The organism is Aeromonas sobria (assembly GCF_000820145.1).
GTDB lineage: Bacteria > Pseudomonadota > Gammaproteobacteria > Enterobacterales > Aeromonadaceae > Aeromonas > Aeromonas sobria.
Window position 1 is genome coordinate 114,178 of record NZ_CDBW01000017.1, and the last position, 57,252, is coordinate 171,429.

At 58.4% G+C, this 57,252-nt stretch carries 52 protein-coding genes, 1 tRNA gene and 2 pseudogenes (2 of these 55 cut by a window edge); 26 read left to right on the forward strand and 29 right to left on the reverse strand.

Going from position 1 to position 57,252, the window contains the following annotated elements; translation table 11 throughout:
* The 3 genes in view from BN1135_RS09170 to BN1135_RS09180 are tightly spaced (at most 55 nt apart) and all read right to left on the reverse strand, a layout consistent with a single transcriptional unit that may run on beyond the window.
* Window positions 1-302 carry the 5' portion of a GtrA family protein gene (locus BN1135_RS09170; RefSeq protein WP_042020504.1) on the reverse strand. Its footprint begins 70 nt before the window's first position, so only the first 302 of its 372 coding nucleotides appear in the window; its start codon is at window positions 300-302; its stop codon lies off the left edge, out of view.
* Complete coding sequence (locus BN1135_RS09175; RefSeq protein ID WP_042020505.1) at window positions 299-1,318, reverse strand: glycosyltransferase family 2 protein; 1,020 nt, start codon at window positions 1,316-1,318, stop codon at window positions 299-301. The genes BN1135_RS09170 and BN1135_RS09175 overlap by 4 nt, the downstream gene beginning before the upstream one ends.
* A 55-nt stretch (window positions 1,319-1,373) precedes the next feature.
* Window positions 1,374-1,919, reverse strand: coding sequence for a hypothetical protein (locus BN1135_RS09180; protein WP_042020507.1), 546 nt, complete (start codon window positions 1,917-1,919; stop codon window positions 1,374-1,376).
* Between the two features lie 324 nt (window positions 1,920-2,243).
* On the opposite strand from BN1135_RS09180, the gene BN1135_RS09185 reads away from it, so the two are divergent.
* The 3 genes from BN1135_RS09185 to BN1135_RS09195 all read left to right on the forward strand — a co-directional run bounded on the left by BN1135_RS09185 (window position 2,244) and on the right by BN1135_RS09195 (window position 5,296).
* Window positions 2,244-3,008, forward strand: coding sequence for a substrate-binding periplasmic protein (locus BN1135_RS09185; RefSeq protein WP_042020508.1), 765 nt, complete (start codon window positions 2,244-2,246; stop codon window positions 3,006-3,008).
* Between the two features lie 93 nt (window positions 3,009-3,101).
* A complete protein-coding gene (locus tag BN1135_RS09190) occupies window positions 3,102-4,586 on the forward strand; it encodes a L,D-transpeptidase family protein (protein ID WP_042020510.1) in 1,485 nt (494 codons plus the stop codon).
* A gap of 164 nt (window positions 4,587-4,750) precedes the next feature.
* Entirely contained in the window at window positions 4,751-5,296 is a 546-nt protein-coding gene (locus tag BN1135_RS09195; protein WP_042020774.1) for a peptidoglycan L,D-endopeptidase MepK, read from the forward strand.
* Between the two features lie 124 nt (window positions 5,297-5,420).
* On the opposite strand, the gene BN1135_RS09200 is transcribed toward BN1135_RS09195, so the two are convergent.
* The 3 genes from BN1135_RS09200 to BN1135_RS09210 are packed head-to-tail and all read right to left on the reverse strand — an operon-like array spanning window position 5,421 to window position 9,326.
* Window positions 5,421-7,424, reverse strand: a complete 2,004-nt coding sequence (locus BN1135_RS09200; RefSeq protein WP_042020512.1) for a transglutaminase TgpA family protein — start codon at window positions 7,422-7,424, stop codon at window positions 5,421-5,423.
* Window positions 7,411-8,406: a DUF58 domain-containing protein gene (locus BN1135_RS09205; protein WP_042020513.1), complete on the reverse strand. Its 996-nt coding sequence runs from the start codon at window positions 8,404-8,406 to the stop codon at window positions 7,411-7,413. Before BN1135_RS09205 ends, BN1135_RS09200 begins: the two co-directional genes overlap by 14 nt.
* Window positions 8,406-9,326, reverse strand: coding sequence for an AAA family ATPase (locus tag BN1135_RS09210; RefSeq protein WP_042020515.1), 921 nt, complete (start codon window positions 9,324-9,326; stop codon window positions 8,406-8,408). The genes BN1135_RS09205 and BN1135_RS09210 overlap by 1 nt, the downstream gene beginning before the upstream one ends.
* 224 nt (window positions 9,327-9,550) lie before the next feature.
* On the opposite strand from BN1135_RS09210, the gene ampC reads away from it, so the two are divergent.
* The 6 genes from ampC to yidZ (BN1135_RS09245) all read left to right on the forward strand — a co-directional run bounded on the left by ampC (window position 9,551) and on the right by yidZ (BN1135_RS09245) (window position 16,140).
* Window positions 9,551-10,699 carry an FOX/MOX family class C beta-lactamase gene (gene ampC / locus BN1135_RS09215; protein WP_071287606.1) on the forward strand — a complete coding sequence of 383 codons (1,149 nt, stop codon included), beginning with the start codon at window positions 9,551-9,553 and terminating at the stop codon, window positions 10,697-10,699.
* A 299-nt stretch (window positions 10,700-10,998) separates the two neighbouring features.
* Entirely contained in the window at window positions 10,999-12,171 is a 1,173-nt protein-coding gene (locus BN1135_RS09220; RefSeq protein WP_042020519.1) for an MFS transporter, read from the forward strand.
* 18 nt (window positions 12,172-12,189) lie between these two features.
* Window positions 12,190-13,152, forward strand: coding sequence for an HTH-type transcriptional regulator YidZ (yidZ, locus tag BN1135_RS09225; RefSeq protein WP_042020521.1), 963 nt, complete (start codon window positions 12,190-12,192; stop codon window positions 13,150-13,152).
* 496 nt (window positions 13,153-13,648) lie between these two features.
* Window positions 13,649-13,972: a Bor/Iss family lipoprotein gene (locus BN1135_RS09230; protein WP_042020523.1), complete on the forward strand. Its 324-nt coding sequence runs from the start codon at window positions 13,649-13,651 to the stop codon at window positions 13,970-13,972.
* A 19-nt stretch (window positions 13,973-13,991) separates the two neighbouring features.
* A complete protein-coding gene (locus BN1135_RS09235; protein WP_042020524.1) occupies window positions 13,992-14,957 on the forward strand; it encodes a hypothetical protein in 966 nt (321 codons plus the stop codon).
* A 214-nt stretch (window positions 14,958-15,171) separates the two neighbouring features.
* Window positions 15,172-16,140, forward strand: a complete 969-nt coding sequence (gene yidZ / locus BN1135_RS09245) for an HTH-type transcriptional regulator YidZ (protein WP_042020529.1) — start codon at window positions 15,172-15,174, stop codon at window positions 16,138-16,140.
* A gap of 243 nt (window positions 16,141-16,383) precedes the next feature.
* Here yidZ (BN1135_RS09245) and ychF read toward each other — a convergent pair whose 3' ends face one another.
* The 7 genes and pseudogenes from ychF to lolB all read right to left on the reverse strand — a co-directional run bounded on the left by ychF (window position 16,384) and on the right by lolB (window position 23,047).
* Window positions 16,384-17,475 (reverse strand): redox-regulated ATPase YchF, encoded by a 1,092-nt coding sequence (ychF, locus tag BN1135_RS09250; RefSeq protein WP_042020530.1) that lies wholly within the window; start codon window positions 17,473-17,475, stop codon window positions 16,384-16,386.
* Window positions 17,476-17,590: 115 nt separating this feature from the next.
* A complete protein-coding gene (pth, locus tag BN1135_RS09255; RefSeq protein WP_042020532.1) occupies window positions 17,591-18,187 on the reverse strand; it encodes an aminoacyl-tRNA hydrolase in 597 nt (198 codons plus the stop codon).
* A 189-nt stretch (window positions 18,188-18,376) separates the two neighbouring features.
* Entirely contained in the window at window positions 18,377-20,365 is a 1,989-nt protein-coding gene (locus BN1135_RS09260; protein ID WP_042020533.1) for a bifunctional metallophosphatase/5'-nucleotidase, read from the reverse strand.
* A gap of 116 nt (window positions 20,366-20,481) precedes the next feature.
* On the reverse strand, window positions 20,482-21,429 hold the full coding sequence (locus BN1135_RS09265) for a ribose-phosphate pyrophosphokinase (protein ID WP_042020535.1): 948 nt from the start codon (window positions 21,427-21,429) through the stop codon (window positions 20,482-20,484).
* A 115-nt stretch (window positions 21,430-21,544) separates the two neighbouring features.
* A tRNA-Gln gene (locus BN1135_RS09270) sits at window positions 21,545-21,619 on the reverse strand.
* Window positions 21,599-22,469 (reverse strand): annotated as a pseudogene (ispE, locus tag BN1135_RS09275) (4-(cytidine 5'-diphospho)-2-C-methyl-D-erythritol kinase). The gene BN1135_RS09270 and the pseudogene ispE overlap by 21 nt, the downstream one beginning before the upstream one ends.
* On the reverse strand, window positions 22,469-23,047 hold the full coding sequence (gene lolB, locus BN1135_RS09280; RefSeq protein WP_042020538.1) for a lipoprotein insertase outer membrane protein LolB: 579 nt from the start codon (window positions 23,045-23,047) through the stop codon (window positions 22,469-22,471). Before lolB ends, ispE begins: the two are co-directional and overlap by 1 nt.
* Window positions 23,048-23,172: 125 nt before the next feature.
* Here lolB and hemA point away from each other — a divergent pair, with 125 nt between their 5' ends.
* From hemA to BN1135_RS09315, 7 genes are all read left to right on the forward strand, one after another.
* Window positions 23,173-24,429: a glutamyl-tRNA reductase gene (hemA, locus tag BN1135_RS09285; RefSeq protein WP_042020539.1), complete on the forward strand. Its 1,257-nt coding sequence runs from the start codon at window positions 23,173-23,175 to the stop codon at window positions 24,427-24,429.
* A 54-nt stretch (window positions 24,430-24,483) separates the two neighbouring features.
* A complete protein-coding gene (gene prfA / locus BN1135_RS09290; RefSeq protein WP_042020540.1) occupies window positions 24,484-25,572 on the forward strand; it encodes a peptide chain release factor 1 in 1,089 nt (362 codons plus the stop codon).
* Between the two features lie 61 nt (window positions 25,573-25,633).
* On the forward strand, window positions 25,634-26,479 hold the full coding sequence (gene prmC / locus BN1135_RS09295; RefSeq protein ID WP_042020541.1) for a peptide chain release factor N(5)-glutamine methyltransferase: 846 nt from the start codon (window positions 25,634-25,636) through the stop codon (window positions 26,477-26,479).
* A gap of 88 nt (window positions 26,480-26,567) precedes the next feature.
* Window positions 26,568-26,951, forward strand: coding sequence for a SirB2 family protein (locus BN1135_RS09300; RefSeq protein ID WP_042020542.1), 384 nt, complete (start codon window positions 26,568-26,570; stop codon window positions 26,949-26,951).
* Between the two features lie 12 nt (window positions 26,952-26,963).
* Window positions 26,964-27,764, forward strand: a complete 801-nt coding sequence (locus BN1135_RS09305) for a SirB1 family protein (RefSeq protein ID WP_042020543.1) — start codon at window positions 26,964-26,966, stop codon at window positions 27,762-27,764.
* Between the two features lie 11 nt (window positions 27,765-27,775).
* Window positions 27,776-28,630: a 3-deoxy-8-phosphooctulonate synthase gene (gene kdsA, locus BN1135_RS09310; protein ID WP_042020544.1), complete on the forward strand. Its 855-nt coding sequence runs from the start codon at window positions 27,776-27,778 to the stop codon at window positions 28,628-28,630.
* A 304-nt stretch (window positions 28,631-28,934) separates the two neighbouring features.
* Window positions 28,935-30,215 carry a dicarboxylate/amino acid:cation symporter gene (locus BN1135_RS09315; protein WP_042020545.1) on the forward strand — a complete coding sequence of 427 codons (1,281 nt, stop codon included), beginning with the start codon at window positions 28,935-28,937 and terminating at the stop codon, window positions 30,213-30,215.
* Window positions 30,216-30,334: 119 nt separating this feature from the next.
* On the opposite strand, the gene grcA is transcribed toward BN1135_RS09315, so the two are convergent.
* On the reverse strand, window positions 30,335-30,715 hold the full coding sequence (grcA, locus tag BN1135_RS09320) for an autonomous glycyl radical cofactor GrcA (protein ID WP_042020546.1): 381 nt from the start codon (window positions 30,713-30,715) through the stop codon (window positions 30,335-30,337).
* A gap of 369 nt (window positions 30,716-31,084) precedes the next feature.
* Between grcA and BN1135_RS09325 the strand changes: the two genes are divergently transcribed.
* The 3 genes from BN1135_RS09325 (at window position 31,085) to BN1135_RS09335 (ending at window position 33,185) form a co-directional block, all read left to right on the forward strand.
* On the forward strand, window positions 31,085-31,816 hold the full coding sequence (locus BN1135_RS09325; RefSeq protein WP_042020547.1) for a substrate-binding periplasmic protein: 732 nt from the start codon (window positions 31,085-31,087) through the stop codon (window positions 31,814-31,816).
* A gap of 69 nt (window positions 31,817-31,885) precedes the next feature.
* Complete coding sequence (gene ung, locus BN1135_RS09330; RefSeq protein WP_042020548.1) at window positions 31,886-32,563, forward strand: uracil-DNA glycosylase; 678 nt, start codon at window positions 31,886-31,888, stop codon at window positions 32,561-32,563.
* A 70-nt stretch (window positions 32,564-32,633) separates the two neighbouring features.
* A complete protein-coding gene (locus BN1135_RS09335; protein WP_042020549.1) occupies window positions 32,634-33,185 on the forward strand; it encodes a hemerythrin domain-containing protein in 552 nt (183 codons plus the stop codon).
* 101 nt (window positions 33,186-33,286) lie between these two features.
* Here the strand turns inward: BN1135_RS09335 and ygjK are convergent, their stop codons facing one another.
* The 5 genes from ygjK to BN1135_RS09360 form a co-directional block, all read right to left on the reverse strand.
* Window positions 33,287-35,767, reverse strand: coding sequence for an alpha-glucosidase (ygjK, locus tag BN1135_RS09340; RefSeq protein WP_042020550.1), 2,481 nt, complete (start codon window positions 35,765-35,767; stop codon window positions 33,287-33,289).
* Window positions 35,768-35,961: 194 nt separating this feature from the next.
* Entirely contained in the window at window positions 35,962-36,762 is an 801-nt protein-coding gene (locus tag BN1135_RS09345; protein WP_042020551.1) for a helix-turn-helix transcriptional regulator, read from the reverse strand.
* A gap of 11 nt (window positions 36,763-36,773) precedes the next feature.
* Window positions 36,774-37,310: a YbhB/YbcL family Raf kinase inhibitor-like protein gene (locus tag BN1135_RS09350; protein ID WP_042020552.1), complete on the reverse strand. Its 537-nt coding sequence runs from the start codon at window positions 37,308-37,310 to the stop codon at window positions 36,774-36,776.
* Window positions 37,311-37,492: 182 nt separating this feature from the next.
* The gene (locus tag BN1135_RS09355) at window positions 37,493-37,993 is read right to left on the reverse strand and encodes a DinB family protein (RefSeq protein ID WP_042020553.1); all 501 of its coding nucleotides are present in this window, start codon (window positions 37,991-37,993) and stop codon (window positions 37,493-37,495) included.
* A gap of 183 nt (window positions 37,994-38,176) precedes the next feature.
* Entirely contained in the window at window positions 38,177-38,785 is a 609-nt protein-coding gene (locus BN1135_RS09360) for a short chain dehydrogenase (RefSeq protein ID WP_042020554.1), read from the reverse strand.
* 105 nt (window positions 38,786-38,890) lie between these two features.
* On the opposite strand from BN1135_RS09360, the gene BN1135_RS09365 reads away from it, so the two are divergent.
* Both BN1135_RS09365 and BN1135_RS09370 read left to right on the forward strand, forming a co-directional pair.
* Window positions 38,891-39,775, forward strand: a complete 885-nt coding sequence (locus tag BN1135_RS09365; RefSeq protein WP_042020555.1) for a LysR family transcriptional regulator — start codon at window positions 38,891-38,893, stop codon at window positions 39,773-39,775.
* 128 nt (window positions 39,776-39,903) lie between these two features.
* On the forward strand, window positions 39,904-40,818 hold the full coding sequence (locus tag BN1135_RS09370; protein ID WP_042020556.1) for a Gfo/Idh/MocA family protein: 915 nt from the start codon (window positions 39,904-39,906) through the stop codon (window positions 40,816-40,818).
* A gap of 96 nt (window positions 40,819-40,914) precedes the next feature.
* On the opposite strand, the gene BN1135_RS09375 is transcribed toward BN1135_RS09370, so the two are convergent.
* The 4 genes and pseudogenes from BN1135_RS09375 to BN1135_RS09385 all read right to left on the reverse strand — a co-directional run bounded on the left by BN1135_RS09375 (window position 40,915) and on the right by BN1135_RS09385 (window position 45,177).
* Window positions 40,915-41,265: a TusE/DsrC/DsvC family sulfur relay protein gene (locus tag BN1135_RS09375; protein WP_042020557.1), complete on the reverse strand. Its 351-nt coding sequence runs from the start codon at window positions 41,263-41,265 to the stop codon at window positions 40,915-40,917.
* Between the two features lie 23 nt (window positions 41,266-41,288).
* Complete coding sequence (gene yccS, locus BN1135_RS09380) at window positions 41,289-43,454, reverse strand: YccS family putative transporter (RefSeq protein WP_042020558.1); 2,166 nt, start codon at window positions 43,452-43,454, stop codon at window positions 41,289-41,291.
* Between the two features lies 1 nt (window position 43,455).
* Window positions 43,456-43,623, reverse strand: a complete 168-nt coding sequence (locus BN1135_RS22070; RefSeq protein WP_157774514.1) for a hypothetical protein — start codon at window positions 43,621-43,623, stop codon at window positions 43,456-43,458.
* A gap of 157 nt (window positions 43,624-43,780) precedes the next feature.
* Window positions 43,781-45,177 (reverse strand): annotated as a pseudogene (locus BN1135_RS09385) (nucleobase:cation symporter-2 family protein).
* Between the two features lie 235 nt (window positions 45,178-45,412).
* On the opposite strand from BN1135_RS09385, the gene BN1135_RS09390 reads away from it, so the two are divergent.
* Window positions 45,413-46,534 carry a GGDEF domain-containing protein gene (locus tag BN1135_RS09390; protein WP_042020776.1) on the forward strand — a complete coding sequence of 374 codons (1,122 nt, stop codon included), beginning with the start codon at window positions 45,413-45,415 and terminating at the stop codon, window positions 46,532-46,534.
* 30 nt (window positions 46,535-46,564) lie between these two features.
* Here the strand turns inward: BN1135_RS09390 and BN1135_RS09395 are convergent, their stop codons facing one another.
* Entirely contained in the window at window positions 46,565-46,813 is a 249-nt protein-coding gene (locus tag BN1135_RS09395) for a DUF2498 family protein (protein WP_042020559.1), read from the reverse strand.
* A 132-nt stretch (window positions 46,814-46,945) separates the two neighbouring features.
* Complete coding sequence (locus BN1135_RS09400; protein ID WP_042020560.1) at window positions 46,946-48,325, reverse strand: MATE family efflux transporter; 1,380 nt, start codon at window positions 48,323-48,325, stop codon at window positions 46,946-46,948.
* 120 nt (window positions 48,326-48,445) lie between these two features.
* On the opposite strand from BN1135_RS09400, the gene BN1135_RS09405 reads away from it, so the two are divergent.
* The gene (locus BN1135_RS09405) at window positions 48,446-49,303 is read left to right on the forward strand and encodes a helix-turn-helix transcriptional regulator (RefSeq protein WP_042020561.1); all 858 of its coding nucleotides are present in this window, start codon (window positions 48,446-48,448) and stop codon (window positions 49,301-49,303) included.
* Between the two features lie 69 nt (window positions 49,304-49,372).
* Window positions 49,373-51,064, forward strand: coding sequence for an NAD-dependent malic enzyme (locus tag BN1135_RS09410; RefSeq protein WP_042020564.1), 1,692 nt, complete (start codon window positions 49,373-49,375; stop codon window positions 51,062-51,064).
* Between the two features lie 167 nt (window positions 51,065-51,231).
* Here BN1135_RS09410 and ompA (BN1135_RS09415) read toward each other — a convergent pair whose 3' ends face one another.
* The 3 genes from ompA (BN1135_RS09415) to BN1135_RS09425 form a co-directional block, all read right to left on the reverse strand.
* Window positions 51,232-52,233: a porin OmpA gene (gene ompA, locus BN1135_RS09415; RefSeq protein WP_042020566.1), complete on the reverse strand. Its 1,002-nt coding sequence runs from the start codon at window positions 52,231-52,233 to the stop codon at window positions 51,232-51,234.
* A 310-nt stretch (window positions 52,234-52,543) separates the two neighbouring features.
* Window positions 52,544-53,563, reverse strand: a complete 1,020-nt coding sequence (gene ompA, locus BN1135_RS09420; RefSeq protein ID WP_042020568.1) for a porin OmpA — start codon at window positions 53,561-53,563, stop codon at window positions 52,544-52,546.
* Window positions 53,564-53,871: 308 nt separating this feature from the next.
* On the reverse strand, window positions 53,872-54,468 hold the full coding sequence (locus tag BN1135_RS09425; RefSeq protein WP_042020570.1) for a hypothetical protein: 597 nt from the start codon (window positions 54,466-54,468) through the stop codon (window positions 53,872-53,874).
* Window positions 54,469-54,726: 258 nt separating this feature from the next.
* Here BN1135_RS09425 and BN1135_RS09430 point away from each other — a divergent pair, with 258 nt between their 5' ends.
* Both BN1135_RS09430 and BN1135_RS09435 read left to right on the forward strand, forming a co-directional pair.
* A complete protein-coding gene (locus BN1135_RS09430; protein ID WP_005338367.1) occupies window positions 54,727-54,993 on the forward strand; it encodes a helix-turn-helix domain-containing protein in 267 nt (88 codons plus the stop codon).
* 201 nt (window positions 54,994-55,194) lie between these two features.
* A complete protein-coding gene (locus BN1135_RS09435; RefSeq protein WP_042020571.1) occupies window positions 55,195-56,556 on the forward strand; it encodes a sodium-dependent transporter in 1,362 nt (453 codons plus the stop codon).
* A 69-nt stretch (window positions 56,557-56,625) separates the two neighbouring features.
* On the opposite strand, the gene BN1135_RS09440 is transcribed toward BN1135_RS09435, so the two are convergent.
* Window positions 56,626-57,252: the 3' portion of a patatin-like phospholipase family protein gene (locus tag BN1135_RS09440; RefSeq protein ID WP_042020572.1), read on the reverse strand. The gene runs 123 nt beyond the window's last position; the window shows 627 of its 750 coding nt (coding positions 124-750); its start codon lies off the right edge, out of view; the stop codon is at window positions 56,626-56,628.

Consider the following 57,252-nt stretch of genomic DNA (forward strand, 5'->3'; position numbering starts at 1 on the left):
GGCAGCAGACCGGAGAGCCCGGCAAACAGCAGGCCGCTCAGGATCAGGTTACGTACCGCCAGCGAGAAGAGAGCGACCAGCAGAAACTTGCTGGCGGCTCCCTGCTTCTGGAAGGTGATGTAGCGGTGACCAAAGAAGGAGAACCAGAACGCGATGGCAAAGGCCAGCGTCGTTACCAGATGCTCCGACATGGTCGGCCAGGTATGAAACAGTGCGATGGAGGTGCCAAGGTCGACGAGGGTAGCCCCCCCGCCGACAAAACCGAAACGTACCAGCCGCCAGAATTCCTCGCGGGAGATCATTGAGGCGCTTGCTCCTGCTTATCTTGCGGCTCTTTTACATCATCCGGCTTTTTATTAGCATCCCGTTTGGCGTACTCGCCATAGACACCTTCGATGAGGTAGACCGGGCGCTGCTTCACTTCCACGAACATGCGGCCGATGTACTCGCCTATGATGCCCAGCGACAACAGCTGGATACCACCGAGGAACAGCACCACTGACATCAGGGAGGCGTAACCGGGTACGTCGATGCCGAAGAAGAGCACCTGAGTGATGATTTTCAGGATGTAGAGGAAGGCAACTAGCGAGACGCTTACCCCCACATAGCTCCAGACTCGCAGCGGCCAGCTGGAGAAGCTGAGCAGACCGTCGAGGGCGAAGTTCCACAGTTTCCAGTAGTTGAACTTGGTTTCACCGGCGTGACGGGCTGGGCGCTCGTAGGGGACGCCAACGGCACGGAAACCGGCCCAGGCGAACAGACCCTTCATGAAGCGGTTGCGCTCGGGCAGTTGCTTGATTGCCTCGACCACGCGGCGATCGATCAGGCGGAAATCACCGGCGTTCTCCGGCAGCTTGGTGCTGGTGGAGAGGGCGTTGAAGAAACGGTAGAAACCACCGGCAGTCAGGCGCTTCATCGGGGTATCGGCGCTGCGATCGACCCGAATGCCGTAGACGGTGTCATAGTCACCGGTTTGCCACAGTTTGACGAATTCCAGGATCAGAGCGGGCGGGTCTTGCAGATCCACGTCCATCGGCACGATGGCATCCCCTTTGGCCTGATGCAGGCCAGCGGTCATCGCCGCCTCTTTGCCAAAGTTGCGAGCCAGGTTGACCAGGGTGATGCGCGGGTCGCGGGCAATGGCTTGCTCGACTACTTCACGGGTGCGGTCACGGCTACCATCGTTGACGAATACAATTTCAAGCTGGTCTTTCAGCGGGGCCAGTTCGTTGTCTATCGCGTTGATGAAGGCATCGATACTCTCTTCCTCGTTATAAACGGGAACGACCAGAGAGAGTCGAAAATCTGGATGCGACATAAGAACGTCCTTATTAGAGATAGTTGTTTTTATAAAATGGTATTCGGCGCAAGGATCACTGGGCAACAGTCAAACGTACCGATTCCACGCTGATGGGAGTAGGTGCCGAGAGTGCCAGAAAGTTGGGGTGTTTGGGGTCTGCGGTAAGAGAGTCACCTGGCAGGCTGAGACGGATCTCGTTGATACCCGCTTTGGCCAGTTTAATCGTGGTGGTGAAGTCGTGACCCAAGGCCACCTTCAGCAGAGCGCCAGCCTCCGGGCTGTTGATGCGGGCGTGTACCGTCAGTTGATCAGGATTGGCTGACTGTTTTGGCAGCACAAAATAGAGACCGCCTTGACCGGTGAGCAGGGTGCCTGCATCGCTTGGCTTTTTGGCCCAGCCTTCGCTGGAGAGGAAGCGGCTCGGCTTGGTCAGATTGAGCTCGTTGCCTGGCTGATAGGTCATGCTGGAGTTGTGTTCCCAGAAGCGGGTTTTGCCTTCCAGATAATAGAGTTTGTAGGCCAGGCTCACGTTGGGGTGAGCAGCCAGATAGAGGGTGTAAAGATAAAAACCGCTTAACGCCATAATGGCAGTCAAAAAACCGAACTTTTTGTACGTCATATCACTCTCTACGCCTGACAGAATTGGTAGGCCGATGTCGCGCATATGCTAATCCAATTGCAAAAAAAGCATAGTGGATCACAAAAAAAAATTTGGTCACATATTAACCCCTCTTTGTCCTTGTGCCAAATAGTGCTGTTTTTCCCAATATACAGAGTTGGCGAGGCGCCAGTGACCGGAATCCGTGGCGATCACACAAGCAGATTGACAAGCATCACCGTTTTGCTGTGCCATTTTTTAGTGCATGCACATAGTTATGTGCCCTCTATCGCCATTTTACTGGAGCCGTTTTATGATGGCCCACCTTTTCGTCAAGGACGACATATGAAGTGGATCTCTTACTGCCTGTTATGCGGGTTATGGGCACCAATGGCCTTTGCCAAGGCACTTTGCCCCGAGCCCATTCAGGTCGGTTACGATAATTGGCCTCCTTACCATTATCACGAGGCCGACTCACCGCAACAGGTGCGCGGTTATGCCGTCGAAGTGCTGACGGCCGTGCTCTCCTCCATGCACTGCAAGGTCAACTATGTGGAGCTGCCCTGGAAGCGGGTACTACATGAGATGGAGTACGGCGAGATAGACATGGCGATGGAGGCGAACATCAATGATGAGCGTGCCCGTTACTCCTGGTTCTCAGACGCTTACAACCCCGGGCGGACCCTGTTATGGATCCGCAAGGACAGCAACTACTCAGAGCCGGATCTGGCGAGCTGGCTGGCCAAGGGTTATACCCTCGGGATCACCAAAGAGTACTTTTATGGTGATGAGGTGATGGCGCTGCTCGGCCGTTATGCCAAACAGGTGAGTGAGGTGAGTGACAAGCAGAATTACGACAAGTTGGCTAGGGGGCGCATTGATGGCTTTCTTGGTGACATGTTGGCGACACCCAGTGGGCTGAAAAAGGAAGGCCGGAGTGGCCAATTCGCCTCTCACCCCATGGTGGTGTATGAATCGCCGAGCTTTTTTATGCTGAGCAAACGCAGTGTGTCGCCGCAGTTCTTGCAACAATTTAATCAGGCGTTAACTGCGTTTAAGGGAACAGATGCATACGACATTATCTGGCAACGTTATGGCCCCGGGCGCTAGCAAAGTGATAGCTGTTCACGCATGATGAGCGGCCTGAGCATCAGGCCTGAAGATCAGGGCTGACTAAATGAATAAACCGTTTTTGAGGTGTCCATGGGGATGAAGTATTGGCTGGCCCTTGCCAATCTGGTGTGGCTGGGATGTTGGCCTGCCGGGGTAGTTCATGCGGCAGAATCACAGATGGTGGTGGCGGCCAGTGAACCCCGGCATGACTGGTATCAGGGCAGTCAGGCTGAACTGGTTCGTATCGAGTTGGAGCAACAGCTGCAAGAGGCTGTGTTGGCACAGCTGCACCCCGATTTTTTCACCTTGTGGAAGCGGCTGCAGGCGACCCCTGCCACCAAGCGTGGAGCCATCTATGACGATATTTTTGCCAAGCTGAGCCGTTTTCAGCATGCCTGGCGGGGGATGGATCTGGTCTCTCGCGAGCAGATGAAGACCCTCAAATTCGATTTGAACCGCCCTGTGGTCAGCAAGCCCAGCGATGATGACTTGCTCACCCAGGTAAAATCCCTGCGTCCCCAAGTGGCGGAATACGAGGCGGTGCGGGCCAAAGTGCACAAGCTGCTGGCGATGCCGATGGCCAGCAAGTGGCCGACGCTGGAGATGCCGACCCTGCGAGCCGGAGAGAGCTCAGCCGCACTGGGTCAGCTTCGCGCCATGCTCAACGAGCTGGGTGACAGCGCGCCGAGCCATGGTGATCTGATTTACGATGGCGATACCGAGCAGGCCATCAAACAGTTCCAGCGTCGTCATGGCCTGACTGCTGACGGCATTATCGGCCGCCAGACCCGCTCCTGGCTCAATACCGGCCCGCAAGTGCGTGCCAGCTTGCTGCTGCGCAACCTGTGGCGTCGCGATCTGGTGGATCAGCTCGCCGGTGGCCGCTATGTGCTGGTCAACATTCCCGATTACCGCCTGAGTGTGGTGCAGGCGGGCAGTGAGATATTTACCAGCAGGGTCATCGTTGGCAAGGAGCAGCGGGCGACCCCTATTCTGGCCAGCGAAATTCGCTCCATCGTGCTCAACCCCTCCTGGCATGTGCCGCGCTCCATCCTGAGCAAGGACATTCTGCCCAAGCTGGGCCGTGATCCCGCCTACCTCAATCGCGAGCAGTTCGAGGTGATCGACAGCGAAGGTAATCCGGTGCAGTTCACCGAAGAGGGGTGGCATCAGGCGCTGGCCGCCGGTTTCCCCTATCGCCTGCGGCAAAAACCGGGTGACCACAATGCCCTGGGTCGCTACAAGTTCTACCTGCCCAACAATGATGCCATCTATCTGCACTCCACCCCGCGCAAGGCGCTGTTTGAGCAGGGGGCGCGTGCCTTCAGTTCGGGCTGCATCCGGGTGGAACATGCGGACGATCTGGCCGAGCTGCTGCTGGCTGATTCCCGCTATCAGCCGGACAAGGTGGCCAATATCCTCAAGGAGAGCCAGACCAAATGGTTGCCGCTCACCACACCGATCCCGGTGTTTACCGTCTACTGGAGCAGCTGGATCGACGAAAATGGTCGCCAGCAACTGCGCAATGACATCTACGGATTTGATCGAGTCAGCTTCCAGAGCCGCTTGTTGTGATCCCTGCCACAGAGTGAGAAGCCCGGCCTGTGCCGGGCTTTTCTATGGGCAATGGAGGTTTGACATGGGCCCCTGCCGGAAGGTAGTTTCAAGCGCCTGTATCAAATTCATCCTGTGATCTCATTTAACTTTTTTCGCTTGAAACTGCGATGGACGAGCCCCTTATGCTGGAACAAGAGATAAGTCGACGCCGCCTGTTGCTGGGAGCCGGTTGCCTGCTGGGCAGCTCGCTGATCTCCTTCCCTGCGCTGGCAAGCCGCAGTACCTCCGGGCGTGAACTCAGTTTCTTCAATCTCAATACCGGCGAGCGGGTGCGCGCCAGTTATTGGGAGAACGGCCACTATCTGAGCGATGGATTGGCCGAACTCAACCACATCTTCCGCGATTACCGGCGCAATGAAGTGTTCAACATCGACAAGAAGCTGTTTGATCAGCTGTTCCTGTTGCAGCACAAACTGGGTCGGCGCAGCGAGATCCAGCTTATCTCCGGCTATCGTGCACCTGCTACCAATCGCCAGAAGCGCCACAAGAGCCGCGGCGTGGCCAAGCACAGCTATCACACCTTGGGTCAGGCGGTAGATGTGCGGATCCCCGGTGTACAGCTGGCCCATCTACGCAAAGCTGCCCTCAATCTCAAGGTGGGCGGTGTCGGTTACTATCCCCATGACAACTTTGTGCATCTCGATACCGGTCCTGTTCGCAGCTGGTAACGGGGTTTGACGGGGTTTGGCATGCTTGTCAGGCAGCAGGTGAACCGAGCGAAATAAGTCGCTTGGGGGGAGGCTCCATCACTTCGGATTTAGTCAACAACGCCGTAATGGGGACGTAGCCTCTTTATTTATTTTGATCCCAGCAGTGACAAATCCGGTGCAGTCGCCGCTTTAACTGGCGCCAGCTGCGCCGTTGTTGCCGTTCGCTGAGGGGGGCATAACGCCAGCGGCGATAGAGCCAGGCGGCCTGCAACAAGGGGTGGGCAAGGTCGGGACGCAGCCGCGCCAGTCGCTCGCACCATGCCCCCATGCTCTCGGCGGGCTCTGGGGGATAGCCGCTGCGTTTGCTCCGTTTGAGCAAGGGTTGCCAGATGCGCCGCTCTGGCGGCAGGCGGGCGGGCAACAGCAGGGGCAGGCTCACCAGCAGGGCGACCAGCATCAGGCTGGCGAGGATCAACCAAGGTGTGTGCCCCGCCAGTGCAGGCCAGCGCAGGCTGATTTGCTGCCAGAGCTGACCCGCATCGTGGCCAATCACCCAGCGGCTCCACTGGTAGTCGATATTGTTGCCCCACCAGCGCAGCTGATTGAGCAGGGCCCAATTGCGATAACGCTGCAAAGCGAACGGGTCGGCGGCGGTAAATTCGTCGCTCAGGGCCTCTGTTACGCCGCCCTCAATACGTTCCGGCGCCACCGCTGCGGTGGGGTCAACGCGCCGCCACTCTCCCCCTTCATCGAGATACTCCACCCAGGCGTGAGCATCGAACTGGTGTACCGCCAGATAGTTGCCACTGGGATTCCACTCGCCGCCGAGATAACCAGTGACCAGCCGTGCCGGAATGCCCGCTGCGCGTAGCACGAAAGCGGTCGCCATGGCGTAGTGACCGCAAAAGCCCTGCCTGGTATCGAACAGGAACCCATCCACCCCGTCACTGCCAAGTCGTGGCGGGGTCAGGGTGTAGTAATAGGATTGGCTGCGAAACTGTTCGAGCAGGGCGGCGACCAGCGCGCTGCGATCCGGATAGCGTGCCGCAAGCTCTTGGCCATAGGCTCGCGCTCTTGGGTTGCCCCCGCCAGGCAGTTGCAGGTTGCGCTGAGCGGCTTGGCGGTCATCCTCGGGCTGCGCTTCGCTTTGGCCGATGCGATAGCGGATCGCCACCTCGCCGCTCCCCTGCCGATAGAGGGTGTCGAGAGGGGTGAGCAGCACCGGGCCCGCCAGCAGGCGTGGTTCACTGAGGGCAAAGGCCCAGCGGTGACGCTGGGGCTCGGCAATCACCTCGTAGCTTCCGGTTGGCAACGGGCTATCTGCCAGTTGATTGTTTGTCTGTGAAGATGACGCCAGAAGGGTGAGGCCGGTCTGCACCGGCACCGTCCGTTGCCACGCCTTGACCTCGGGGCTCAGCAGCCAGCGCTGGCCATCGAAAACCTCCTGCCGCATCACCGGAAAGTAGCGTTCGCGGGCAGGGGGCGGGCCATCGGCAAAGGTGACGCGAAACGCCAGTTCGGAGGAGTTGACCAGTTCGCTGATATCGCCGGGGGCAACCTTTTCCGAGAGCCCCGACAGGGCGCGGCTGCTGGTGGGCATCTGCCAGAGGGGCGGGAGCCTTGGCAGCAGCAAAAAAAGAGTGATGAGCAGTGGAAGCGCCAGCAGCAGGGCGCCGCCCGCACTGCGCCGCGGCCGTTTCTGCTCGGGGGCGATGGCGGCCACCAGCGCGGTCACCGCCAGCCAGAGCGCCACTGCCATCCCGGCCGTCCAGCCGATGCTTTGTCGCTGCACCAGCGCCAGCGCGATGAGAAAGAAGGCGAGCAGCAGCACCTGCTCGATATCCCGCTCGCGCCGCACCTCGATCATCTTCAGGCTATAGCCAAGCCAGAGCAGATTGATAAGGGCAGGCAGGGTGCCCAATGTGCGCCACTGCAGCCCCAGCAACACCACGGTAGTGATGGCCAGCAGCGCCAACCAGCGGGCCGGAAGAGGCGGCCAGCCGCGCCACAGCATCATGGCCCGGATGCCGAGGGTGATGGCGCCCACCGCCACCACCCAGAGCTGCAACTGTGGCCAGAGCGCTGCGACCAGCAGCAGCTGTTGCAGGGCGATGAGTGGCAGCAGGCGGCGGTTATCGAGCAGCATCCGGTGTGCTCTTCGGTGGTTTGGCATCGAATCTGGCCAGTGCCAGCAGGCAGCGCTGCATAAAGGTGGCGCCGCTATCGGGCCCCAGCGTCTGGTTGGCCAGCGTCAAGGTGAAGGGGATGCCCCGCTTGCCGTAATCGGCGCACCACCAGGCCAGCACCGCCAGCCGCTGCTCCAGATCCCCGCCCGCGACCCGCTGCAAGGTGAGGTGAGTGTCATCCTGCTGCGGTTCATTGAACTGCTTGGTCAGCAGGCCACGCCCTTGGGCAAGTTGCTTCCAGGCGATGCGGCTCAGTGGCTCGCCGGCTTGGTGTGCCCGCAGGGTATCGAAGTCGCCGAGGGGGGCCGGAGCGGGCTGGCCCTGATGACCCTTGTTGTCACCCGACGCTTCCCCCCTCAGCGCTCCGTACTCCGGTTTGGGGGCAAGCCAGCCCTCCAACTGCAGATCTAGCAGGGACCAGCAGCGAAACAGGCCGAGGGGGTAGCGGCTCTCGACCCGCACTCGGCCAAGGGGCAGTGGCCCACGGCGCGAGCCTAATACCGGCAGGAGCAAGGTGCGGGGCACAGAGTCGGCTCGGGCCAGCCAGAGGGTGCCTTCGTTGAGGCTAAAGCGCAGTGCCAGCACCGGGCGCGGGCTTTGTACCGTAAACCGAATGGGCAACTGGCTGCCCGCTTCCCCCTGCACCAGCGGGCCTCCCAGCAGCTCTAGTCCCAACAGATTGCGATGGGTGAGCCACATGGCGGCCATAAACAGGCTGCCGAGGCAGTAGGCCACCAGCAGCACCAGATTGTTTTGGTAGTTGGTGCCGAGCAGATAGATGGCGAGCAGTACCAGCAGATAGAGCAGCCCCATGCGGGTGGGGAGGATAAAGAGGCTGCGGGTACCCAGCGTGATCTGGCGGGCCGGGGGAATGCGGCGATCGAGCCAGCGCCGTTGCCAGCGCGCACGCCACTGCTGCCAGCGGGTGAGCAAGGTGCTCATCAGGGATTGTCCGGATCGACCCTGGCTAGCAACCGCTGGCTCAGGGGGCAGGCTTCTCCGTGCTGCACGCCAAAGCTGCCCCGCAGCCGGTGTTCGGCCACATAGGGGAAGACTGCCTGCACATCCTCTACCGTGACGAAACGCCGCCCCGCCACCAGTGCCCAGGCCCGACTCACCGCCAGCAAGGTTTGGGCTGCCCGGGGGGAGAGGGGTTGTGGCAACTCCCCTGCAAAGCGGCTCTGGTGCACCAGCGCTAGCAGGTAATCGAGGGTGGCATCGGAAACATGGATAGCATCCCCTTCTGCCTGCAGGGCCGCCAGCCCGGTGGCATCCAGCATGGCGGGCAATGGGCCACTCGGCTGGTGGCCCCGCAGCAGCTGGCGCTCCGCCTCTCGCGGCGGAAAGCCCAGCGAGAGCCGCACCGCGAAGCGATCGAGTTGGGACTCCGGCAGCGGATAGGTGCCCGCCTGATCCGCCGGATTCTGGGTGGCGATGACGAAGAAGGGCGCGGGGAGCGGGTGAGTGTGGCCTTCGATGCTGACTCGCCCCTCGGCCATGGCCTCCAGCAGGGCACTTTGCACCTTGGGGCTGGCACGGTTGATCTCGTCCGCCAGCAGCACCTGGGTAAAGACGGGGCCGGGGTGAAAACGAAACTGCTGCTGGTGGGTGTCAAAGATCTGCAGCCCCAGCAGGTCGGCGGGGAGCAGATCAGCGGTGAACTGTACTCGTCGGCAATCCAGCCCCAGCACCTGTGCCAGCCCGTGGGCCAGGGTGGTCTTGCCCATGCCGGGCAGATCCTCGATCAGCAGGTGACCACGGGCCAGCAGGGTCACTAGGGCTATCTTGAGTTGCAAGGGTTTACCCAAAATCACCTGCTCCAGTGCCGCCAGCAGCCCTGCTATCTGTTCTTGTGCTTTCACTCGTGCTTCCCCCTGTGTCTGATTGCCCCTACAGCTTATACGTCAGCGATGTAGGAGGGGGCAGCGAAAGGGCAAGCCATTGAGCCGGGTCATTTTTGGGGCGACTTCACACAGACTTCACTCTGGTTCACTGTGGGCACATGGAGCTCATCTATGCTGACGCACGGATTGACTGTGCCAGCCATGGGGTTGGCGTTACCTACATTCATCATGAGACTCATAAAATGGAAAAAGCTACAACCCGGTCGCTGCTGGTACTGAGTACCCTGCTGCTCTCCCCCTTATCCCATGCAAAAGAAGCCGAGCCCCTGACGGCCGTGGTGGATGGCGCCATCCAGCCTTTGCTCAAGGAGCACAGGGTTCCGGGCATGGCGGTCGCCGTGCTCAAAGAAGGCAAGGCGTACTACTTCAACTACGGGGTGGCGGATCGGGAGAGCGGTGCTCGCGTCAGCGAGCAGACCCTGTTCGAAATTGGTTCGGTCAGCAAGACACTGACCGCGACCCTTGGCGCCTATGCCGCGGTCAAGGGTGGTTTTCAGCTGGAGGACAAGGCGAGCCAGCATGCGCCCTGGCTGAAAGGCTCTGCCTTCGACGGCATCACCATGGCCGAACTCGCCACCTACAGTGCGGGCGGTCTGCCGTTGCAATTCCCCGACGAGGTGGATTCCACCGACAAGATGCGTGCCTACTATCGCCAGTGGACGCCAGCCTACCCGGCGGGTACCCATCGCCAGTATTCCAACCCCAGCATAGGTCTGTTTGGTCACCTAGCCGCGAATAGTCTGGGCCAGCCGTTTGAGCAACTGATGAGCCAGACCCTGCTGCCCAAGCTGGGTTTGCATCACACCTATATCCAGGTGCCGGAGTCGGCCATGGCGAATTATGCCTACGGCTATTCGAAGGAAGACAAGCCCGTCAGGGTCAATCCGGGCGTGCTGGCGGCCGAGGCCTATGGCATCAAGACTGGCTCTGCGGATCTGCTGAAGTTTGTCGAGGCGAACATGGGGTATCAGGGAGATGCCGTGGTAAAAAGCGCGATCGCGCTGACCCACACAGGTTTCTACTCTGTGGGGGAAATGACCCAGGGACTGGGCTGGGAGAGTTACGCCTATCCGGTGACCGAGCAGACATTGCTGGCGGGCAACTCATCGGCGGTGATTTACAATGCCAACCCGGTCAAATCAGTTGCCAAGTCCCAAGAGATGGGGGGGGCGCGACTCTACAACAAGACGGGCTCGACCGGCGGCTTTGGCGCCTATGTGGCGTTCGTGCCGGCCAAGGGAATAGGCATCGTCATGCTGGCCAACCGCAACTATCCCAACGAGGCCAGGGTCAAGGCGGCTCACGCCATCCTGAGCCAGCTGGCCGAGTGACAGTGCGGTTGTTCTGATTGAGATGAGTACGCCGGGATTGCCCGGCGTACTTATTTGCGTTGTCCACAGCAGTTGTCCATAGGCTCATTGCTTAAACGGCACGCAGCTCAATACGATATTTCCTGATTGGAATGTACCGATCGCCATCTCTTCACTAGGTGAGGGCGGTGGGCGCCCATATAGTTGCCCCCATTGCGACGCGCTGCGTTGCTACCTTTGTCACCACCTTGGCCCCGCCACTCTTCGCCTGTTGCTGCCATCTGGCCGATGCTGGCGGGCCAATCTGTAATGGAGCATCCATGCCTGTTTTCCTGTTGTGCAGTTTTCTGATGATCATCCTCTATCCGGTCGGGATCGATCTCTATCTGGTGGCGGTGCCCCAAATAGCCGATGCCCTGCAGGCGAGCGAGGCGCAGATCCATACTGCCTTCTCCATTTATCTGTTCGGCATGGCGGCCACCGTGCTGCTGGGCGGGATGATTGCCGATCGCTACGGGCGGCGCTGGGTGGTGCTCGGGGGGGCACTGATCTTTGTTCTTGCCTCGTTGGTGGCAGGCAATGCGGAGGGGATCAGGCAGTTCTATTTCGGCCGTTTCTGGCAAGGGGTCGGCGCCGGTGCGCTCTATATCATGACCTTTACCGTGCTGCGGGATGTGCTGAGTCAGGAGCGGCTGGCGATGGCGCTCTCGATGATTAACGGGGTCATCTGCGTGATCCCGGTGCTGGCACCGGTGCTTGGTTACCTCATCCTGTCGCATTTTGACTGGCGTGGGATCTTCGTGGCAATGGCGCTGGTGGCGGCCGTCAGCGGTCTGGTGAACTTGCTGCTGCTCAAGGAGACCCGCCCGACCCGGCAACCGGGCAGTGGTGCTGCGCTTCCCTTCACCCTGCTGCGCTCGCCGCGCTTTATGTTGCTCTCCCTGCTGACCAGTGCCAGCGTGACCTCCATTCTGGTCTATGTCAGCGTTTCGCCGCTGATCCTGATGAAGGAGTTTGGCTTCACCACCGAGCAGTACTCCATCGTGATGATGGTGATGGCCGGAGTGAGCATGTCCACCTCCTTCCTGACGCCGCTACTGCTGCGCTGGCTTGGTAAGCACAAGGTGCTGGCCGTATCCCATCTGGCTTATCTGCTGGCTGCGTGTGTTCTGCTCGGGTGCTGGCAGTTGGGGGGTAATATCCACCTGCTGTTGCCGGGATTTGCGTTGGTCTGTGTCGGGTTCTCCTGTGGCTTCGGGGTGGCGATGGGGGAGGCACTTGATGGTTGTCAGCACAATGTGGCGTTCGCCAGCGCCGTGCTCTGCATCATGCAGATCAGCCTCTCTGGCCTCTATATCTGGCTGCTGGGCCAACTTGGCTTTGCCCCGACCGAGATGCTGATCTACGCCCTGTTGCTGGCACTGCTCAGTTACCTGGCTGTCAAAGGGCTGGTACCATGGCTCGCGCTTCGTGAAGCGCGGTCGCGGGGATAAGGAACTATGAGAGGGGATATGCGCAATCTGGGTGAACTCGATTTGAACCTGTTGGTGGTTTTCAAGCACCTGATGCAGGCGCGCAGTGTGGCTGGGGCGGCCAAAAAGCTCTGTGTCACCCCGTCGGCGGTGAGCAAGTCTCTGGCCAAGTTGCGGGAGTGGTTTGACGATCCCCTGTTTGTGCGGGTACGGCAGGGATTGCAGCCCACCAACCTCTCCCTGACGCTGGAGGAGGAGCTGAAGGTCTGGTTCCAGCTCACCGACAGCATCACCTCGCTCAATAGCGACGCGATCCCCGACGGAGCCCGCTTCACGCTGGTGATGGAGTCCCCCTTCTACATCAGCTTTCTGAGCGATCTGCCCATGACCATCTACCAGAAGTACCCCAACTCGGTGGTCAGGATGCTGGGGTGGGATCACCACTCCCTCAACGACATCGTCAACGGTGATGCGGATCTGGGCTTCTGCGCCCGCGAGACCCATGGCCGTTCTCAGGCCAAGGTCAACCGGTTGCCCTATTACATCGATCACGAGGTGCTGTTCACCGATCGCCCGGTGGTTTTTCTGCGCAAGGATCACCCCTTGCTCCAGCAGAAGTGGTCGCTGGAAAACTTTCTGGCCTGCCCCCAGATCAGCATGGTGTGGGAAGCGAACGATACCTGGGCCCTCGACAGTCTGCTGGAGGACGAGGGGCTGAAGCGGGAGGTGCCCATCATGGTCTCCAGCTTCGAGCAGGCGTTGCATATTGCCTCCCAGTCGAGCCATGAGCTGATTGCGGTGGCTCCCTCCTACTGCGGTGGTTATGCCAGTCGGCATCACGGCAATCTGATCGCCATGCCGCTGCCGCTGCCGGAGAAGCTCTATGCCCAGCTGGAGATCGCCTTCATCCTGCTGTGGCACAAACGGCACAATCAGGATGCCAAGGTGATGTGGCTGCGCAACGAGATCCGGCGACTCTACAACGACGAATCGCCACGCTAATGTTGCCGTGACGGTGCCCATTGATAAGCCGGAGCGATCTGCTCCGGCTTTTTTATGTCCCGATTTATGTCCTGAAACAACAGGTTGCTGCGGGCATGAGTGGTGCTGATAATATTGTATTTAGTGGCGACAACAAACGATTAACGAACATTCTAAAATGGAAGGTGCCAACTTCTGGTTTTGCTATAGACGTCACACTCTCCGCTGTTAGATACTGCCATTTATAATAAAAGCTGCGATGTGCTATCGGGAAATATCCGTGCCTGTCAGTGGCTATTCACAAATAATATAAAGTTATCGGCTTGTGTTAACATTATCACCCTGTATTTACATCTGGATGTATCGCCAGGGGATGTCTATTGTTCATCGAACACTTATGAAATAAATCATTACAACTTTCTCATGGTTTTATGCCATTGGGTGTCTATTCTTGCTGTTAATATATTTCCGTTAAAGCCAGATATTGTGGACTAACGAAACTGGAAAGGTTGTTTAAATGATTAATCACAAAACTATAACGGCCATTGTTTTGACCGTGTTGCTCTGTGGTTGCGCGAAAAATAGTGTGCATTCTGATGGTTCCCAAGCATTTGCACTTAACAAAGGTGCGATTGTCAGTTCGAAAGAAATTACCAGCCACTTTTTCTTTTCCGATATCGACTTCGGCATCAACGATACGATTGATGCGGCCGCGATCTGTCACGGTATCGAGAATGTCGTACGGATAGAGACCAAAGTCGGCTTTTGGGACTCCCTGTTTACCAGCCTGAGTTTCGGTATTTATGCACCTCGCACAGCACAAATAGACTGTGCTGCATGACAAGTAAAGGAGATAGCGTGTGACTCAATTGAAAAGTATTTTATTGGCGACTGCCGGTATGGCGGCGCTTTATGGCTGTGGTGGTGGATCTGATGAAACCACCGTTGTAAAAGCCAGTGAACCGGTTAAACCCCTTGCACTGGAACATGTGACTATACCTAATGCAACACTTTATAAAGCTGATTATATACAAACCAACGGGGCGATAGACCTGACTGGTTTGGCATTGAAATATCAAAAGGTTGATGGGATAGATGTTACTCGCTGGAGTGCATGGGTCAATAATGGTGTGATGGCCACCAAATGGTGGGTAGAGCAGAGTCGTGATGAAATATTAAAAGACAATCCTAATTCAGTACAGCTCACAAGTATCAGTCGTCAAATGAACCGGCCAATGGCAGATAGTCGTGTCCCTGCAGAACTTCTCATCAAGCGGGTAGATGTTTCTTATAATGATATTGTTCACAACACACCGCAGATAAAGGTGAGCAATACTAACATTTCCTCGAAACTTAATACTGAGCTTGATTTCGTTAGTGCTGGCACCTCAATGTATCCAAAATGGTCTGGTAAAATATCCTTAACGGAGTTGAAAACCCGCGCCATAAATACGGATAACTGGCATGACAATAAGGGGTATAGCACGGATATGCTGGGCGATGTGGAGACAACCCGCAATGGTGACAAGGTGACGGTCACGATGACGTTTCCGGCTGCCGGATGTACCCTGGTGGGGGATGCAACTTCATCGGGTAAAACAAATTTCGACAAGCTGATTTTTACCGGTTTTGACAAGTGTCGGTTTGACCTCGCGAAAGGGGTAAACTGGACTGCCCCCGATCTTTTTAACAACGAAGGATTGGCCAAGGGAAGAAATGGGGCTGTGGCTTATGGCGCGACTCTTAAAAATGATAGCGGAGCAGAGATGTTGCTTATCGGCTTCCCTGAACTGGATGGTGTCGTGTTGGTGATGAACAAGAGATAGTCGAGCATTCGATAATCTGTTGTTTGGCCGTATGTGGTTAAGTAGTGCATGGTTGCGGTGTCGCAGAGAGAAAACAGGCTAGCTACTCTGATGGTGCTTTGGGACTGGTTTTCGGTGGATAATTTTGCACACAGGTCGGTCGATCAGCGTGCGAAGGTCATCGTTCGCAGTCCGAAAGGCACCTTCACGGTGAGGGCCTTTGACGAGAGGAAGTATGCGAACACTGGGTGAGCTCGATTTGAACCTGCTGGTGGTATTCAAATACCTGATGGCGGAGCGTAGTGTGGCGGGCGCGGCGAAACAGCTCAGTGTGACCCCTTCCACTGTGAGCAAGGCGTTGGCCAAGCTGCGGGACTGGTTTGCCGACCCGCTCTTTGTGAGAGGGCGCAAGGGGTTAATGCCGACCAACCTCGCTCTGGCGCTGGCCGGTGAGCTGGACGCCTGGTTCCAGCTCACCGGCAGCATCGCCTCGCTCAATAGTGAGGCGATCCCCGATGGGGCCCGCTTCAATCTGGTGATGCAATCTCCCTTCTACAACAGCCTGCTGAGTGATTTGCCTGTCACCATCCATGAGAAGTATCCCAACTCGGTGGTCAAGATGCAGGGGTGGAATCACCACTCCCTCACGGATCTCGTTAATGGCGATGCGGATCTCGGCGTCTGTGTCCGCGAGCGTTATGACCGTTCTCTGGCCAAGATCAGCAATCTGCCCTATTACATTGATCACGAAGTGCTGTTCCACGACTTGCCGGTGGTGTTCTTGCGCAAGGATCACCCGCTGCAGCAGCAGTGGACACTGGAGAACTTTCTGGCTTGCTCCCACTGCAGCGTGGTGCTGGAGGTCAAGGAGACCTGGAGCCTGGATATGCTGCTAGAGGATGAGGGGTTGCAGCGCAAGGTGCCCATCATGGTATCCAGCTTCGAGCAGGCGCTGAATGTTGCTTCCCAATCTACCCATGAGCTGATTGCGGTCGCCCCCTCCTACTGCGCCGGGTTTGCGGCCAAATATCACCCCAATCTGGTGACCATGCCGCTGCCACTGCCGGAGAAGCTCTATAAACAGCTAGAGGTCACCTTCATCTTGCTGTGGCACAAACGCCACAATCAGGATGCCAAGGTGATGTGGCTACTCAACGAGATAAGGCTGCTTTATCACCGCGAGTCGCGACCTTCAGCCAGATAGCGGGAGCCGGAGCAAGATGCTCCGGTTTTTTATGATGAACCGTGCGGGAGTGGTGGTGGCACCGTGGATTGAGCCGTGCTGAGAAGAGGTTACCCGTTTATTTCACTGCCAAATCATGACTGTGGCATGCGCTAAAAGAAAAAGCCCATCTGTTTCCAGACGGGCTTTTTCAGCAATCTGTTATACCGACCACAACGCCGGATAGACCCTGTTTAACCGATTGTTTAAAAAGGGCTAAAGCACTTATACGTTGAACAGGAAGTTCATGATATCGCCATCTTTGACGATGTACTCTTTCCCTTCTGCACGCATCTTGCCCGCTTCTTTGGCGCCTTGCTCACCCTTGTAGGTAATGAAGTCGTCAAAGGCGATGGTTTGGGCGCGAATAAAGCCTTTTTCAAAGTCAGTGTGGATCTTGCCTGCCGCTTGCGGGGCGGTGGCACCGACCGGGATGGTCCAGGCGCGAACCTCTTTAACACCGGCGGTGAAGTAGGTTTGCAGGTTGAGCAGCTCGTAACCGGAGCGGATCACCCGGTTCAGGCCCGGCTCTTCAATGCCAAGGTCTGCCATAAATTCGGCGCGATCGTCGTCGTCCAGCTCGGCGATGTCTGATTCGATGGAGCAGCAAACCACGACCACTACAGCATTCTCGGCGGCGGCGATTTCACGCACTTTGTCGAGGTAGGGGTTGTTGTCGAAACCATCTTCCGCCACGTTGGCGATGTACATGGTTGGCTTGAGGGTCAGGAAGTTGAACTGGCTGATAGCGCCCAGCTCTTCCTTGTCCAGCTTCAAGCCACGGATCATCTGGCCATCTTCCAGTGCAACGCGGATCTTCTCCAGCACTTCCACTTCCAGCTTGGCATCCTTGTCGCCGCCTTTGGCGCGCTTGGACTGGCGGTGAATGGCGCGCTCGCAGGCGTCCAGATCCGACAGGGCCAGCTCGGTGTTGATCACTTCGATATCGTCAGCCGGGGAGACCTTGCCGGCAACGTGAATGATGTTCTCGTCATCGAAGCAGCGCACTACGTGGCCGATCGCTTCGGTTTCACGGATGTTGGCCAGGAACTGGTTACCCAGACCTTCACCCTTGGAGGCGCCGGCAACCAGGCCCGCGATGTCGACAAATTCCATGGTGGTCGGCACAACGCGCTGCGGATTGATGATGGCAGCCAGCTGATCGAGGCGGGGATCCGGCATCGGGACCACACCGGTGTTCGGCTCGATGGTGCAGAACGGGAAGTTGGCGGCTTCGATACCGGCCTTGGTCAGCGCGTTGAACAGGGTGGATTTGCCTACATTGGGCAGGCCCACGATACCGCATTTAAAACCCATGGATTGTTACCTTATTGATGGATGCTGTTGAGGGTCGCCCGCAGGCGGCCCATGTCATGCTTGTTCTGGTCGTTGCTCATGCACCGGCACAATGTCCGTACAGGGTCAAACCGACCTAACCCTTTTCAGCCTTGAAGCTGTGCAAGCGATTCATGGCCTTGGTCATATCTTGTTTGAACAGGATGTCGGTGGCGCGCAGAGATTCGTCCAGCGCGGCGTCGATCAGGTTCTGTTCACTGCCGGGGGCCTTGGTCAGCACAAAGCCTGCCACCAGCTCTTTGCTGCCGGGATGGCCGATCCCGAGGCGCAGCCGGAAGAAGTTATTGTTGTTGCCCATTTTGGCGATGATGTCTTTGAGGCCGTTATGGCCGCCGTGACCACCGCCCTGTTTGAACTTGGCGATGCCTGGCGGCAGGTCAAGTTCATCGTGGGCAACCAGCATTGCTTCTGGCTCAATCTGATAAAAGCGCGCCAGAGCAGCGACAGCTTTGCCAGAGAGGTTCATATAGGTGTTCGGGATGAGCAGACGCACATCCTGCCCCTCGACCTGAATGCGGGCAGTATGGCCAAAGAACTTGGGTTCTTCACGCAGACTGACATTGTGCCAGCGGGCCAGTTGCTCCACATACCAGACGCCCGCATTATGGCGGGTCTTGGCATATTCCGGGCCGGGGTTACCCAGTCCGACGATCAGTTTGATTTCGCTTGTCACGCTTGATGTCTTCACTCGCAGCTGCAATGGGTACACTACCCAGGGCAATAGGACGCAATATTCTAGCCGCCGAGTGACGATCACTCAACCAATGCTCATGTTCTGGCGGGATTTGAGCCACTCAGGCAGCTAGCAATCAATAAACAGGCCTCATGCAAGAGGCCTGTTGCAGGTAACGGATAGGCAGATTTACTTGGCTCGCAGCAGGGTGACTGTCTCTTCATCCAGTGCGGTCAGGGTGGGGCGAGCCTCGCGCACATACTCCACAAAGGAAGCTGCATCGGTGCCGCAATCCACGCCGCTGGCCTTGCAGTCGAGGGCCTGGCCCGGGGCATAGACGGCGCTGAGCAGTTCGCCGTTTTGTGCCACTTTCAGCACCGGGAAGGCGGTCAGCTTGCCGTTGACGCTGGCGATATCGACCCGCTCGCTCTGGTGGCGCTGGGCATTGGCCAGTGCCTGCCAGCCATCGTTGCCGTTGGCGCTGTAGGCGTTCATCACCACCCGATAGCGCTGGTTATCCAGCAGATCTTGCCACTCTCCGCTTGCGGTCTTGCGCTGCAACCGGGTCAGGGTGCCTGCTTTGCCTGCGTCGGTTTCCTGGAAGGTGTAGCGCAGGTTGCCACCGTAGGGGAACTTGCCGGCATGGGCGCTGGCGGGCAGGGTGGCAGTGATGGTTTCGCTCAGCAGGGCGCGCACTTCGGCACCGGTCAGGGTCAGCACCGAGAGCTGGTTTTTGAACGGCAGCAGGGTGAGGGCACTATCCCCCTCGCGCCATTCGCCAGCAGGCAGTTCGGCACGCACGCCGCCCACCGCCAGCAGGGCGAAGTCCACCGGGCCACCGGTCAGGGCTTGCACTGCTGGCGTATTGGCCCAGTAGAACTCCCCTTCGGCGACCAGCGGCGCCACATCGGAGCCGTGGCTGTCGCTGCCGTTGTCGCCGGGGCGACGGGCATTTTGCAGCTGTGCGGGGATGGTGCCGATCACCGGGCCGTAGGCTTTCTCCAGCGCCGGTTTGTAGTGGCTGTCGATGATGCCGCGCAGGCGCGGATCTTCATCCACGGTCACCAGATTGGGCTGGTTGTCGACAAACTTGATCGCCTCTTTGCTGCGGGTTTGGTCGAGCGCTTGCTTGCGGGCCGGATCGGCGAAGAAGTCGCGGCTGGCCAGCAGGCTGTTGTGGCCCTGGCAGTCGGTCAGCTGGCCTTGGCTGTCAAAGGTCACCTGCGCCAGACCGATGGCTTGGGCGTAAGAGCCTGCCTGCACCACGCAGGTCTTGCCAATGCCGTCCGGGTTGGTCACCAGCTTGGCGTAGTCGCCGGTCTTGCCCCAGCCGATATTGCGAAAATCGCCGAGCAGGCTGTGGGAGTGGCCGCCGACGATGGCATCGATGCCATTTACCTTGGCTGCCAGCGCCAGATCCCGCTCGTTGCCGATGTGGGTCAGGGCCACGATCTGGTTGATCCCTTTGGCCTGCAGCAGATCGACCGTGGCCTGAGCCGAGGTGACCTCTTTGCCAAAGCGCAGCTTGCCAACGTTGGGGGCGATATTACCCATGTCTTCCAGCACCAGACCTATGATAGCGACCAGCTGTTTGCCTTGCGGCAGCTTGTCGAGATCGGTGACCGGGCTCTTCTGGTTGCCGTCAAAGGCATAGACCACGAAGGGCTTGAGGTTGTCTGCCTTGCTAAGGGCAGGATCGGCCTTGGTGTCGAGGTTGGCAGCCAGCACCGGGAAGTTGACCCCCTCGATGAAGCGGGCCAGCTTCTGGTTGTCCAGATCGAACTCGTGGTTGCCCAGCGCCATGGCATCGAGGCCAAACTGACTCAGCAGATCGGCATTGGCCATCCCTTCGTTGAGCTTGAAGTAGCCGCTGCCCTGCCAAGCGTCGCCACCGTGTAGCAGCAGTATGGGCTGGTTCTTGGCCAGTGCCTCGGCCTGATAGGCTTTCGCCATGGTTAGCAGGCGGGGGTAACCGCCAAAACGGGTGTAGAGGGTGTCCGTCTCCTCCTGCTGGCCAAAGATCTGCCCGGTGAGATCGGCATTGACCGGATCAAACTGGGAGTGGGTATCGTTCATGTGAGCCAGGGTCAGCACGAAGGGTTGACTCTCTTTCGCTGGCTGACAGGCAAACAGGGCGCTGGTGAGGGTCGCGAGCAGGAGGGGACGCAAGCAATTCATGGGTAAATCCTTAAGCCTGCCGGGGGCAGGGTCGTACCAGATAGCAAAGGGGTGGAAAGAGAGGGTTCAGAAAGACGAAAACCGCCAGCAGGCGGTTTTCGTTATTGCTGAATCTATCAATGCTCAAACATGGCAGAGATGGACTCTTCGTTGCTGATGCGGCGAATGGCTTCGGCCAGCACGGTTGAGAGAGTCAGCTGTTTGACTTTACCAATCGCTTTCATCTCCGCGGTGAGCGGGATGGAGTCGGTGATGATCAGTTCATCGATCACCGAGTTCTTGATGTTCTCGACGGCAGTGCCAGAGAAGACCGGGTGAGTGGCATAAGCGAATACACGCTTGGCGCCACGCTCTTTCAGGGCTTCTGCGGCTTTGCACAGGGTGCCGCCGGTGTCGATCATGTCATCAACGATGACGCAGTCGCGGCCAGCAACATCACCGATCAGGTGCATGACCTGAGAGACGTTCGGGCGGGGACGACGCTTGTCGATGATGGCGATGTCGGTATCGTCCAGCAGCTTGGCGATGGCGCGGGCACGCACTACGCCGCCGATGTCTGGCGAGACGACAACTGGAGACTCGAGGTTCTTGGACTTCATGTCTTCCAGCAGTACCGGACTACCGAACACGTTGTCGACCGGAACGTCAAAGAAGCCCTGGATCTGCTCGGCATGCAGGTCAACGGTCAGCACGCGATCCACACCCACGCTGGAGAGGAAGTCAGCGACAACCTTGGCGGTGATAGGTACACGAGCGGAACGGACGCGGCGGTCCTGACGGGCATAACCAAAGTAGGGGATAACGGCTGTGATACGGCCAGCTGAAGCACGACGCAGTGCATCCACCATAACGATCAATTCCATCAAATTGTCGTTGGTCGGGGCACAGGTGGATTGAATGATGAAGATATCGCCACCACGTACATTCTCATTGATCTGTACGCTGATCTCGCCGTCGCTAAAGCGACCTACGGCAGCATTGCCGAGTTTGATAAACAGGCGATCTGCGATCTTCTGGGCTAGTTCCGGCGTTGCGTTACCAGCAAACAGCTTCATGTCAGGCACGGTTTGAAACCTCGGGGTTGCATCCAGTATGTGGGGGAGTCTGAAACCAGACCCATATCGTTTTGGGGCAAACGATTTATCAAGATAACGAGCAAGGATATTATGGCTCTGGATTTGGCTGGGGTACTAGGATTCGAACCTAGGAATGGCGAGATCAAAACCCGCTGCCTTACCGCTTGGCGATACCCCAATCATTTGAACTGTTGCAATGTCCAGAAGAGAGGTGATATGTTCTCGCCTTTCGCGACAAACCCATCTAGCCCCTTCGGCACCTTGGCAAACACTTCCCGAGCAGTCACTTCGTCTTCAAATTGAGCAAAGACGCAGGCTCCTGTGCCCGTCATTCTCGACGGCGCGTATTCTAGCAACCAGCCGAGCGCATTGGCAACCTCGGGGTGGCGCTTTTTCACCAGTGATTCGCAATCGTTTTTCCACTCACCTGCCAGCAAGTTGTCCAACGCCATTTTCGGAGTGGCTCTGGGCAGGTCCGGATCCTGAAATACTGCCGCCGTGGCCACATGGCAATCGGGTTTGAGCACCAGATACCAGGCGCTTGGTAATTCGACCGGTTGCAGCCGCTCGCCCACCCCTTCGGCAAAGGCCGCCTTGCCACGGACAAACACCGGCACATCGGCGCCCAGCTGCACGCCAAGCGCTGCCAGTTCATCTTCGCAGAGCCCCGCCTGCCAGAGCTGGTTAAGCGCCACTAGCGTGGTAGCGGCATCGGACGATCCGCCGCCAATTCCGCCCCCCATGGGCAGCACTTTCTCCAACCGGATATGGGCTCCCTGCGGGCTCGGTAGCTTTGCCTGCAGCAGGCGCGCCGCCCGGATGATCAGATTCTGCTCATCCGGTACCCCGGGAATGGCCGGGCTCAGGGTGAGTGAGTCGCTGCCGGGAATCACCTCGAACTCGAGCCAGTCGTTGTGATTGAGGAAGATAAACAGGGTTTGCAGCTCGTGATAGCCATCGGCGCGACGGCCATTGACGTGTAAAAACAGGTTGAGTTTGGCCGGTGCCGGCCAGCGTGTGGAAGCCATTAACGTGCAAGAGTCCATTGGTTGATCTGAAGCTTGAGGCGGCTGTTCTGGCCGGTCATGGTCAGCTGGTGCGGCAGGCGGTAGCCATCTTGATCCCGATAATCGCCATAGACGATCTGCCACTGGCCGTCACGGACACTGGCCAGACTGCTGTCGGGGTTGAGTTCAAACTCGGCCTGACCCGGCAGCCCCTTGATCCATTCCGGCAATCCGGCGACCGGAATATGCCAGCCGGTCAGTTGATAGATAAGCGCTTCGGCATCCTGGCTCTGGTGGCGCTTGCCGTCGCTGTCGAGCAGGGTGATCTCCCCCTTGCTGCGGGAGAGCTCCAGAATGCTGGTGCCGATCAGGCTGCTGAGGTTGAGGCGATAATCCTCGCCATCCTGCTGCCAGTTGAGGCGGGCGCTACCTTTCTGCTGGGGGGAGATGATGGCCATCTTGCCGACGATCTGCCAGTGGGTCAGCTGTTCGAGACGGGTTCGCTCCTGGTTCCAGTTCACCTGATCCCGTTGGGGTTGGGTGGTGGCACAACCGGCCAGCAACAGCAGACAGGTGAGGGTGAAAATACGCAACAGCACGGCAAGGCTCCAGAGAGAGGAATTTGTCACAGTATACGGGGCTGCCGTATTGCTTTTAAAGACTTACCCTTTCTCGTACAATTGCCGCCTTTGCACCCTGCATATGAAATGATCGTCGCCCACTCATGAGTTTGCTAGCACTCGGAATCAACCACAACACCGCCAGTGTCGCCTTGCGGGAGCGGGTCGCCTTTGGCCCGGACTGCATCGATCGCGCCTTGCGTGAGCTGGTGAGCCAATCCGGTGTCAGCGAGGCGGTGATTGTCTCAACCTGCAACCGGACCGAACTGTACTGCAACCTGGATGGCGAGCAGCAGAGCGATGTGTTGCGCTGGTTACAGCAATTCCACGGGCTGGACGCAGCCGAATTGGTCAATGCCATCTATCAGCACCATGACGAAGAGGCGGTGCGCCACTTGATGCGGGTGGCGTGCGGGCTTGATTCGCTGGTGCTCGGTGAGCCGCAGATCCTGGGCCAAATCAAGCAATCCTATGCCCATGCCCAGCAGTCAGAATCCCTCAAGGGAACGCTGGAGCGGCTGTTCCAGAAGTCCTTCTCGGTGGCAAAACGGGTGCGCACCGATACCGAGATTGGCGCCAGTGCCGTGTCGGTGGCCTTTGCTGCCGTCAGCCTGGGTCGGCGGATCTTCTCCGATCTTTCCCAGACCAAGGTACTGCTGGTCGGTGCGGGGGAGACCATCGAGCTGGTGGCACGCCATCTGCGTGAGCAGAACGTCACCCGGATGATGGTGGCCAACCGCACCTTGCAGCGCGCCCAGACCCTGGCGGCCGAATTCGGTGCCCAGGTGATGACGCTTGAAGAGATCCCCGACTATCTGCACGAGGCGGATATCGTCATCAGTTCGACCGCCAGCCCCCTGCCGATCATTGGCAAGGGGATGGTGGAGCGCGCCCTCAAAGCCCGCCGCTCCAAGCCGATGTTTCTGGTGGATATCGCAGTGCCGCGTGACATCGAAGCGGAAGTGGATGAGCTCTCAGATGCCTATCTCTACACGGTGGATGACCTGCAGGGGATCATCGAGCAGAACCTCGAAACCCGTAAACGGGCTGCCGCGCAGGCGGAAGTGATCGTGCAGGAAGAGCGCGACGAGTTTATGGGCTGGTATCGCGGCCAGAGCTCGGTCGATCTCATTCGCGACTACCGCCATCAGTCCCAACAGGTGGCTGACGAAGAGCTGCAACGGGCCCTGCTGGCATTGGCGCAGGGCGAGAGTGCCGAACAGGCGCTCAAGGCGATGGCCCATCGCCTCACCAACAAGTTGATCCACGCGCCGACCCAGGCCTTGCGCCAGGCGGCTTCCCAGGGCGATCAGAGCGAGCTGTCCCGCTTGCGGCAGGCGCTGGGATTGTCCCAAGAGTAATTGTTCGGGGTTGCCATGCTGGCGGCCCCTTCCTCCATTGAGAATGCAAGAGTTATGAATCCGTCACTGATCAGAAAGCTGGAAGGCCTCATCGAGCGCCACGAAGAAGTTCAGGCCATGCTCGGCGAGCCGGACGTGGTCTCGGATCAGGAGCGCTACCGCGCCCTGACCCGCGAGTATGCCCAGCTGGAAGATATCGTTCACGCTTTCCAGCATTATCGTCAGGCGCAGGATGATCTGGAGACCACCCAGCTGATGCTGGAAGAGGATGACGCCGACCTGCGTGAGATGGCGCAGGAGGAGTTGCCACTGGTCAAGGCCGCCCTGGAGCAACAGGAGCAGGCGATGCAGGTCATGCTGCTGCCCAAGGATCCCCGCGATGACAATAACTGTTATCTGGAGATCCGCGCCGGTGCCGGTGGCGACGAAGCGGCGATCTTTGCCGGCGACCTGTTTCGCATGTATTCACGCTTTGCCGAGCGTCAGGGCTGGCGCCTTTCCATCGTCAGTTGCAACGACGGTGAATACGGTGGCTACAAGGAGGTGATCGCCAAGATCGACGGCGAGCGGGTCTATGGCCGCCTCAAGTTTGAATCCGGTGGCCACCGGGTGCAGCGGGTGCCTGAGACCGAATCTCAGGGCCGGGTGCACACCTCCGCCTGTACCGTCGCCGTGCTGCCGGAAGTACCGGAAGCCGAGCAGATCGAGATCAACCCCTCCGATCTGAAGATCGACACCTTCCGTGCCTCCGGTGCCGGTGGTCAGCACGTCAACAAGACCGACTCGGCCATTCGCATTACCCACCTGCCGACCGGTCTGGTGGTGGAGTGCCAGGACGAGCGCTCCCAGCACAAGAACCGCGCCAAGGCGATGTCAGTGCTTTCTGCCCGCCTGCAGGCTGCCGAGGATGAGCGCCACCGCGCTGCCGAACAGAGCACTCGCCGCAATTTGGTGGGCTCCGGTGATCGCTCCGAGCGTATCCGCACCTACAACTACCCGCAGGGCCGTCTCTCCGAGCACCGCATCAACCTCACCCTGTATCGTCTCTCTGAAATTTTGGAAGGGGATCTGGACTGCATCATCACGCCGCTGGTGCAGGAGTATCAGGCCGATCAGCTCGCCTCACTGGCCGAGAACAGTTGATGCAACTGGTGATCCGGCAAGCTCGCATTAAGTGTTGCGCCCATAGGATGGGGTGGCACTGATGCAGATCCAGCAGGCCCGCTCCCATATCATGACGGTGCTGGCTGGCGGGGAATCCCCCCGCGCCGACGCCGATGTGCTGCTCTGCCATCTGCTCGACTGCCGTCGCAGCTATCTGATGACCTGGCCCGAGCGCGAGCTGGATGCCGTCCAGCAGGCCACCCTGCAACAGTGGCTTGACCGTCGGCTGGCGGGTGAACCCATCGCCCATCTGGTGGGAGAGCGGGAGTTCTGGTCGCTGCCGCTGAAAGTGAGCCCGGCGACCCTGATCCCGCGCCCCGATACCGAGGTGCTGGTCGAGCAGGCACTGACCAAAATCCCGCAAGGGCCGTGCGCCGTGCTGGATCTCGGCACCGGCACCGGCGCCATCGCGCTGGCGCTCAAGTCCGAGCGGCCCGAGGTCGATGTATGGGCCGTGGACAGGATGGCCGATGCCGCCGCATTGGCCCGCGAAAACAGCGCCGCTTTGGGATTGCCCATCGAGGTGCGCGACGGCAGCTGGTTTGAGCCGCTGGGTGAACCGGATCGCGACAAGACGCCACGTTTTGCGGTGATCGTCTCCAATCCCCCCTATATTGATGGCGCCGATCCCCATCTCGAGCAGGGTGACGTACGGTTTGAACCACGCTCGGCGCTGGTAGCCGATGAGGCCGGGCTGGCGGATATCCGCCACATCGTGGCCCATGCCCCCGCTTATCTGCTGACCGATGGCTGGCTGTTGCTGGAACATGGTTGGGATCAGGGCGCTGCAGTGCGGCAGTTGCTGGGGGATAGCGGCTACCGCGAGGTCGCCACGGTGTGCGATTACGGCGATAACGACAGGGTCACGCTGGGGCGCTGTCCGTAGCGGCAAGGTCCCGTTTTAGCCTGAGTTTGGCCGAACGACAGGTTTTATACGCGGGGTGCCGTTGTGGCGCTCCTTGCAAGGATTAACGATGTATTTTGTGCTCAAACTGCTGCACTTCTTCCTGATTGCCGGTGCCGTACTGATGTTTATGCTCCGTTTCTACTGGGTGCAAACAACCGCTGGCCGTGCCTACAGCGCGCCTGTGGTGAAAGTCAGTGGCTGGCTCAACGGTTTGGTGGTGCTCTCTGGCGTGCTGCTCTGTGTGGTGCTGGATCTCAACCCGTTCAATAACGGCACACCCTGGCTCAGCGAAAAGTTGATGGGTATTGTGGTGCTGGTATTTCTGGCGACCATGGCGCTGCGGCTGGCCAAAAGCAATCTTATCCGCTGGTGTTCTTTTCTGGGCGCCCTGGGGTGGCTCTTTTTCATTGCCAAGTTGGCAGTGCTCAAACAGACGAGTTTATTCGGTTAAGGCATGATGAAGATGTTACGCATAGACGAATGGACCGATTTTGAAGCTCATGACATCACCGAACTGGCGTTGTCGATCAGCGATGAGATTTATGGATCTGCCGAGCAGGGAGGGCGTGAGTTGACCCTGCTGGATGAGTGGCTGGATGAACAGATCGAAGAGGGAACCTGCGACGAGGTGCGTGAGCAACTGTTGCAGGGCTTTTACCAGCAACTCGGTTTTCATGGCGACTGGCAGGATTACTTCTCTGCAAATAATAGTGACCTCAATCAGGTTCTAGTGCAGCGCAAGGGGATCCCGGTCAGTCTCGGTATTTTGATTATTCAGCTGGGGCGCAAGCTCGGACTCGATGTGGAGGGGATCTGTTTCCCCGGCCACTTTCTGGTGAGCTTTGCCGGTGGTGAAGGAGAGGTCTATGTCGATCCCTTTACCGGCGATGAGCTGAGTCTGGCGCGTATCGAACTATTGCTGCGCGGTGCGTTGGGGGATTTGGCCACCCTGACCCCGGCTTATTTGCAACCGTCTGGGCAGTGGGAAATCATCGAGCGACTGCTCAACGTCAGCAAGGGTGCCCTGCTGCGGGAAGATCGCATGCCTGAGGCGCTGCGCTGTAGCGAGCTGCTATTGCGCATGAAGCCGGGCGACCCGCTGGAGACGCGGGATCGCGGCTTCATCTACGAGCAGCTCGACTGCCCCCGTCAGGCCGCCGACGATTTTAGCTATTTTATTGAACAATGCCCGGACGATCCGGTAGCCGATGTGCTCAAAGTGCAGCTGGCTGCGCTGGATCTCAGCCCCAAGCCTCTTCATTAAGGATGTCTTAGATGGATCAGAAGAATATCAAGATCAACGAGATCGACGTTGCCAACGACAAACCGTTTGTGCTGTTCGGCGGCATGAACGTACTGGAATCGCGCGATATGGCGATGGCAGTGTGCGAGAAGTATATGGAAGTGACGACCAAGCTGGGTATTCCGTTTGTCTTCAAGGCGAGCTGGGATAAGGCTAATCGCTCCTCCATCCACTCCTATCGCGGTCCGGGTCTGGAAGAGGGGATGAAGATTTTCCAGGAGCTGAAGGCCACCTTCGGCATGCCGGTGATCTCTGATCTGCACGAGCCCCATCAGGCCAAGGCTGTTGCCGAGGTGGTTGATGTGATCCAGCTGCCCGCCTTCCTGGCACGCCAGACCGATCTGGTGGAAGCCATGGCGCGCACCGGTAATGTCATCAACATCAAAAAGCCCCAGTTCCTGAGCCCGGGTCAGATGAAGAACATCACCGACAAGTTTGAGGAGTGCGGTAATGACCGCTTGATCCTCTGCGAGCGCGGCGCCAACTTTGGTTACGACAACCTGGTGGTAGACATGCTGGGTCTGGGCGTGATGAAGAAGAGCACCGGCGGTTACCCGGTTATTTTTGACGTTACCCACTCCCTGCAGTGCCGTGATCCGTTGGGAGCGGCCTCCGGTGGTCGCCGCGAGCAGGTGACCGAGCTGGCTCGCGCTGGTATGGCTGTGGGTCTGGCCGGTCTGTTTATCGAATCCCACCCGGATCCGAAAATCGCTCGCTGCGATGGCCCGAGCGCCTTGCCGCTGGAGAAGCTGGAAGGCTTCCTCAAGCAGATGAAGGCCATCGATGACCTGATCAAGGGCTTCGAACCTCTCGATACCTCGGTCTGATCCCGACGCTGTCGTGCTTGATGAAAAATGCCCCGCAATGCGGGGCATTTTTTATATCTGCCATATTTTGCTGACGACCAAAATTAATCTTTGAGTAAACAACAATTGGTTGCCGTGGTGTTAAAGGTGTTAATTTTGTTGTGTGATTGATGTCTCTTAATTGTTTTTTGTTACATGTAGAGTAGTCGCCGTAGTAATGCAGAAACGGCATGGATCGGGTGAGATACGCAGATGTCTCGTCTCGGCTATCTGCATGTTTATTGCTGCCCTAACAATGTGCAATTAAATTAACAGGACGTTAATAATGCGAAAGAAACTATTTAGCAGCCTCTATTTTCAGGTATTGCTCGCGATCACCCTCGGGGTATTACTGGGGCATGTCTATCCGGAGCTGGGCGCTGATATGAAGCCCCTCGGTGATGGCTTCGTCAAATTGATCAAGATGATCATCGCCCCCGTTATTTTCTGTACCGTGGTCACCGGTATTGCCGGGATGGAGAGCATGAAAGCAGTCGGCAAGACCGGTGCCATTGCCCTGCTCTACTTCGAGGTGGTCAGCACCATCGCCCTGATCATCGGGCTGTGCGTGGTCAACCTGCTGCAACCCGGGGTTGGCATGAACGTCGATCCGGCTGCACTGGATGCCAGCGCCATCTCTGCTTATGCGGAACAGGCCAAGTCACAGGGCATTATCGCCTTTTTGCTTGATATTATTCCGGGCAGCGTGATCGGCGCCTTTGCCAGCGGCAATATCTTGCAGGTATTGCTGTTTGCGGTGCTGTTCGGTTTTTCCCTGCACCATATTGGCGAAAAGGGACAAGTTATTTTCGGCGTCATCGACAGTTTCTCCAAAGTCATATTTGGCATTATCAATATGATAATGAAACTGGCGCCGATCGGTGCATTCGGGGCCATGGCATTTACCATCGGTAAATATGGGGTGGGTTCGCTGGTACAGTTGGGCCAGTTGATAGCCTGCTTCTATATCACCTGCCTCTTTTTCATCTTCGTTGTGCTGGGCAGCATCGCCAAAGCTTCCGGTTTCAGCATCCTGCGTTTCATCTCCTACATTCGCGAGGAGCTGCTGATCGTGCTGGGGACCTCCTCTTCCGAGTCGGTACTGCCGCGGATGCTGGACAAGATGGAGAAGCTGGGTTGCCAGAAATCGGTGGTGGGGTTGGTCATTCCGACCGGTTACTCCTTCAACCTGGATGGCACCTCCATCTATCTGACCATGGCGGCGATTTTCATCGCACAGGCCACCAATACACCGCTGGACCTGTTCCAGCAGATCACCCTGTTGGTGGTGTTGTTGATCTCCTCGAAAGGGGCGGCCGGGGTAACCGGTAGTGGCTTTATCGTGCTGGCGGCGACCATTTCGGCGGTGGGCCATCTGCCACTGGCTGGTTTGGCGCTGATCCTGGGGATCGATCGCTTCATGTCCGAGGCGCGGGCGCTGACCAACCTGATCGGTAACGGGGTTGCCACCGTGGTGGTCGCCAAATACTGCAAGCAGTTGGACCAGAAGAAGATGGATGCGGTGCTCGGCGGCAAGGCCGGGCAGCTGGAAGTGGACAGGGCTTAAGCACATTTTCACCCGCACGGCCGCGTTGGCTGGTGCGGGAGCAATAAAAAAACGGCCGTTTGGCCGTTTTTTTATTGTGCTGATACCGTGAGTATCAGCGGTTCACTGCAAGGCGCTGATTACAGGCTGGCGGTGAAAGTACGGGTAACCACGTCACGCTGCTGTTCCGGGGTCAGGGCGTTGAAACGCACTGCGTAGCCAGATACACGGATGGTCAGCTGCGGGTACTTTTCCGGGTTGGCGATAGCATCTTCCAGGGTTTCGCGACGCAGCACGTTGACGTTCAGGTGCTGGCCACCTTCAACAACCGGGTCAGTTTGTACTGGCAGTTCACGATATTCGAACTGACCCAGGTCAGCCAGTTGCACTTCTTGATCGGCAGCGAAAGCATCGCCTTTGACGCAGATGCAGCGAGCTTGTTGCTTCTCTTCGTCCAGCAGCCAGAAAGAGTTCAGCAGAGCGGTGTTAGCAGCTTGGGTGATTTGAATGCCTTTGATCATGGTATGACTCCTCAATGGGAACGCGAATCCAACTGTAAGGAAATTACCCTGATGTATTTAAGCTACCGTCGATGGCGATAACTTAAAGGGCCCTTGCCTTACACCTTTACTTTGATGGGGTCATATATACCATGGTGGTAATATTACCAAAATTGATCCAGATCAATAAAGTTCAATAAAGCCGCATGTCAACGGTATTAATTTATTGAGTTGAATCAAATTTAGGTCATTTTTCCAAAATTGTAAGATATCCATATAATGCATCTTTTATATCTTCAATCTAGTAATTTAACTACACCTTTTAGGCTTTTTTCTGATGAGGGCAGGGGGATTGGCTACACTCAGCAAACACACTGAGGAGAGTGCCGGGTGAAGAGCGGGTGGCGAAAGTGGGCATGGCTAGCCCTGTTTTGTTGTACCAGCGCAGTGCGTGCCGAGACGGTGCGCATTGCCGTGGGCGAGTGGCCACCTTATATCAGTGAGGCGCTGCCCAATCAGGGATTCCTCTGCCAGGTGGTACGCGAGGCTTTCGCTCAGTCGGGGCTGGATGTCAGCTTTCACTTCTACCCCTGGGCGCAGGCTTACCAGCTGACCCAGGAGGGGAGGTATGTGGTCACCATGCCCTGGTTTCGTTCCCGTGAACGTGAACAGCACTTTTATTTTTCTGCCACGCTCGGCGATTTCACGACTCGCCTCTTTATGCTGGTCGGTTCGCCGCAGGTGAATCTGGGGGAGCTAAAAGATCAGCCGGTCGGGGTCACCCGTGGCTATTTTTATGGCGATGGGTTTGCCGCCCGCCAAGCCGGGCTTACCCTCGAGTGGTCAGATTCCGATGAAGAGAGCATGGGCAAGTTGCTCGACGGGCGTATCCACTATCTGGTGATGGATGAGCAGGTGGCACAGACCCTGTTCCAGCAAGCGATCTCCCGTCATCCCCAATCGCTGGCGCTGACCAGTGCCGCTGATCCTATCTGGTCGCAACCTGGATACTTGTTGATGCGCAAGGCTGATCCTGAGGCGCGCCGTTTGATGTTGCTGTTCAACGCCGGCCTGCACAAATTGGAGCGCTCGGGGCGTGTTGCCCGAATTTGGCAGCAGTGAGCCACGGTTGCGTCTTGCGGGCTGGCCCCCTATCCTGAGCCCTTCGCCGATTCAAGTGAGGAGTTAGGGGTGCAGACCTGGAGTGATGTGATTGGCTCTGAAAAAGAGCAGGACTATTTCAAACTTACGCTGGCGACCGTCAGAGCGGAGCGTGAAGCGGGCAAGGTGATCTACCCGCCAACAGCCGATGTGTTCAATGCCTTCAAGCTGACCGAACTGGATCAGGTCAAGGTGGTGATCCTGGGGCAAGACCCCTACCACGGCCCCAATCAGGCGCACGGTCTCTGTTTCTCTGTCCTGCCCGGGGTGCGTACCCCGCCTTCCCTGGTCAACATCTATAAAGAGTTGCAGCGGGATCTGCCCGACTTTGTCACCCCCAATCACGGCTTTCTCGAATCCTGGGCCAAACAGGGGGTCTTGCTGCTCAATACCGTGCTGACGGTGCAGGCCGGTCAGGCTCACTCTCACGCTCAGCTCGGTTGGGAGACCTTCACCGATCGGGTTATCGAGCAGATCAATGCCAGCTGTCAGGGGGTAGTCTTCCTGTTGTGGGGCGCCCACGCCCAGAAGAAGGGGCGTTTTATCGATCGTCAGCGCCACCATGTATTGACTGCCCCCCATCCGAGCCCTCTCTCTGCCCACCGTGGTTTCATCGGTTGTGGCCACTTTACCGAGACCAATCGCTTGCTGGAACAGCAGGGCAAGAGTCAGATAGAGTGGAAATCTGTCTGCATCCCACTTGATTGAGTGCAAAGTTCGGGCGACAAATGACCGTATACTCAGGGACATAACATTAATTCAGAGCCAAGGAGTGCCCATGTTATCCAGTCTGCACAAGGACCATCTCAACATCGCCCAACTATTGGAGCTGCTCAAGCACAAGCTGGCAGCCATTCATGCCGAACAGCCCATCAGCTACTTTTTGGTGCGCGATGTCATCGACTACCTGCGGGAGGTCTCCGACAAGTATCACCATCCCAAGGAAGACCTCATCTATGACTACTACCTGAAATATCGGGTGGTGGAAGGGGAGGTTGCCAACCGCCTGCAGGAGGAGCACGTCAAGCTGCTGGAGGCCGGGGCCGATCTCAAGGAGATGGTGGAGATGATCCTGATGGATGCGGTGATCCCCCTCGATCAGTTCACCACCAAGCTGGAGCGCTTCGTGGAGCTGCAAGAGGCGCACATGAACTACGAAGAGGGGGTGATCTTCCCCCATCTGCGTGACTCCCTGACCGAAGATGACTGGCGCCAGCTGGAGCAAAACTGGCAGAACCGTGCCATTGGCGACCCCCTGTTCGGGGCCGAAGTGAGCCAGCACTTTCAGGCGCTGGCCAAACGCCTCTCTTTGCCGCTCACTACCGACTAAGAGCTGTGCGTACCAGCAGCGCGGCGGGTACCCCGTGAGTGCAACTTGAGTGAAAACAGAAAAGGCCTCCATCCGGAGGCCTTTTACATGGAAGGGCTGAGTTATGCCTGTGGTTTCAGGAAGTTGCGATAGAGCATATAGAGGTGGGCAGAGCTCCAGCTAAAGTTGCTGGCCCCCTGCATGGCACCGGTCTCCGGGTTGTAGTTTTCACGGATGGGGCCGCTGCCCGCCAACCCTTCGGCGTTGTTGAACAGCTTGTTGACCAGTGCCTCGGCATCGCTGCGGTAGCCGTAGTTCTCCAGCCCCTTCACCCCGAAGTAGAACTGATCGAGCCAGACCCGACCGCGCCAGTAGATATTGGGGTCGTAGGCCGGGTTGGTCAGCGCCGCGGTGCCCAGCGGGATCTTGGTGTTGAACTCCTGGGCATTGAGCATCACTTCGCGCACCCGCGCCGCTTTATCCTTGTCGGCGACCTCTGCCCAGAGCGGACTCCACCCTTCCGGGCCACGGCCGCGGGCGGTCAGCAACTTGCCAACGCAGCCGTTGCCGTCAGCGACATCCCCCTGTCCAATCTGGCGATCGTAATAGAAGCCTGACGCCTCATCGAACATACAGCTGTTGATGTAGCCAGCCAGCTGGGTCGCACCATCGCGGTAGCGGCTCGCGTCGTCCGGTTTGCCAAGCAGGTCGGCCATGTCTGCCAGAATGCGCTTCTCCTTGGCGAGGAAGGCGTTCAACTCCACCGACTCCTGATCGATGGAGAAACCGATCAGCTCTCCATTGTCCTGATGGTTTTCAAAGAAGGCGACGTTCCAGTCCTGACGCGCCTTGGCCAAATCTCCGCCATAGGTCTTGTCGGCATAACGTTGCAGTTGGCCCGGTTCGATAAAGCCGAAGCGGGCGGCGTTGTCCATGCCGGACTCCCAACCGGCGCCGTGCTGGGCACCAATATCCATGTCGCTGTAGCCGCCCACGTTCAACACCTGTAGATAGAGCGGCATACCGGCGCAGGCATACCAACCATCCCCCTCAGTGGTACAGCTGGAGAGATCCAGCCCGGCGGGGATACCGTTGGGGTACTGCACCTTGAAGGTGATATTGCCGTTCTCATCGTTATGCTCGACATGCTTGGTGGCGCCATATTCGATGATGCCGTTGCGGTTGTTGTCCCGCGCGCGGTACCACCAGTCGTGATAGGCCTGCAGTTTGGGATACATCTCGGCGATAAAGGCCTTGTCTTTGGTGGCGCTGTAAATTTCCCAGATGGCCCAGGCGGAGAGGGGCGGCTTGGTATCGCGCTCGTTCCAGTTGCCGCCATCGCCATCGCGATCTGCCAGCTTGTTGTAGAAGACGGCGTCGATCACCATGCCTGCATCCTGCGGACGAACCGGATCATCCGGTTGCACCTGATAGTCATACATGGCGCGCACGTTGTTCTTGGCTACCTCCGGGTTGAAGTGGGCCATGGCGTAGGCGTGCTTCCAGCTGTCCCAGGCCCAGACGCCGTCGAACCAGCGAGCGGTATTGGAGGGGGTCACCCCGTCGTGCAGGATGGCGCCAGCCGGGGATCGCCAGTTGCCGTTGAGGGTCTCCATCGCCTTGACGGCGATGCGACGCTCCGACTCGGGGATCCCCTGATTGGAGAGACCCTTGGCAAGGTAGCCCTCCCAGCGGCGGATGGAGTCGGCAAAATAGCTGGCCGGGTTGGCCAGCAGGGCCTGACGGCTCTGCTGATGGCGGCTGGCGTCATCTGCGGAGTGGAGATAGCTCTGCAGGGTGTAGATATCCTCGCTCCCCTTGGCGGCCAGGGTAATGCTGGCGTCACTTTGGTAGCCCAGTGTCTTCTGGTCGAGGGTGGTGCGGCTTGGCAGGGTGCGGTCGATGCGATAGCGGGCGCTGCCGCTCTGCATGATGTTCCAGGTGCTGCGCAGTTTGCCGAACTGGAATTCGATTCCTTTGTCGCTCTCGCTGATGGTGCGAGTCCAGCCTGGATATTTGCTGGCAATCGTATCCTTGGCATCCCATTGATTGAGCAACTCGCCCTGCCAGTTGAGGTTGAGGGTGAGCGGTGCATCGGTCTGATTGATGAGTCGGGTGCGGATAAGAGCGGTGCGGGCATCGCCATAACGCAGCTCCAGCTCCAGCGTAAAGGGCTCGAACTCGAAGCGTTGCACCAGTGCACCGGGAATGGCGTACACCTCCTGCTTGCGGGCGCTGGTGAGCGGGAACGGGCGGCCGCTCGCATCGCTCAGGGTGAGCTTGTCCAGCTCGCTGGCAAAGAAGAGGCTGTACTCCTCGGAGATGACCATGGGGCCGGTAAAGCCCCCCCACTCCTTGTCGCTGGCAGGCAGCAGGAAACCGTGCCATGCCCCCAGATCGAGCAGCGGGTTGTATTTGAGGTTGGAGTAGCTGTCAAAGTCGCGGAATTGGGTCGGTGTTCCCCGACGGTCGATAACGTCCTTGTACTGGATGGCCTGCTCCGGTTTGGCGACTGTGCTGCTCTCAGTCTGGTTATCGTTGCAGGCAGTCAGGCCGAACAGGGCGGTGCCGAGGGCTACCGAGAGTAAAGTTTTACGAAACATTGCTCGCTCCAATTCCGTTTATGTAGGTTAAAGGAAGATTTTTTACACTTATTTTTAGTGAAAAGGTGTTCGGTAGCCATTGTATGGCAAGGGAAAAGGGAGCGTTGGCGCGAAATCACACTCTGAAGAGGCGGCAATGTGAGCGGGATCACCGGGTTACATCAGGTTACATAAGATTGGCTTTAAGTAATGTTTTACTTGTCGTTGCTCGCCAATCTGGCAGGGCAGGTGTGCAGGTATTGGTGGGGCGTCAGGCCGAACTCCTGTTTGAAGCGGGCGGCAAAGCGACTGGGGGAGTCATAACCGCAGGCGAGGGCGACCTCCAGCGGGGTCAGGCCCTGTTGCAACAGGTTGAGGGCGTGGCTCATGCGTACCTGAGCCAGCAACTGGCGAAAGCTGCGACCTTCGGCGGCCAGCTTGCGCACCATGGAGGCGCGGCTCATGGAGAAGTGGGGGGCCACCGCCTCCAGGGTGTGGTCGATGCCGGGTTCCACCGCCAGGTAGCGTGCCAACCGCTCTGCGAGGGTCATGGTGCTGGCGGGAAAGAGCAACCCGAGGGCGTTGGCGGCCCGCAGCTCGGCGTAGAAGCCACGTAGCAGTTCGGCCCGGGTCGCTTCGCTCAGCCCCCGCTCGGCCATGGTGCTGATGAGTTCAAAGCAGAAGGCGAGCCCGGGGGTGACCTTGACGGCTGGCTCATCCAGATTGGTATGGGAAGGGGCTGACTCGGCCAGCCATTCCTGCGGTGGCGGGGTGAGCAGCGTGATGGCGTGGGAGCGAAATTTGCCCTGTTCCGGCTGATTGACGAAGGTGAGCTGGTGGCCTGCCGGGATCAGCAGCCAGCGCTCCCTGTCAAACGACAGGCGCCGCTCGCGCCACCACAGTTGCTTGCTCCCCTGGGTGACCCAGATGAGGGTCGGGGCATAGATGAGCACCCGATGCAGGGGCTGCTGGCGGATCCCGAGATAGTGGCTCTGTTGCAGCAGGGGGGTGCTCATCCGGTTGGCTCCTAGGGGGTGACGAAGGTGGCGGTCAGGGTGGCCTTGCCGAGCGCCATGCTGTTGAGCATGTAGCCTACCATAGCGGGCGGGGTATCGGCCTTCACCTCGAGATCATGGGGCAGGGCCCAGGCGGTGAACTGATAGCGGTGCATGCCGTGACCCGCGGGCGGGCAGGGGCCGCCGTAACCCTGGCTGCCAAAGTCGGTGCGGATCTCCAATCCCTGCTTGAGCTTGCCGGAGGCATTGCTGGCCAGCTCGCTCTGGGTGGCTGGCAGGTTCACCACCAGCCAGTGCCACCAACCGCTGCCGGTTGGGGCATCGGGGTCATAGGCAGTGATAGCGACACTCTTGGTGCCTGTCGGCAGATCCTGCCAGCTCAGCTGGGGCGAGCGGTTGTCGCCGCTGCAGCCAAAGCCGTTGAAGCTGAGCTGTTTGTCCATCAACTGGCCTTCGTGAATATCCGTGCTCTTCAGGGTCATGGCAGAGGTGGGCAGGGCCGCCATACAGAGCAGGGGCAGCAGGGCGGCAGGTTTGAGCAATTTCATCGGGTGACTCCTCGTGTGGTAACGGGATCACTTTAGCGAGAGCAGGGCAGAGTTTTGTTGCAGAACGGCTCAATATTACGTCTATTTGTGAGTTATTTGAGCCTTTTGGTGGTTTTCTGTTTGGCGATGAGAGGTGCGGCTTAGCGCAGGATCATCTCGTCACTGCCCGGACCACGAGAGGGTCATCGTTGCCGTGCTGGTTCGCTGCGATGCAGGAAGGTGGTCAGGGTATCGCGCGGCGGCGTGATGCCGCATTGCACCAGAATCCGCCCGATAGCCCCCCTGTGATAGCCGCCGTGAGTCACCAGATGGAGCAACATTTCGTCGCGGCTCATCTGCCCCTTGTCACCATCGACAAAGTGAAATGAGAGCGGGGTTGCCCCCTCCTGCGGGCCGATGGTCGCGACGTAATCCACCAGCCAGTTATCCAGCTCGGTGACTGCGTTGCGAAGGACGGTCAATGTTGGCGTCTCCGGGGTATTGGTGGCGGCAAAGCCGTGGGTTTTACCCAGTAGATTCGCTTTGAAGATGGCATCGACCACATGGATATGGTTGAAGATCCTAAGGCAGGTGTGGTGGGCCTCGCCATATTGCTGCGCATCGAGTGTGGCGATTGCATCCAGCAGCTCGCCATCGGCCCACCGCTTGTAGTGAAAGAGGGATTGAACTGTCTTGTTGTTCATCGCTTCCTTGCCCTTGTCGCTTCGTAAAGTGCGGCCTGCTAGCCAGGGAGGGTCCAATACGAAACCCATCCTGTCGCTATTCTGCCCCCGCCATACAAAAAGCCCCGAGAGCTGGCGCTTTCGGGGAAGAGGAAAAACATCGACAAGGAATTACAAAGGCATTGGGGTCAGGCCTGAACAGGATCAGGCATCGACATAGAGCACCTGACCGCTAATAAAGCCATCGACGGAACGCTCAAACGCCTTGCCGACCAGGGCGCCCGGCACCGGCTGGAAGCCGGGCATCATCTCGCCATATACGTCCCACGCCTCTTCCAGTACGGTCGGGTTGACCACATTGATGCGGATGCCGCGGGGCAGCTCGTGGGCCACGCACTGGACAAAGGTATCGATGGCGCCGCTGGTGGTGGCATCGGCAATGGCCAGCGGGATCGGCTTGATATTGAGAATGCCGGAGATCAGGGTGAAGGAGCCCCCCTGATTGATGTAGTTGAGGCCGATATTGACCAGATTGATCTGCCCCATCAGCTTGCTCTGGATGGTAGTTTGCCACTGCTCTTCGCTCATCTCGCCAAAGGGGGCGTATTCGCAAAATCCTGCGGTATTGACCACCGCATCGAAGGAGCCCACGTTTTGGTAGAGCCGCTCGATTGACTCCTTGCTGGTGATATCCACCTGAAAATCACACCCCTCGCCGGAGCGGCTGGCAGTGATCACCTTGTGCTTGCCCAGACCACTGAGGGCGGCTTGCCCCATTTTCCCCTGAGCACCAATCAGAATGACAGTTTTCATCGTTAACCTCGCTTTGCTGGAAGAGCTGCAAGGTTAGAGAGCTACTGATACAATGTAAATCATGGATAATTTGTATGTGATACAACTTAAATTGGTGAGGTGAGGGTGGAGAAGATCGATATCAGGCAGATGCGGGTGCTGGTGCTGCTGGTCAGATACAAGAGTGTGTCGCGGGTGGCCGAGCTGCTGGAGATCTCCCAGCAGGGGGTGAGCAGTCATCTGAAAAAGCTGCGCGATCTCTTTCCCGCCGAGCTCTTTATCCGCCAGAGCGCCGGGTTGCAGCCGACCGACTACGCCTGCGAGCTGGCCGACAAGTTCGAGCAGATCCTGGCCGATATCGACGGGGTCTTTGTGGCAGCCCCCTTTGATCCGGCCAGCAGCCAGCGCACTTTCAGGGTGATGGCCAACGAGTATGCCCAGCTCGCCATTATCCCAAGGTTGGCGAGCGCTCTGCGCAATCAGGCGCCCTTCATCCGGCTCGATGTGGTGGATTTTCAGGCCGAGCTGCATCTGGACGCGCTGGCCAGTGGCGAGACGGATCTGGTGATTGGCTTTGATGCCTATATCGACCCGGGGTTGCTGCGCGCCACCCTGCGCCGGGATCACTACTGCTGCGTGCTGCGCCAGGACTCCCGATATCTTCCGGATAATGCCCAGCCGCAGGATATGGCGGCCATCCCCTTTGTGCAGTTCGCCAACAGCGTCGGCAATTTTGAAGGGCAGATGAGCCCGCAGCAGGTCGCCAGCTCGGCGGTGGCGACGCTCCCCTGTTACACCTCGCTGCAAGCCTTTATGTCGGTCAATGACGTGGCGGCCTGCATCCCGTCGGCCATCGCCGCCCTCGGGGATTTTCGCACCGTGGCGATGGCCGGGTCGCCGCAGCCGTTCGAGGTGGTGGTCGGCAGACATCGCAAAAGTCAGGGCAATCTGGCCATCGAGTGGCTGGCCGAGGTGATTAAGTCGGTCTGCGATCTTGCCATGCCCAGATAACGCCGCCGTTTGCAGAGAGCGGCCGCCGCCAGCCAGCGCGGTAACGGCAGGCTGGATCTGCGGGGGAAATCCTGCGATGGTGCGGGCAGTTATCCGCTTGTCCCGTTATCGAGTGAAAAGGAGTTGAGATGCGCATTGCCATGATTGGTCTGGGGGATATCGCCCAAAAAGCCTATCTGCCGCTGCTGACGAGCGACGAGCGGGTCACCCCGCTGCTCTGCACCCGCAATCCATCGGTGCTGGAGCAGCTGGCCCGCCAGTATCGGGTCGCCGAGTGCTTTACCGATGTGGCGGCCCTGCTGGCAAGTCGCCCCGACGCCGTGATGATCCACGCCGCCACCGCGGTGCATCGCGAGCTGGCCGAGCAGTGCCTGCGCGCAGGCATCCCCACCTTTGTCGACAAGCCCCTGTGCGACACGCTGGCCGAGGCCGAGGAGCTTGCCAACCTCGCCATGGCGCAGGATTGTGCGCTGTTTGTCGGCTTCAACCGCCGCTATCTGCCCGCCATGGATGCCGCCCGTGCCCAGCCGCTCACCGAGCTCAACTGGCAGAAGCACCGCTTCGCCCTGCCCGGCAAGGCGCGGGATTTTCTGTTCGACGACTTTATTCACGTGCTCGACAGTCTCTGCTTCTATGGCGGCGCGCCACAGGGGGATTTTCAGGCGGTGCTGCGGCCAAGTGCCCAGGACCAGCGGCTGCTGGCCGGGGTGAGCGTCAGCTGGCAGAGCGGGGACCGCGCCATCAGCGGCAGCATGAACCGCAGCGCCGGCATCACCGAGGAGCGCATCGATGCCTATGGCGACAATCTCTCGCTGCATCTTGAGAACTGCACTCGCGGCATCATCGCCCGTGACAAGCAGGCCCTGACGCTCGCTCCCAACGACTGGCAGCCGGTGCTGGCCCAGCGCGGCTTTGCCGCCATGCTGGAACACTGGTATCAGCAGATTGAACTGGGCAAGGCCGATAGCGAGTTGATCGCCTCCTACCTGCATGGCCACCGGCTGGCAGAGCAGCTGGTCGCACAGGCTGAACAGCGGGGATAAGGCTGGCTGGAAGTGGGCGTGACATGAATGCGCGTTGCGCGGGGAAGGCGCATCAAAAACAACGGGGGCCGCAGATGCGGCCCCCGTTTTATGGGATCAGATACATTTCACCGGCTTGGGCAGGCCGCCAATCTTGGTCGCCTGCTTGGCGGGCCCTTCCGGGAACAGCTTGTAGAGATAGCGGCTATTGCCCTTCTCGGGGCCGTACTGTTTTTCCATCGCCTTGACCAGCGCGCGGATGGCGGGGGAGGTGTTGAACTCCAGATAGAAGGCGCGCACAAAGCGCACCACTTCCCAGTGCGGCTCCTCCAGCTCGATCCCCTCCTGCGCAGCCAGCACCAGCGCCAGCTCCTCGCTCCAGTCGTTGCTGTTGAGCAGGTAGCCCTTGGCATCGGTCTTGATGAGTTGGCCGTTTAATTCCAGCTGATGTTGTTCGGACGCAGACATGGGGCTCCTCGCTAATGGGGCTATCAGGATTGGGCGGGCATGGTAGCGCCTTGATCCCCGGTGAGCAACCGGCTCTCGTTGGCCAGATGCAGCAACTGATCCGCCAGCTCGCTGATGAGGTTGAGCTGCTGGGTCAGCATCAGCTGCTCCTCGCTGCTCTCCTGGTCATCATCGGGGGTGATCAGCAGGTTCTTGCTGCCGAGGGAGCTGGAGGGGTTGCCCGCCAGATGACCGGCGGCCTGCTCCAGGGTGTGGCAGATATGGTGGCGCAGCTCATCCAGCCCGTTCACCGCCTCCAGCTTATCGCGATGGGCTCCCAGCGCCGAGATGTAGGAGAGCAGGGCGTGGTTGCGCCAGGTGAGGGTAAAGCAGAGATCGAGGAAGCGGCGGCGCTTTTGCGGCTCCACCAGCATGCTCTGCCAGGCGGTCGCCAGCTCGCTGTCGGCCAGATGGGCGCTCTTGCGCGCCACCCGATAGTCGATGGACTCATCCCGCTGCTGGGTGAGGCTCGCCAGCACCGCCGAGAGGTAGCGGGCGTTGGCCGACAGCGAATTGGCGATCAGGGTCGGCAGCCGCTTGTATTGCCAGTCCGGCCACAGCCAGGCCACCAGCCCGTAAGAGATGAGGCAGCCGAGCAGGGTATCGAGCAAGCGCGGCCCCAGAATGGCAAAGCCGATGCCATCGAGCAGATTGAACGCCATCAACACATAGAGGGTGATAAAGCAGACCGCGGCGCTGTAGTTGTTGCGCACCTGGGTGAAGAACAGGAAGGCGGCGAGCCCCATCACCACCAGCTGAACGTGTAGCTCGGGGAACAGCCAGAGCACCGGAATGCCCACCAGAATCCCGGCGAAGGTGCCGAGCATCCGCTGCACCAGTCGGCGGCGGGTGGCGCTGTAGCTGGGCTGGCAGACAAACAGCACTGTGAGCAAGATCCAGTAGCCCTTTTCCAGATCAAAGGCTTGCAGTATGCCGTAGCCGATCACCAGCCCGAGCGACAAGCGCAATGCATGGCGAAACACCATGGAGTGCAAGGTGAGGTGCTGCTTGAGCTGGGTCAGCAGTGGCAGGCGGGGCGGGCGCGCCAGCGCAGGCAGGTTTTGCGGCGCCTGCTCGGGGTTTTGCAGTCCCTCGGCGTTGCCCAGCAGCTGGTTGATGCTGGCCAGATTGCGGCGCAGGAACTTCATCGGCGTCAGCAGGGTTTTCGGGTAGTGCTGCTTGAGATGGGTGAATTCCAGCTGATCGCCAAGAGCCTGCAGCGTCCAGTGAATGCGCTTGTTATGGCTGTAGGGTTTGTGCACCAAAATGGCGTAACCGAGCCGCTGACACGCCTCGGAGAGTTGCAGGAACACCTCCTGAAATCCTTCCAGCACTATGCCCTGTTTGAGCTCCGCTTCCAGTCGGCTGTAAGGGTAGTGGCTGGAGGTGGCGCGCTCGTGAATTTCCAGCGCCAGCAGGTAGAGGCGCAGCAGGCTGGCAAGCTCCGGACTGGCCGGATGGCGGCGGCTCAGGCGGGCGTTGAGGGCCGACTTGGTGAGGGTCAACGCACTCACCAGATTGATATTGAGCTGGGCCAGATTGTGGCGAATGGCCTGGGCACCGTGCTCGTCCGCCGGGAAGAAGCGGGCTTTTTCCAGCAGATAGCGGCCAAGGGCGAAATAGCTCTGGGCCAGCTGCTCGTGCAGGGTTTTGTAGGGCAGCAGCCAGAGCCAGATGAAAGAGACCAGCCCATACCAGAGGGCGCCAGCGCCGAGGGCCAGCGGTTGGTAGAAGAGATCCGGCGCCTTGGCGGCCCCCAGCATGGTGTAGATGGCGATCAGCAGCGAGCCAAAGCTGATGGTGGCGTAGCGGGCACCGAGCGCCCCCACCATCACGAAGATAAAAGTGGAGCTGGCCAGCCCGATGGCAAACAGCCAGGGGGTGGGGTAGAGATACTGCACGCAGAGGGACGCAAACATGAAGCAGATGAGCGTCATGGCGAGGTTCTTGAGGCGTCCCCACAGGCTGTCGTCGGTTTCGGCGATGGCGCCTGCCACTAACCCGAGGGAGAGCAGCACGGTGAGCTGGATATTGCCGGTGGCCAGGGTGAAGGCGAGCAGACCGAGAATGGCCAGCAGCACCTTGAGGGCGAAATAGATGTGACTATCGGTGAGCAGTCGGCGTAACAGACTGGAGAAGTCCATGGGCATGCTAGATCCCCTCCTTGAGCGAAGTGAAATCGATGCGACTGTCGGTCAGCAGTCCGCGCAGCAGGCCAGAGAGATCCATCAGCATGAGAGAGGTGAAACCTTTGAACGAGACGAGAGCGGGATAGTAACCTGCCAAGCGCGAAGTGGCCCTGATTTGGATCAGGGCCACTTCGCTTCATATTGTTGATTTACCTATTATCTTGACAGAAATGGCGATGAGTCAATCGATGATCCTGTTTGGCACCCGGCTAGCACTGTCACTAACCGTCACCTCCCCGGAAAAACCGGGCATCGCCACACTGCATCCGCTATCGGGTGGTGATAGCTCAGACGCGGGGCTTTTCGCGCTTGGGTAGCAACAGGTTCATCAAGATAGCAGTGATACCACCGGTGGCGACGCCGTAGGAGAGCACGCTCTTGACGAGTTCCGGCATATGTTGCAAGACCTCGGGCACCTGGGCGACGCCCAGTCCCATCGCAATCGAGACTGCCAGGATCATCAGGGCGCGTCTATCCAGCTCCTCGCGGGAAATAATACGGACACCCGCGGCAGCAATGGTGCCGAACATCACTATGGTGGCCCCTCCCAGCACGGGTTCCGGGATCTGTTGTACCAGGCTGGCGACCGCGGGGAACAGGCCGAGTAGCGCCAGCATGCCGGCGATAAAGAGGCCAACATAGCGGCTGGCCACCCCGGTCAGCTGGATGACGCCATTGTTCTGACTGAAGGTAGACATGGGGAAGGTGGAGAAGAGCGCGGCCATAATCGAGTTGCAACCATCAGCCAGCACCCCCCCTTTAATCCGTTTCATATAGATCTTGCCGCTGACCGGTTCGCCAGATACATCCGACGTGGCGGTCATATCACCAATGGCTTCCAGTGCGGTTACCACAAAGATGATGGCCAGTGGCACAAACAGCTGCCAGTCAAAGCCCAGGCCATAACGCAAGGGGATCGGCACCATCACCATGGGGCCGTCAAAGGTTGGTGGTGTCACCTTGCCCAGCAGCAGCGCCACGGCATAGCCGGTCAGCATGGCGATCATGATGGCCGAGAGGCGCAGCCAGGGGTTGCGACTGCGCTGCAGCAGCACGATAAGACCGAGCACCAGCAGGGAAAGCAACAGGTTGCTGTGGCTGGCAAAGCTGCCATCCGCAAGGGCACCGTAGCCACCGCCCATGCTGATCAGACCCACCTTGATCAGGGTCAGGCCGATCAGCAACACCACTATGCCGGTCACCAGCGGGGTGATCACCTTTGTACCAGATGCAGAAAGCGGCTCAGGATCACCATGGTGAGTGCCGCCACCATCATGGTGCCGAACAGGGTGCCGAGCATATCTTCCGTCGGCATGGCGGCTTGCTGTAGCGCGAGGCCCGAGGCGATGATAGGGCCGAGGAAGTTGAAGCTGGTGCCCTGTACCGATAACAGACCGGAACCGATAGGGCCGAAGCGGCGGGTCTGGATGAAGGAGGCGATACCGGACATGACCAGTGACATGGAGACGATATAACGGGTGTCGGCAGCAGGGAGCCCGAGGGCATTGGCGATGATGAGAGTAGGAGTGATGATGGCGACAAACATGGCGAGCATATGCTGCAGGGCGGCGAACAGGGTCTGGGGTAGCGGAGGGACATCATCTATACCGTAGACCAGTTCGCTGTGCGCTCGTCGGGGTGGATGTGCCTCAGGGGTGATGGGGGCGGCGGCAGCCTGTTCCATAAGTACCTCGAATGGTGTGGGGAGGGGGAGAAAATTGGGCGCTATTGTAGTGATTGAAATGGTGCTGACCAGCGCTAATTATGCGGAAAAAGGTTTATTTTTCGATACATTGAAACGTTTGCGCGCTGCGGTTATCATCTGTCGGTTTGTGTGACCCTCATCACGGTTTAATTTTCCCTTGCCCCCCCCTGACTCGGTGTAGAATGAGCCCTCTTTAGTTATGTGGAGCATCCAGATGCTGAAATTGGCGGAGTTCTGGAGTGCCAAGGCTCACTCCGAAGATTTTACCCGTACCCGCATGGGGTTTATGACAGTGCGTTTGCGCCTGCTCACCTGCCTGCTGATGGCGGGCTTGCCGGTGTGGGCCGTGATAGATTGGGCTACCTTGCCTGCGGGTCATTTCGAGCAACTGTTTCAGGCCAGGATCTTCTGCACTCTGGCGCTCTCACCCCTGATCCCGCTCTCCTATCTCATCCACTTTCGTCGTGAGCGGATGAAGCTGGCACTCGGCTATTTGATGGCGGTGATGATGCTCTTCTCGCTCTTTTGCCTCCATAGCTTTGGTACAGAACAACAGCTGCAAGCGGGCTATGTGGCCTTTCCCTATCTGCTGATCACCCTGTTTGCCATCTTTCCTATTCCTCTCTCCCTCGGGTTACAACTGGCGGGGGTGGTGCTGCTGACCATGCTGCTGGGCCACTGGCTGCTGGTGGGCCAGACCATCTGGAGTCAGGCCACCCTGAATCAGGTGTGGGTGCTTGGCATGTTCACCCTGGCCAGCTGCTGGGTGCAGTGTGGTCAGCTCAACATGTTGCTGCGGCTCTATCGGGAATCGACCACCGACGAGCTGACCGGCATGATGAATCGCCGCTTGTTGATGAAAGAGCTGGAGCAAGCCCGTGTCAGGCTGTTATCCAAGAAGAGATCGTTTGCTGTGTTGCTGCTGGATCTGGACCGTTTCAAGCGGATCAATGACATCTATGGTCATCTGGCGGGGGATGCGGTGCTCAAAGACGTCGCGGCGACCTTGAATGAACAACTGGACTCAGGGATGGTGTTGGGGCGTTATGGGGGAGAAGAGTTTGCCATTTTGATCCACAACTGTGCTGACCCGGCGCAGGCGAGCAAAATGGCCGAGCGGTTGCGCATTGCGGTCGAGGCGCGGCTGGTGAAGAGCCCCACCGCTGATGAGTTGCTGGAGGTGACGGTGAGTATCGGGATTGCCATGGCGCGCCCCGATGACACCATCGATATTCTGATCAACCGTGCCGACGAGTGTCTCTATCAGGCCAAGATGGCGGGCCGAAACTGCGTGGTGGTTGAGCATCAGCCGAGCGTAAAAACAGATGCCGCCTGAGGGCGGCATCTTGTTGGCGACGTGTCGAACTTAGCTCAGCCGGTACTTGCCGGAGAGCTGCTGGGCCAGCAGCTTGAACATGTTGAACACCGCCATGGTCTTGCCGGTCGGGGTGCCATCTTCGGCCAGGAAGAACTCCCCTTTGAATACCAGAATGTCGCTCTTTTGTTCCACCGAATCGGCACGCATGCCGTGGATGAAATCCTCGTGGTTCTTGATGATGGTATTGGCCATCTCCAGCAAGGCACTCTCGGTGATCAGCTCTTTTTCGGGTTGCATGCTCGTCTCCTTAAACGACTACGAGGCAGCGGCGTTGCTGCATATGGCGGCGCCCTGCCTCTGAATTGAGAGGCGACTAGCATACTGCAAACGGGTTTTTACTGTCATTGATATGACCCCGTTCCGTGCTGTTTATCCTATCACCAGGTTTTTGAGCCAGCGCCGCTGGCGAATGCGGCGTTGCACCAGCAGCACCTTGCTCAGCTCCTCCAGCAACACCACTGCCACCACCCAGGAGAGTGGCCAGCCGAGCACACTGACGGCCACCCAGGCGAGCGGGATGCCGATGCACCACATGCTGACGATATCGATAAAGATGCTGTAGTTCACATCGCCGCCAGAGCGCAGCACACCGATGATCCCCACCATATTGAATACCTTGAGCAGCATCCCCAGACACATGATGCCGAGCACCTGACCCGCCTCGCTCATCAGCTCGGCGGGGAGGTTGCCGACCCACTGCAGCAGATTGGCTTGCAGCAACCAGACCGCGATCCCCACCAGCAGTGCACCAATCGGCGCCAGCAGCAGGAACAGCTGGGAGTGTTGCCAGGCGATGTCGTACTCCTCGGCCCCGAGCCGGTGGCCGAGCAGGGTAGAGCAAGCTACCGCCAGCCCGAAGAAGAGGGAGATGAGGATGCTCTCCAGCGTGCCGAGGGTGGTCATGATGGCCAGCGAATCGGTCCCCAGATGGGCGTAGAGAAAGCCGTAAATCAGCATGCCAAAGGCCCAGAGCCCGTCGTGGAACAAGAGCGGCAGGGCGATCAGGGTGAAGCGCACCACCTCCTTGCGTTTGAAGGCGGCCAGCCAGTCTGGTGTGCGCGGGATCAGCCGTGACTCATAACGCTTCACGTAGATCAGCAGCAAGGCCGTTTGCAGCAGGCGTGAAATGGTCGTGCCCCAGGCCGACCCGGCTACGCCCATCGCCTCGAAGCCGAAATGACCGAAGATGAGGGCGTAGTTAAGGATGACGTTGGCAATGATGGCGATAATGCCGATGCGGGTCGGGGCAGCGGCGTTGCCCACCGAGCGCAGCGCTGATTCCAGCGGCACCACGATGGCGGTACAGAGGATGGTGGCGCCAGTGATCATCAGAAACTGGTCGGCGAGGGCGCGCAGCGCCGGATCCTGGCTGGCAAAGCCCAGCACGCTGCCCGGCGATAATACATAGAGAAAGGCAAACGGCAGGGTGACCAGCAGGGCCCCCACCAGCGCCAGCGCCAGGGATCGGCGCACACCGGCCAGCTCGCCGCGCCCGAAGTATTGCGCTGACAATACCGAGACCCCACCCGAGAGGCCTGCTATCACCAGCAGATTGAAGAAGAAGACCCGGTTACCCAAGCCGACCGCCGCCACCGCAGTGGTGCCAAGCTGGCTCACCATCATGATATCGATGAGGCCGAGCAGGGAGAACATCATGGACTGCAGCGAGACAGGCAGCGCCAGCCGCCACAGTCTGGTCATGAACTCGCGATCAGTGGTTTGTTTTAAAATCGCTTGCCAATAATTCATAGTTTTTAACCGGGGGTGAGAAAAGCAAGGTTTGTCAGGGGTATGATAGGTGGATATCGAGGTTTTCCCACTGTGGATACCTCTCGGTTTTCTTGTGTAAAACTATCCTGTTGAGGTGTTATGCCATTTATCAGCGAGTGTCTGGAGATAGCCCCTGGCTGTGAAGAGCGGATGCTGGGGCGTGAAGGGCTGCCTCTGCTCGGTGAGGCGGGCATCTTTCTGACCGGTCTCTCCAGGGTGCGGGATCACTATGTGATCCGCCGCAATCGCCCCGAGTTTCACATCCTGATGGTGAGTCACGATGAGGGTGGGGTGCTACTCACCGACGAGGGGGAGCAAGCCATTCCGGCCGGGTCGCTGATTTTCCTGCCCGCCGCCGTGCCCGGTGGCCTCAAGCTGGTTGGGGAGAGCTGGCAGATCAGCTGGATTTTGCTCGATGACGTGCCGCGCTGGCAGCACCTGCACCGCCTTGGTCATCGCATCTGGCAAGGGGATGGCGGCGATCAGCTCTGCCATCTGCTCAGCCTGATGCAGGTAGAAGGCGTGCGCTCATCGTTGCAGCCTCAGTTGCTCAGTCTGCTGCTGGCACTACTGGAGCGCACCTTGCAAGGGGAGGTGCGGGGCACCCCGGAGCTACGGTTGCAGGCGCTGTTTCGCCGGGTGGAGGCGCGCCTTGACGAACCCTGGAGTGTGGTCCTGCTGGCTGACCAGATGGCCTGCTCGGTGCCCCATCTGCATCGCCTTTGTCAGCAAGCATTTGGCATGGGGCCGATGGCGAGGGTGACCGAGCTCAGAATGAGCAAGGCGCGCCAGTTGCTGCTCTATACCAACTGGTCACTCGGTGAGCTGGCGATCCGGGTCGGTTACAGCGATGGGGCCAACTTTGCCAACCGCTTTCGCCGTCTGACAGGGCAGACACCGGGTGCTTTTCGTCGACTGGGTCGCAAACCTTTTGCAACAGATGTGCAAACTCTTTGAAATTCATGGCGCAAGTCCCTAGGATCGGCGGGTTCCTGCGTCTCGCTAATCGTTTAGGTATCAAGATCCATGTTTGAAGATAATAAGAAACGTCCCCTCTACATTCCCTACGCCGGCCCCGCCCTGCTGGAGACCCCACTGCTCAACAAGGGCAGCGCTTTCACCAGTGAAGAGCGCGGCCACTTTAATCTCGAAGGGTTACTGCCGCAAAATATCGAGACCATCGAAGAGCAGGCCGAGCGCGCCTATCGCCAGTTCATGGCGTTTGGTAACGACATGGACAAGCACATCTATCTGCGCAACATTCAGGACACCAACGAGACGCTGTTCTACCGTCTGTTGCACAACCACCTGACCGAGATGTTGCCGATCATCTATACCCCGACCGTCGGCAAGGCGTGCGAAGAGTTCTCCAACATCTACCGCCGCGCCCGTGGCCTGTTTATCTCCTATCCGGATATGGATCGGATCGATGACATGCTGCAAAACGCCACCAAGCAGAACGTCAAAGTGATCGTGGTCACCGATGGCGAGCGGATCCTGGGTCTCGGCGATCAGGGCATTGGCGGTATGGGGATCCCCATCGGCAAGCTGTCGCTCTACACCGCCTGTGGCGGTATCTCGCCCGCCTACTGCCTGCCGGTGGTGCTGGATGCGGGCACCAACAACCAGCAACTGCTGAATGACCCCTTCTACATGGGCTGGCGCAATCCGCGCATCTCAGGTGAAGAGTATGCCGAGTTTGTCGATGCCTTCATTCAGGCGGTCAAGCGCCGCTGGCCCGATATCCTGCTGCAGTTCGAGGATTTCGCCCAGAACAACGCCATGCCGCTGCTCAACCGCTACAAGAACGAGCTCTGCTGCTTCAACGACGATATTCAGGGCACCGCCGCCGTGACGCTGGGTAGCCTGATTGCCGCCTGCAAGGCCTCCGGCGCCAAGCTCTCCGAAAAGCGGGTCGCTTTCCTCGGCGCGGGCAGCGCCGGTTGTGGGATTGCCGAGCAGATAGTGGCGCAGATGAAGGCCGAGGGGCTGACCGATGCACAGGCCCGTGGCCGGGTCTTTATGGTGGACCGTTTTGGTCTTATCACCGACAAGATCCCCAACCAGCTCGATTTCCAGCGCCGTCTCTCCCAGCCGGTGGAGCGCATTGCTGATTGGCCGGTGGGGGACAACATCTCTCTGCTGGAGGTGATGGAGCATGGTCATCCTGACATTTTGATCGGGGTATCCGGCCAGCCGGGGCTGTTTACCGAAGAGGTGGTCAAGACCATGCACAAGCACTGTGCCCGTCCCATCATCTTCCCGCTCTCCAACCCCACCTCCCGGGTCGAGGCGACGCCTGCTGATTTGATCCGCTGGACCGACGGTCAGGCGCTGGTGGCAACCGGCAGCCCGTTTGCGCCGGTGGAGCACAAGGGCAAGCGCTACGTCATCGCCCAGTGCAACAACTCCTTTATTTTCCCGGGGATCGGCTTGGGCGTTATCGCCTCCGGCGCCACCCGGGTGACCGATGCCATGCTGATGTCGGCCAGTCGTGCGCTGGCGGAGTGCTCGCCCTTGGTAAAAGGTGCTGAAGGCTCTCTGCTGCCGGATCTGGCGGACATTCACGAGGTCTCCCGCTACATCGCCAAGATGGTGGCCAAGACCGCCATGCTGCAGGGTAAAGCGGTGCAGACCCCGGACGAGGTGATCGATCAGGCCATCGAAGCCAACTTCTGGCATCCGGAGTATCGCCGCTACCGCCGCACCTCGTTCTAAGTCCGTTGGGCAGGGCAAACGGTGAGATGAAAAGAGGGAGGCTGATGCCTCCCTCTCTCTCTTATATAAGGTGGTGACGCTCAAGCCGCTCTTTCTGAACCTTGCCTGGTACGGTCAAAAAAAGAGGCCCATTGGGCCTCTGGTTGTACGCTGTTTTCAGCACAAGGTTATTGGGTCACTTGTTGGACACCGGTGACGCGCACTTCTACGCGGCGATCCGGCGCCAGGCAGGAGATCAGCTGAGCTTTGGCTTTGACGCTGTTGCACTGGGTGCCAGTGACCGGATTGGCTTCACCGCGACCTTCGATGGCAACTTTGCCAGCCGGCAGACCCTTGCCTACCAGGAAGTCGGCGACGGTACGAGCGCGCGCTTCGGAGAGTTTCTGGTTGTAGGCGTCAGAGCCGATGCGGTCGGTGTAACCGACGACCACGGCGCTGCCATCTTTCGGCTGAACCTCAACGATCTGCTGATAGAGGGTGTTGAGCGCTGCGACACCTTCTGGCTTGAGGGTCGATTTGCCAAAGGCAAACAGCACATCAGAGCTCAGGGCGAAGTTTTTGTCGACCAGCACCGGCTCGGGAACCGGCTCAGGGGCGGGGGCGGCAACCGGTGCCACATAGGAGGTGCGGTTCGGGTGCAGCACCAGTTCCAGGGTCGCCACGCTCATGTCGCTCTCCCAGGTTTTCTGCTCGCTGCCCAGATTCCACAGATAGCGATAGCGGGCTTGCACATCGATGAGGTCAGAGAGCTTGGCAGTCAGGCCGAGGCCAGCCAGCGGCGCGGTGCCGTTGTCGCTGTTGCCATTGCCGTTGACGTGATTGAAGTAGGCACCACCTTCAGCAAACACCGAGAAGATGTCGCCCAGCGGCAGACGGGCGATGCCGGAGAGGGTTGCACCCTGGGTTTTGAAGTCGGTTCCGTCAACGCCAGCACTGCCCGCGTAGAGGTAGCCCAGTTCCGCTGCATAGTAGTCGTTGAAGTTGTAGCCGCCGAACAGACTCAGTGCGGTGGCATCTTTATCGGTATCCAGACCTTTAACATCATCCAGACCGTGGGCATAGGCCCAACCTGCACCAATACCGGTGTACCAGTCATCGGCGGCTTGTGCTGTGGTGCCTGCGGCGGCCAGCGCCAGTGCAATCAGGGTAGGAGCCATTTTGAGTTTCATCGGTTTATCCTCGTTGTGTTAGCCCATGTCGGGCAATGCACTTGTTTTTATTGCTGCGAAAAATCGCCAGCAAAGTGGATAGCGAAGGCTTTTGGACTCTCATGATGCATTGGCGTCATGGACAACAGACCGGACACGAAGCGCTTTTTAGTGCTTATCCAATACCTTACAGGCGCAACTACTTTATGCTTTTGGGCGTTAGCAGGCAAGTTAAGGGGACGATGTGACAGGCAAGGGGGGGAGGGGGAAATAGATATGCAAAAGGGGATGCGTTAGCATCCCCTTTTCGTAGCATTCAAGTCAGTTCAAATTACTTCTGAACTTCTTGTACGCCAGATACACGTACTTCTACGCGACGATCCGGAGCCAGGCAGGAGATCAGCTGGGCTTTAGCGGTAACGTTGTTGCACTTGGTGCCGGTTACCGGGTTAGCTTCGCCACGACCTTCGATAGCAACTTTGCTAGCGGCCATACCTTTGGTTACCAGGAAGTTGGCAACGGTGCGAGCACGGGCTTCAGACAGCTTCTGGTTGTAAGCGTCGGAACCGATACGGTCGGTGTAACCAACAACAACAGCGTTGCCATCTTTCGGCTGGAATTCAACGATTTGCTGATACAGACCGTTCAGGGCTGCAACGCCTTCCGGCTTCAGAGTCTCTTTGCCGAAGGCAAACAGTACGTCAGAGTTCAGAGCAAAGCTCTTCTCAACCATCTGCGGAGCAGGGGCCGGAGCTTCTGCAACAACCGGAGCTGCTACCGGAGCAACGTAGGAAGTGCGGAACGGGTGGTATACCGCTTCCAGAGTACCAACGTACTGGTCAGCTTTAGAGCTGATGGTATCGTTGTGCAGGTCAGCGACATTCCACATGTAACGGTAACGGGCTTGCAGATCCAGCGCGTCGTTGACTTTGTAAGTCACACCAACACCAGCCAGCGGGGACACTTTAGTGTCGCTTACGCCCAGACCGTCGGTGTGAGCCCAGTAGGCGCCGCCTTCAGCAAACAGGGAGAAGTCGTTGCCAACTGGCAGACGAGCGATACCTGACAGGGTAGCGCCCTGGTTTTCGTAACGGTCGCCGTTGGTGTTGCCACGACCGGCATACTGGTAGCCCAGTTCGGTACCGAAGTTTTCGGTGAAGTTGTAACCAACGAACGCGTTGGCAGCAGCCGCATCTTCAGTACCGCTAGCTACGCCGGCGATATCGTTCAGACCGTTGAAGTGGGCAGCACCAGCACCGGCACCGAAGTAGATGTCGTCAGCAGCGTGAGCAGCGGTAGCACCCAGAGTAGCCATAGCGATGGCAATCAGGGAAGGAGCCATTTTCATCATAAAAAAATCCTCGTTGAGATCGCACGTTGTTCACGTGCTTCGCACTTTTTAATTTATGTAAACTGCAGCTCCGCCGTACTGCTGGCGTCGAGTCTGGCAGGTGACCCGGAGGTTCCGGGTTTGCACACTCTCCTGGTGTGTCTCGTGCACTGGTACGGTACGCAGAACGTAATAAACCGCTACCAGGCAGCTGGCGTCATTCCGATGACGAGGCGCACTCTATGCCGATTTGAAAACATGATCAAGCTCACAAATGAGCCTTATGGCAAATTGTGTCGTGTGGATAACTGGCTGTTTATCCAGATTAATTAGTGATCCAAATAGGCTCGGTGCAGTTTCTTTTCAAGCTTCATATAGGCCTGAACCCAGTCAGAATGCGGGTTGGCTGGATATTCTCTGGCCGTAAAGACCGCGAGGTAATCTGCCTCCGTTGCACCCTGTAACAGGGGGGTGAAACCAGTCAAAAAATGGCGTGCCAGATAGGGGTCTAATGGCCAGATATTGAGGATGGCCCGCGCCACTGGCTGAACCGCAGCTGAACAGAGAAAATGGTGGTGTCCCGCTTCCAGCCAGACGGCCATCTCGGCCATGCCAGATTCGGGTACCAGGCCACCATCACCCGGGGTGGTTGCCAAGGTCATTGTTTGTCCATTGACGGTGATAATCTGGCCGTTGCTATGCAATCTTCCATCGTGGCTGCGCAGAGGCAACTCCTGGTGGTCCAGTTCTAAAAACAGGCTGCACTTGTCTGACAGGGTCACCAAGACCTCGTTGGCTTGGCTGTGCAACATGCCCGGGAGCCAGAATGCTTCGGCGCGATATTGTTCACCTTGATGGAGTTGTCGCTGAAGTTCTGCGGAGCTGGAAACGGAGTGCAGGCGAGAGATAATGCCGGGAAACGCCATACTTATTCCTCTTTATGGGTAGCCGGCAGATTATACGAGTTATTAGGGTGGCCACAATATGGGTTTCTCTTCGAGACTGTTTACCTGAAGCGGCTGAGCGATTACCATCCGCGATGAAGACAAGGGTTGTCGCCGAAAGGTGCTCATAAAGATAGAGGCTCGACCATAACGAGTCCGCACAAAACTGATACACTTGACTACGAGTCGTCGCGAAAAATAAGGCGGAGTAAATCCGCCAAAAACGGAGTATGGAACATTATGAATTCAAATATCGTCACTGTTGGCAAGAAGATCCGTCAGATCCGCGAAGCGGTTGGTTTGAGCCGTCCGAAGTTTGCTGATCTGCTGGGTGTTCCCCCCACCACGCTGAAGAACTACGAGCTGGGTTATCGTGAAGTGGGTGGCGCCTTCCTGGTTGCCCTGGCTCACCACCCGGATCTGCACAAGTTCACCCTTTGGCTGCTGGCAGACAAAAAAGTCGCCGAAATCGGCCAGATTGGACCGGATGACCTCGCCAAGGCGTGATCATCAATGTGAATAGAAATGCCGCCTTCGGGCGGCATTTTTTTGCCTGTTAATCAGTATCCTGGCTCCTGCATTTTCGTTATCTGTGCTCTATATAGGGCTTTTGCTCAAAAAATCTTGGCAAACCACCATAAACCTCAGAAAATTCCTACCATCAAAACCCGGTTCATCTCGCATGATGCGAAATTAAGTGAGACAAGCATGAGTCAAACACCTCCCAAGGCCCGCGACGGCTTTACCAGTAAATTCGGCGTCCTTGCCGCTACCCTTGGTTCAGCCGTCGGCCTCGGCAATATCTGGAAATTCCCCTATCTGACCGGTGAAAATGGTGGCGCCAGCTTTTTGCTGGTCTACGTGATCGCGACCCTGCTGGTCGGTTTGCCGGTGATGATCTCCGAGATCATGCTGGGCCGCAAAAGCAAAACCGACGCGGTGACTACCCTGAGCAAGCTGGCTCCCAAGGGCCAACCCTGGTGGCTGATTGCGGTGATGGGGGTGCTGGCAGCCTTCCTGATCATGTCTTTTTACTCGGAAGTCGCGGCCTGGGTGTTTGCCTACATCTTCAAGGCGATCGACGGCTCCATTCTCTCCACCGATCCCAAGGTCACCGGCGCGGCGTTTGGCGCGCTGATCAGCAACCCGCTGCAGAGCCTGCTGTGGCAGTGGCTGGTACTGGCCCTGATGGGCGGCATCTTGTTGATGGGGGTCTCCAAGGGGATCGAAGCTGTTACCAAGAAGCTGATGCCGGTGCTCTTTATTCTGTTGTTGATCATTGGTGTCCGCAGTTTGACCCTGCCGGGGGCGAGCGAAGGTCTCTCCTTCCTCTTCTCGCCAGATTTCTCCAAGATCACCGCAGGGGTGGTGTTGACAGCCATGGGGCTGGCTTTCTTCAAGCTCTCCATCGGCATGGGCTGCATGATGACTTACGGCAGCTACTTCCGTGATGACCAGAATATTCCGGTCACCGCGTTCCGGGTGATGTGCGCCGACCTGTTCGTCTCCATGCTGGCCGGTATCGCCATCTTCCCGGCGGTGTTTGCCTTCGGATTCGAGCCGACCGCCGGTCCTTCGCTGCTGTTCATCACCATTCCGGCGGTGTTTGCCAGCATCCCGTTTGGCCATGTGTTCATGGTGCTGTTCTTCGTGCTGTCAGCCATCGCGGCTACCGGCGCCATGCTCTCCATTCTGGAAGTGCCGGTGTCGGTGCTCTCCGAGCGCTTCAAGATGAGCCGCCCCAAGGCGACCCTGATCAACCTGCTGGTGCTGGGTGCGGTCGGTTCCACCTGCGCGCTCTCCAATAACGTGCTGGCGGATGTGCAGATTGCGGGCAAGACCTTCTTCGATCTGTTCGACTACCTCTCCTCCAACATCCTGATGCCGCTGGGCGGTATCTTCCTCTGCCTGTTTGTGGGCTGGGTATGGGGCGAGGAGAAGATGCGCGATGCCCTGAGCAATGGCGGCGAGCTGGCTCTGCCAATCCTCAAGCCACTGTTCTTTATCATCCGTTACGTATCGCCGATGCTGATCCTGATCGTGATGCTCAAAGGGCTGGGGCTGTTCTAAACCCGCAGTTTGGTCATAGCAAAAGAGCGCCGCAAGGCGCTCTTTTTGTTGGTGCGATTGGCGTGAGGATCACAGCAATCCGAGGCGGCTCAGTTCATCCTTGAGCTGATCGAGGTTGCGCTCGACACAGGCTTCCCCCTCGTTGATGGCGCCGCTCATCACGCTCCACAGACCGGGCGTGGCGGGGGGCGTCTCCCCTCTATTGAGCCACTGACTGAGCAGGCCGCTGCTGCCCGGTTGATCCGGTTCATCGGTCCAGGGCTGGTGCATGTCAGTGTTGAGGTTGACCGCAATCACCACCTCGGCCCCCATGGCGCGGGCCAGCGAGATGGGCACCGGATTGACCACGGCGCCATCGACCAGCCAGCGGTCGTTGACCCGGGTCGGGGTCAGGATCCCCGGCATGCCGCAGGAGGCGCGCACCGACTGGCGCAGCGGGCCCTGTTGCAGCCAGATCTCGCGGCCGGTATCGAGTTCGGTAGCGACACAGGCGAAGGGGATAGGCAGGGACTCCAGCTCCGGGTTGCCCAGATGGTTGGCAGCAAGGCCAAACACCTTTTCGCCGCGAAACAGCCCGCCAGAGAGGGCGGGATCAAGCAGGCTGACCACCTGCAGGCGAGTAAAGCCGCGTACCCATGACTCCAGCCGATCCAGTTCTCCGGCGGCATACGCAGCACCAACAAAGCTGCCGATGGA

Coding starts and splice junctions, on each gene's coding strand:
- BN1135_RS09175 (WP_042020505.1), bottom strand. CDS start 1,318: ATGTCGCATCCAGATTTTCGACTCTCTCTGGTCGTTCCCGTTTATAAC.
- BN1135_RS09180 (WP_042020507.1), bottom strand. CDS start 1,919: ATGACGTACAAAAAGTTCGGTTTTTTGACTGCCATTATGGCGTTAAGC.
- BN1135_RS09185 (WP_042020508.1), top strand. CDS start 2,244: ATGAAGTGGATCTCTTACTGCCTGTTATGCGGGTTATGGGCACCAATG.
- BN1135_RS09190 (WP_042020510.1), top strand. CDS start 3,102: ATGGGGATGAAGTATTGGCTGGCCCTTGCCAATCTGGTGTGGCTGGGA.
- BN1135_RS09195 (WP_042020774.1), top strand. CDS start 4,751: ATGCTGGAACAAGAGATAAGTCGACGCCGCCTGTTGCTGGGAGCCGGT.
- BN1135_RS09200 (WP_042020512.1), bottom strand. CDS start 7,424: ATGCTGCTCGATAACCGCCGCCTGCTGCCACTCATCGCCCTGCAACAG.
- BN1135_RS09205 (WP_042020513.1), bottom strand. CDS start 8,406: ATGAGCACCTTGCTCACCCGCTGGCAGCAGTGGCGTGCGCGCTGGCAA.
- ampC (WP_071287606.1), top strand. CDS start 9,551: ATGGAAAAAGCTACAACCCGGTCGCTGCTGGTACTGAGTACCCTGCTG.
- BN1135_RS09220 (WP_042020519.1), top strand. CDS start 10,999: ATGCCTGTTTTCCTGTTGTGCAGTTTTCTGATGATCATCCTCTATCCG.
- yidZ (WP_042020521.1), top strand. CDS start 12,190: ATGCGCAATCTGGGTGAACTCGATTTGAACCTGTTGGTGGTTTTCAAG.
- BN1135_RS09230 (WP_042020523.1), top strand. CDS start 13,649: ATGATTAATCACAAAACTATAACGGCCATTGTTTTGACCGTGTTGCTC.
- yidZ (WP_042020529.1), top strand. CDS start 15,172: ATGCGAACACTGGGTGAGCTCGATTTGAACCTGCTGGTGGTATTCAAA.
- ychF (WP_042020530.1), bottom strand. CDS start 17,475: ATGGGTTTTAAATGCGGTATCGTGGGCCTGCCCAATGTAGGCAAATCC.
- BN1135_RS09260 (WP_042020533.1), bottom strand. CDS start 20,365: ATGAATTGCTTGCGTCCCCTCCTGCTCGCGACCCTCACCAGCGCCCTG.
- hemA (WP_042020539.1), top strand. CDS start 23,173: ATGAGTTTGCTAGCACTCGGAATCAACCACAACACCGCCAGTGTCGCC.
- prfA (WP_042020540.1), top strand. CDS start 24,484: ATGAATCCGTCACTGATCAGAAAGCTGGAAGGCCTCATCGAGCGCCAC.
- prmC (WP_042020541.1), top strand. CDS start 25,634: ATGCAGATCCAGCAGGCCCGCTCCCATATCATGACGGTGCTGGCTGGC.
- BN1135_RS09300 (WP_042020542.1), top strand. CDS start 26,568: ATGTATTTTGTGCTCAAACTGCTGCACTTCTTCCTGATTGCCGGTGCC.
- BN1135_RS09305 (WP_042020543.1), top strand. CDS start 26,964: ATGTTACGCATAGACGAATGGACCGATTTTGAAGCTCATGACATCACC.
- kdsA (WP_042020544.1), top strand. CDS start 27,776: ATGGATCAGAAGAATATCAAGATCAACGAGATCGACGTTGCCAACGAC.
- BN1135_RS09315 (WP_042020545.1), top strand. CDS start 28,935: ATGCGAAAGAAACTATTTAGCAGCCTCTATTTTCAGGTATTGCTCGCG.
- grcA (WP_042020546.1), bottom strand. CDS start 30,715: ATGATCAAAGGCATTCAAATCACCCAAGCTGCTAACACCGCTCTGCTG.
- BN1135_RS09335 (WP_042020549.1), top strand. CDS start 32,634: ATGTTATCCAGTCTGCACAAGGACCATCTCAACATCGCCCAACTATTG.
- ygjK (WP_042020550.1), bottom strand. CDS start 35,767: ATGTTTCGTAAAACTTTACTCTCGGTAGCCCTCGGCACCGCCCTGTTC.
- BN1135_RS09345 (WP_042020551.1), bottom strand. CDS start 36,762: ATGAGCACCCCCCTGCTGCAACAGAGCCACTATCTCGGGATCCGCCAG.
- BN1135_RS09350 (WP_042020552.1), bottom strand. CDS start 37,310: ATGAAATTGCTCAAACCTGCCGCCCTGCTGCCCCTGCTCTGTATGGCG.
- BN1135_RS09355 (WP_042020553.1), bottom strand. CDS start 37,993: ATGAACAACAAGACAGTTCAATCCCTCTTTCACTACAAGCGGTGGGCC.
- BN1135_RS09360 (WP_042020554.1), bottom strand. CDS start 38,785: ATGAAAACTGTCATTCTGATTGGTGCTCAGGGGAAAATGGGGCAAGCC.
- BN1135_RS09370 (WP_042020556.1), top strand. CDS start 39,904: ATGCGCATTGCCATGATTGGTCTGGGGGATATCGCCCAAAAAGCCTAT.
- BN1135_RS09375 (WP_042020557.1), bottom strand. CDS start 41,265: ATGTCTGCGTCCGAACAACATCAGCTGGAATTAAACGGCCAACTCATC.
- yccS (WP_042020558.1), bottom strand. CDS start 43,454: ATGCCCATGGACTTCTCCAGTCTGTTACGCCGACTGCTCACCGATAGT.
- BN1135_RS09390 (WP_042020776.1), top strand. CDS start 45,413: ATGCTGAAATTGGCGGAGTTCTGGAGTGCCAAGGCTCACTCCGAAGAT.
- BN1135_RS09395 (WP_042020559.1), bottom strand. CDS start 46,813: ATGCAACCCGAAAAAGAGCTGATCACCGAGAGTGCCTTGCTGGAGATG.
- BN1135_RS09400 (WP_042020560.1), bottom strand. CDS start 48,325: ATGAATTATTGGCAAGCGATTTTAAAACAAACCACTGATCGCGAGTTC.
- BN1135_RS09405 (WP_042020561.1), top strand. CDS start 48,446: ATGCCATTTATCAGCGAGTGTCTGGAGATAGCCCCTGGCTGTGAAGAG.
- BN1135_RS09410 (WP_042020564.1), top strand. CDS start 49,373: ATGTTTGAAGATAATAAGAAACGTCCCCTCTACATTCCCTACGCCGGC.
- ompA (WP_042020566.1), bottom strand. CDS start 52,233: ATGAAACTCAAAATGGCTCCTACCCTGATTGCACTGGCGCTGGCCGCC.
- ompA (WP_042020568.1), bottom strand. CDS start 53,563: ATGATGAAAATGGCTCCTTCCCTGATTGCCATCGCTATGGCTACTCTG.
- BN1135_RS09425 (WP_042020570.1), bottom strand. CDS start 54,468: ATGGCGTTTCCCGGCATTATCTCTCGCCTGCACTCCGTTTCCAGCTCC.
- BN1135_RS09430 (WP_005338367.1), top strand. CDS start 54,727: ATGAATTCAAATATCGTCACTGTTGGCAAGAAGATCCGTCAGATCCGC.
- BN1135_RS09435 (WP_042020571.1), top strand. CDS start 55,195: ATGAGTCAAACACCTCCCAAGGCCCGCGACGGCTTTACCAGTAAATTC.